The 56,026-nt window shown below is 60.2% G+C and carries 53 protein-coding genes and 2 pseudogenes (2 of these 55 cut by a window edge); 34 read left to right on the top strand and 21 right to left on the bottom strand.

The features are described from left to right. The 5 genes from EAH78_RS13335 to EAH78_RS13310 form a co-directional block, all read left to right on the top strand. Positions 1–822, top strand: partial view of a lysine N(6)-hydroxylase/L-ornithine N(5)-oxygenase family protein gene (locus tag EAH78_RS13335; protein ID WP_140667937.1) — the 3' portion only. Its footprint begins 516 nt before the window's first position; the window shows 822 of its 1,338 coding nt (coding positions 517–1,338); its start codon lies off the left edge, out of view; it ends in the stop codon at positions 820–822. 497 nt (positions 823–1,319) lie between these two features. Beyond that, positions 1,320–4,022, top strand: a complete 2,703-nt coding sequence (gene mgtA / locus EAH78_RS13325) for a magnesium-translocating P-type ATPase (protein ID WP_140667935.1) — start codon at positions 1,320–1,322, stop codon at positions 4,020–4,022. A gap of 166 nt (positions 4,023–4,188) precedes the next feature. Beyond that, entirely contained in the window at positions 4,189–4,617 is a 429-nt protein-coding gene (locus EAH78_RS13320; protein ID WP_140667934.1) for a response regulator, read from the top strand. A gap of 153 nt (positions 4,618–4,770) precedes the next feature. Continuing rightward, positions 4,771–5,391, top strand: coding sequence for a response regulator transcription factor (locus tag EAH78_RS13315; RefSeq protein ID WP_140667933.1), 621 nt, complete (start codon positions 4,771–4,773; stop codon positions 5,389–5,391). A gap of 60 nt (positions 5,392–5,451) precedes the next feature. Further along, positions 5,452–8,616, top strand: a complete 3,165-nt coding sequence (locus EAH78_RS13310) for a transporter substrate-binding domain-containing protein (protein ID WP_240051879.1) — start codon at positions 5,452–5,454, stop codon at positions 8,614–8,616. A 3-nt stretch (positions 8,617–8,619) separates the two neighbouring features. Here EAH78_RS13310 and dkgB read toward each other — a convergent pair whose 3' ends face one another. After that, positions 8,620–9,423: a 2,5-didehydrogluconate reductase DkgB gene (gene dkgB, locus EAH78_RS13305; protein WP_140667932.1), complete on the bottom strand. Its 804-nt coding sequence runs from the start codon at positions 9,421–9,423 to the stop codon at positions 8,620–8,622. A gap of 257 nt (positions 9,424–9,680) precedes the next feature. Continuing rightward, positions 9,681–9,836, bottom strand: coding sequence for a PaaI family thioesterase (locus EAH78_RS32705; RefSeq protein ID WP_275671711.1), 156 nt, complete (start codon positions 9,834–9,836; stop codon positions 9,681–9,683). 104 nt (positions 9,837–9,940) lie between these two features. Between EAH78_RS32705 and EAH78_RS13295 the strand changes: the two genes are divergently transcribed. From EAH78_RS13295 to EAH78_RS13285, 3 genes are all read left to right on the top strand, one after another. Further along, positions 9,941–10,807, top strand: a complete 867-nt coding sequence (locus tag EAH78_RS13295; RefSeq protein WP_140667931.1) for a pirin family protein — start codon at positions 9,941–9,943, stop codon at positions 10,805–10,807. Positions 10,808–11,003: 196 nt separating this feature from the next. Further along, positions 11,004–12,446, top strand: coding sequence for a mechanosensitive ion channel family protein (locus EAH78_RS13290; RefSeq protein WP_140667930.1), 1,443 nt, complete (start codon positions 11,004–11,006; stop codon positions 12,444–12,446). A 240-nt stretch (positions 12,447–12,686) separates the two neighbouring features. Next, entirely contained in the window at positions 12,687–13,127 is a 441-nt protein-coding gene (locus EAH78_RS13285) for a carboxymuconolactone decarboxylase family protein (RefSeq protein WP_140667929.1), read from the top strand. Here the strand turns inward: EAH78_RS13285 and EAH78_RS13280 are convergent, their stop codons facing one another. The 3 genes from EAH78_RS13280 to EAH78_RS13270 form a co-directional block, all read right to left on the bottom strand. Then, positions 13,128–14,720, bottom strand: a complete 1,593-nt coding sequence (locus EAH78_RS13280) for a DHA2 family efflux MFS transporter permease subunit (RefSeq protein ID WP_140667928.1) — start codon at positions 14,718–14,720, stop codon at positions 13,128–13,130. Beyond that, positions 14,717–15,838: an HlyD family secretion protein gene (locus tag EAH78_RS13275; protein ID WP_140667927.1), complete on the bottom strand. Its 1,122-nt coding sequence runs from the start codon at positions 15,836–15,838 to the stop codon at positions 14,717–14,719. The genes EAH78_RS13280 and EAH78_RS13275 overlap by 4 nt, the downstream gene beginning before the upstream one ends. 96 nt (positions 15,839–15,934) lie before the next feature. Then, the gene (locus tag EAH78_RS13270; protein WP_140667926.1) at positions 15,935–16,699 is read right to left on the bottom strand and encodes an AraC family transcriptional regulator; all 765 of its coding nucleotides are present in this window, start codon (positions 16,697–16,699) and stop codon (positions 15,935–15,937) included. Positions 16,700–16,799: 100 nt separating this feature from the next. Here EAH78_RS13270 and EAH78_RS13265 point away from each other — a divergent pair, with 100 nt between their 5' ends. Further along, a complete protein-coding gene (locus EAH78_RS13265) occupies positions 16,800–17,942 on the top strand; it encodes an MFS transporter (protein WP_140667925.1) in 1,143 nt (380 codons plus the stop codon). A 79-nt stretch (positions 17,943–18,021) separates the two neighbouring features. Here the strand turns inward: EAH78_RS13265 and EAH78_RS13260 are convergent, their stop codons facing one another. After that, positions 18,022–19,203, bottom strand: coding sequence for an acetyl-CoA C-acyltransferase family protein (locus EAH78_RS13260; RefSeq protein WP_140667924.1), 1,182 nt, complete (start codon positions 19,201–19,203; stop codon positions 18,022–18,024). Continuing rightward, complete coding sequence (locus EAH78_RS13255; protein ID WP_140667923.1) at positions 19,203–19,982, bottom strand: enoyl-CoA hydratase; 780 nt, start codon at positions 19,980–19,982, stop codon at positions 19,203–19,205. The genes EAH78_RS13260 and EAH78_RS13255 overlap by 1 nt, the downstream gene beginning before the upstream one ends. Positions 19,983–20,211: 229 nt before the next feature. Between EAH78_RS13255 and EAH78_RS13250 the strand changes: the two genes are divergently transcribed. Genes EAH78_RS13250 through EAH78_RS13240 form a run of 3 tightly spaced genes read left to right on the top strand, consistent with a single transcriptional unit; the run spans position 20,212 to position 23,651 of the window. Beyond that, positions 20,212–21,318, top strand: coding sequence for a polyamine ABC transporter substrate-binding protein (locus EAH78_RS13250; RefSeq protein WP_140667922.1), 1,107 nt, complete (start codon positions 20,212–20,214; stop codon positions 21,316–21,318). A 30-nt stretch (positions 21,319–21,348) separates the two neighbouring features. Further along, positions 21,349–22,767, top strand: coding sequence for an aminotransferase (locus EAH78_RS13245; RefSeq protein ID WP_140667921.1), 1,419 nt, complete (start codon positions 21,349–21,351; stop codon positions 22,765–22,767). Further along, complete coding sequence (locus tag EAH78_RS13240; RefSeq protein ID WP_140667920.1) at positions 22,764–23,651, top strand: helix-turn-helix transcriptional regulator; 888 nt, start codon at positions 22,764–22,766, stop codon at positions 23,649–23,651. Before EAH78_RS13245 ends, EAH78_RS13240 begins: the two co-directional genes overlap by 4 nt. 21 nt (positions 23,652–23,672) lie before the next feature. Here the strand turns inward: EAH78_RS13240 and EAH78_RS13235 are convergent, their stop codons facing one another. Both EAH78_RS13235 and EAH78_RS13230 read right to left on the bottom strand, forming a co-directional pair. After that, a complete protein-coding gene (locus tag EAH78_RS13235; protein ID WP_140667919.1) occupies positions 23,673–24,410 on the bottom strand; it encodes an anti-sigma factor family protein in 738 nt (245 codons plus the stop codon). Next, positions 24,403–24,915 (bottom strand): sigma-70 family RNA polymerase sigma factor, encoded by a 513-nt coding sequence (locus tag EAH78_RS13230; RefSeq protein WP_140667918.1) that lies wholly within the window; start codon positions 24,913–24,915, stop codon positions 24,403–24,405. The genes EAH78_RS13235 and EAH78_RS13230 overlap by 8 nt, the downstream gene beginning before the upstream one ends. A 154-nt stretch (positions 24,916–25,069) precedes the next feature. Between EAH78_RS13230 and EAH78_RS13225 the strand changes: the two genes are divergently transcribed. From EAH78_RS13225 to EAH78_RS13215, 3 genes are all read left to right on the top strand, one after another. Next, positions 25,070–26,038, top strand: a complete 969-nt coding sequence (locus EAH78_RS13225; RefSeq protein WP_140667917.1) for a metallophosphoesterase family protein — start codon at positions 25,070–25,072, stop codon at positions 26,036–26,038. Between the two features lie 14 nt (positions 26,039–26,052). Continuing rightward, positions 26,053–26,361, top strand: a complete 309-nt coding sequence (locus EAH78_RS13220; protein WP_140667916.1) for a cupredoxin domain-containing protein — start codon at positions 26,053–26,055, stop codon at positions 26,359–26,361. Between the two features lie 204 nt (positions 26,362–26,565). Next, positions 26,566–27,579, top strand: coding sequence for a GlxA family transcriptional regulator (locus tag EAH78_RS13215; protein ID WP_193560078.1), 1,014 nt, complete (start codon positions 26,566–26,568; stop codon positions 27,577–27,579). Positions 27,580–27,795: 216 nt separating this feature from the next. On the opposite strand, the gene EAH78_RS13210 is transcribed toward EAH78_RS13215, so the two are convergent. Then, the gene (locus EAH78_RS13210) at positions 27,796–28,380 is read right to left on the bottom strand and encodes a hypothetical protein (RefSeq protein WP_140667914.1); all 585 of its coding nucleotides are present in this window, start codon (positions 28,378–28,380) and stop codon (positions 27,796–27,798) included. A gap of 589 nt (positions 28,381–28,969) precedes the next feature. Between EAH78_RS13210 and EAH78_RS13205 the strand changes: the two genes are divergently transcribed. Together EAH78_RS13205 and EAH78_RS13200 are read left to right on the top strand one after the other, a co-directional pair. Beyond that, on the top strand, positions 28,970–29,332 hold the full coding sequence (locus tag EAH78_RS13205; protein ID WP_123432473.1) for a DUF6124 family protein: 363 nt from the start codon (positions 28,970–28,972) through the stop codon (positions 29,330–29,332). A 259-nt stretch (positions 29,333–29,591) separates the two neighbouring features. Beyond that, on the top strand, positions 29,592–30,743 hold the full coding sequence (locus tag EAH78_RS13200) for a hypothetical protein (RefSeq protein ID WP_140667913.1): 1,152 nt from the start codon (positions 29,592–29,594) through the stop codon (positions 30,741–30,743). Between the two features lie 138 nt (positions 30,744–30,881). Here the strand turns inward: EAH78_RS13200 and EAH78_RS13195 are convergent, their stop codons facing one another. After that, positions 30,882–32,033: an MFS transporter gene (locus tag EAH78_RS13195; RefSeq protein WP_140667912.1), complete on the bottom strand. Its 1,152-nt coding sequence runs from the start codon at positions 32,031–32,033 to the stop codon at positions 30,882–30,884. 164 nt (positions 32,034–32,197) lie between these two features. On the opposite strand from EAH78_RS13195, the gene EAH78_RS13190 reads away from it, so the two are divergent. Continuing rightward, on the top strand, positions 32,198–33,190 hold the full coding sequence (locus tag EAH78_RS13190) for a diaminopimelate epimerase (protein WP_140667911.1): 993 nt from the start codon (positions 32,198–32,200) through the stop codon (positions 33,188–33,190). A gap of 113 nt (positions 33,191–33,303) precedes the next feature. Here EAH78_RS13190 and codA read toward each other — a convergent pair whose 3' ends face one another. The 4 genes from codA to EAH78_RS13165 all read right to left on the bottom strand — a co-directional run bounded on the left by codA (position 33,304) and on the right by EAH78_RS13165 (position 37,311). Continuing rightward, the gene (gene codA / locus EAH78_RS13185; RefSeq protein WP_140667910.1) at positions 33,304–34,548 is read right to left on the bottom strand and encodes a cytosine deaminase; all 1,245 of its coding nucleotides are present in this window, start codon (positions 34,546–34,548) and stop codon (positions 33,304–33,306) included. Positions 34,549–34,743: 195 nt separating this feature from the next. Next, entirely contained in the window at positions 34,744–35,574 is an 831-nt protein-coding gene (locus EAH78_RS13180) for an alpha/beta fold hydrolase (RefSeq protein ID WP_140667909.1), read from the bottom strand. A gap of 216 nt (positions 35,575–35,790) precedes the next feature. Further along, positions 35,791–36,147: a 6-carboxytetrahydropterin synthase QueD gene (gene queD, locus EAH78_RS13170; protein ID WP_081744008.1), complete on the bottom strand. Its 357-nt coding sequence runs from the start codon at positions 36,145–36,147 to the stop codon at positions 35,791–35,793. An 84-nt stretch (positions 36,148–36,231) separates the two neighbouring features. Beyond that, positions 36,232–37,311, bottom strand: a complete 1,080-nt coding sequence (locus tag EAH78_RS13165; RefSeq protein ID WP_140667908.1) for a patatin-like phospholipase family protein — start codon at positions 37,309–37,311, stop codon at positions 36,232–36,234. A gap of 273 nt (positions 37,312–37,584) precedes the next feature. Here EAH78_RS13165 and EAH78_RS13155 point away from each other — a divergent pair, with 273 nt between their 5' ends. From EAH78_RS13155 to EAH78_RS13140, 4 genes are read left to right on the top strand one after another with little or no spacing between them, the layout of a single operon-like run. Next, a complete protein-coding gene (locus EAH78_RS13155) occupies positions 37,585–37,893 on the top strand; it encodes a PepSY domain-containing protein (protein ID WP_140667907.1) in 309 nt (102 codons plus the stop codon). Continuing rightward, positions 37,893–38,198, top strand: coding sequence for a PepSY domain-containing protein (locus EAH78_RS13150; protein ID WP_140667906.1), 306 nt, complete (start codon positions 37,893–37,895; stop codon positions 38,196–38,198). The genes EAH78_RS13155 and EAH78_RS13150 overlap by 1 nt, the downstream gene beginning before the upstream one ends. Before the next feature lie 3 nt (positions 38,199–38,201). Further along, positions 38,202–38,870, top strand: coding sequence for a response regulator transcription factor (locus EAH78_RS13145; protein WP_140667905.1), 669 nt, complete (start codon positions 38,202–38,204; stop codon positions 38,868–38,870). Further along, a complete protein-coding gene (locus EAH78_RS13140; protein WP_140667904.1) occupies positions 38,867–40,180 on the top strand; it encodes an ATP-binding protein in 1,314 nt (437 codons plus the stop codon). Before EAH78_RS13145 ends, EAH78_RS13140 begins: the two co-directional genes overlap by 4 nt. Positions 40,181–40,328: 148 nt before the next feature. On the opposite strand, the gene EAH78_RS33320 is transcribed toward EAH78_RS13140, so the two are convergent. Beyond that, positions 40,329–41,084 carry a methyl-accepting chemotaxis protein gene (locus EAH78_RS33320; RefSeq protein WP_430539935.1) on the bottom strand — a complete coding sequence of 252 codons (756 nt, stop codon included), beginning with the start codon at positions 41,082–41,084 and terminating at the stop codon, positions 40,329–40,331. A 102-nt stretch (positions 41,085–41,186) separates the two neighbouring features. Then, positions 41,187–41,333: pseudogene (locus EAH78_RS33315) on the bottom strand (HAMP domain-containing protein); the annotation flags it as partial. A 1,543-nt stretch (positions 41,334–42,876) separates the two neighbouring features. Here EAH78_RS33315 and EAH78_RS13130 point away from each other — a divergent pair. The 3 genes and pseudogenes from EAH78_RS13130 to EAH78_RS33305 all read left to right on the top strand — a co-directional run bounded on the left by EAH78_RS13130 (position 42,877) and on the right by EAH78_RS33305 (position 46,074). Next, entirely contained in the window at positions 42,877–44,193 is a 1,317-nt protein-coding gene (locus EAH78_RS13130; protein ID WP_170219120.1) for a Na+/H+ antiporter family protein, read from the top strand. Between the two features lie 198 nt (positions 44,194–44,391). Further along, positions 44,392–45,168 (top strand): annotated as a pseudogene (locus EAH78_RS33310) (cache domain-containing protein); the annotation flags it as partial. A gap of 84 nt (positions 45,169–45,252) precedes the next feature. Beyond that, positions 45,253–46,074, top strand: a complete 822-nt coding sequence (locus EAH78_RS33305) for a methyl-accepting chemotaxis protein (protein ID WP_371258961.1) — start codon at positions 45,253–45,255, stop codon at positions 46,072–46,074. Between the two features lie 132 nt (positions 46,075–46,206). On the opposite strand, the gene EAH78_RS13115 is transcribed toward EAH78_RS33305, so the two are convergent. Further along, positions 46,207–47,142 (bottom strand): LysR family transcriptional regulator, encoded by a 936-nt coding sequence (locus tag EAH78_RS13115; RefSeq protein ID WP_140667899.1) that lies wholly within the window; start codon positions 47,140–47,142, stop codon positions 46,207–46,209. 223 nt (positions 47,143–47,365) lie between these two features. Here EAH78_RS13115 and EAH78_RS13110 point away from each other — a divergent pair, with 223 nt between their 5' ends. The 3 genes from EAH78_RS13110 (at position 47,366) to EAH78_RS13100 (ending at position 48,546) form a co-directional block, all read left to right on the top strand. Next, positions 47,366–47,851: a DMT family transporter gene (locus EAH78_RS13110; RefSeq protein ID WP_140667898.1), complete on the top strand. Its 486-nt coding sequence runs from the start codon at positions 47,366–47,368 to the stop codon at positions 47,849–47,851. Further along, positions 47,851–48,306, top strand: coding sequence for a DMT family transporter (locus EAH78_RS13105; RefSeq protein ID WP_140667897.1), 456 nt, complete (start codon positions 47,851–47,853; stop codon positions 48,304–48,306). Before EAH78_RS13110 ends, EAH78_RS13105 begins: the two co-directional genes overlap by 1 nt. 72 nt (positions 48,307–48,378) lie before the next feature. After that, entirely contained in the window at positions 48,379–48,546 is a 168-nt protein-coding gene (locus EAH78_RS13100) for a metallothionein (RefSeq protein ID WP_081744005.1), read from the top strand. 148 nt (positions 48,547–48,694) lie between these two features. Here the strand turns inward: EAH78_RS13100 and EAH78_RS13090 are convergent, their stop codons facing one another. Next, positions 48,695–48,922 (bottom strand): DUF6555 family protein, encoded by a 228-nt coding sequence (locus EAH78_RS13090; RefSeq protein ID WP_140667895.1) that lies wholly within the window; start codon positions 48,920–48,922, stop codon positions 48,695–48,697. A gap of 146 nt (positions 48,923–49,068) precedes the next feature. Between EAH78_RS13090 and EAH78_RS13085 the strand changes: the two genes are divergently transcribed. The 5 genes from EAH78_RS13085 (at position 49,069) to mnmH (ending at position 53,517) form a co-directional block, all read left to right on the top strand. Then, entirely contained in the window at positions 49,069–49,848 is a 780-nt protein-coding gene (locus tag EAH78_RS13085) for an AraC family transcriptional regulator (protein WP_140667894.1), read from the top strand. Positions 49,849–49,981: 133 nt separating this feature from the next. Continuing rightward, entirely contained in the window at positions 49,982–50,155 is a 174-nt protein-coding gene (locus EAH78_RS13080; RefSeq protein WP_140667893.1) for a DUF1427 family protein, read from the top strand. Positions 50,156–50,183: 28 nt separating this feature from the next. Beyond that, complete coding sequence (locus tag EAH78_RS13075; RefSeq protein WP_140667892.1) at positions 50,184–51,140, top strand: quinone oxidoreductase family protein; 957 nt, start codon at positions 50,184–50,186, stop codon at positions 51,138–51,140. A 239-nt stretch (positions 51,141–51,379) separates the two neighbouring features. Next, positions 51,380–52,414, top strand: coding sequence for a selenide, water dikinase SelD (gene selD, locus EAH78_RS13070; protein WP_140667891.1), 1,035 nt, complete (start codon positions 51,380–51,382; stop codon positions 52,412–52,414). Next, positions 52,414–53,517 carry a tRNA 2-selenouridine(34) synthase MnmH gene (gene mnmH / locus EAH78_RS13065; RefSeq protein WP_140667890.1) on the top strand — a complete coding sequence of 368 codons (1,104 nt, stop codon included), beginning with the start codon at positions 52,414–52,416 and terminating at the stop codon, positions 53,515–53,517. The genes selD and mnmH overlap by 1 nt, the downstream gene beginning before the upstream one ends. A gap of 125 nt (positions 53,518–53,642) precedes the next feature. On the opposite strand, the gene EAH78_RS13060 is transcribed toward mnmH, so the two are convergent. Both EAH78_RS13060 and EAH78_RS13055 read right to left on the bottom strand, forming a co-directional pair. Then, positions 53,643–54,698 carry a permease gene (locus EAH78_RS13060; protein WP_140667889.1) on the bottom strand — a complete coding sequence of 352 codons (1,056 nt, stop codon included), beginning with the start codon at positions 54,696–54,698 and terminating at the stop codon, positions 53,643–53,645. Between the two features lie 91 nt (positions 54,699–54,789). Further along, entirely contained in the window at positions 54,790–55,461 is a 672-nt protein-coding gene (locus tag EAH78_RS13055; protein WP_430539934.1) for a histidine phosphatase family protein, read from the bottom strand. 373 nt (positions 55,462–55,834) lie between these two features. On the opposite strand from EAH78_RS13055, the gene EAH78_RS13050 reads away from it, so the two are divergent. Then, a protein-coding gene (locus EAH78_RS13050) for a glutathione S-transferase family protein (RefSeq protein ID WP_140667887.1) crosses the window boundary here: on the top strand, positions 55,835–56,026 show its beginning. 513 nt of this gene lie beyond the right edge of the window; only the first 192 of its 705 coding nucleotides appear in the window; the start codon lies at positions 55,835–55,837; its stop codon lies beyond the right edge, outside the window.

Raw genomic sequence — 56,026 nt, 5'->3', positions numbered from 1 at the left:
CGCATTCCCGAGGCGTTCAAGGCGTTGAAGGATGACGGACGCGTGTTCCACCACTCGCAGTACCTGGCGCAAATGGCCAAGCAACCGTGTGTGAACAACCAGCCGATGAGCATCGCGATCATCGGCGGCGGGCAGAGCGCGGCGGAAGCGTTCATCGATCTGAACGACAGCTTCCCGTCGGTGCAGGTCGACATGATCCTGCGCGGTTCGGCGTTAAAACCGGCGGATGACAGCCCGTTCGTCAACGAAGTGTTCTCGCCGGAGTTCACCGACCTGGTGTTCCAGCAAGCCCACAGCGAGCGCGAGCGCCTGGTCAACGAGTACCACAACACCAATTATTCGGTGGTGGACATCGACCTGATCGAACGGATCTACGGCATCTTCTATCGCCAGAAAGTCTCGGGCATTGCACGCCACGCGTTCCGCACATTGACCACTATCGAAAAAGCCACGGCCACCGAGCACGGTATCGAGTTGGCGGTGCGCAATAACGCCACGGGTGAAGTCTCGGTTCGTCTATACGACGCCGTGGTATTGGCCACCGGCTACGAGCGGCAGATGCACCGCAAATTGCTGGCGCCGCTGGAGCAGTATCTGGGTGATTTTGAAGTTGATCGCAACTACAAACTGATTACTGATGAGCGCTGCAAGGCCGGCATTTATATGCAGGGCTTCTGCCAGGCGAGCCATGGGTTGAGCGACACGCTGTTGTCGATCCTGCCGATTCGGGCGGATGAGATTGCCGGTTCGTTGTATGAGCATGGCAAAAACCGTGGGCACAGCCGTTCGGTGGTGGATCTGTTGTTGGCGACTGCCAGCTGAGATTTTTGGCGCCTGAGAGGCCGCCTTCGCGAGCAAGCCCGCTCCCACATTTGATCTGTGTTCGCAGGACTAATGTGGGAGCGGGCTTGCTCGCGAAGGGGCCCTTGAGAACACCACAAAACCTGAAAGCTGAACCCTTCCTGAAGATCCCCGCGATTCCCCCACCACACACCGTTCCTTCGTTTACTCTGCCTGAATCGCGGCGTAAGCGTCGCGCGTTTTCATCAATAGCGGAGACCCACAGTGGGTACTTGTTCGAGTGACAGTAGTCGGCCGGTTTCAGTAACCGGCACCTTCTCGGCAAGATAACGCGCAGCTTTTTTGTGCCGTTGTCTCGCCGTACAGCGAGCAGCGGCCTCCCGGTCGAGCCAGTCCTGGCCCGATTCCCGATGTCCTCTCATCGACACACTTTCGTGTGATGGCGCCTGCCTGGTCGTCATCGCAGCGACTCGACACGCCTGCTCGAAGGTTTCCCGGCTGACCCTGGGGGCAACGCCATGAACCTGACCCTGCTCAAGGAATTCTTCGCCGGATTCCTGCGCACCCGCCACATCGCCCGGCACTTCCGTCGCCTGGCGCTGCTGGAAACCTTCACCGACACCACGGTCAGCCGTGAAGTACCGCCGACGCTGGCGCAAACCCTGGTGGGCGCCGCCAACAGCGACACCGGCCAATTGCTGGAAAGACTCGGCACGCACACCGATGGTCTGAGTGAAGAAGAGGCCGACACCCTGCGCGAGCGCTTCGGCCTCAACGAGGTCGAGCATGAACAGCCACTGCCATGGTGGACCCACCTGTGGCACTGCTACAAAAACCCGTTCAACCTGTTGCTGACGTTGCTCGCGGTCATCTCCTGGCTGACCGAGGACATGAAAGCCGCCATCGTGATTTTCTCCATGGTGGTGCTCTCGACGTTGCTGCGGTTCTGGCAGGAAACCAAATCCAACCAGGCTGCCGATGCGCTGAAAGCGATGGTGAGCAACACCGCGACGGTCCTGCGCCGCGACTTACTGCGCATCGAGTTGCCGATCAAACAATTGGTGCCGGGCGATCTGATCGTGCTTTCTGCCGGCGACATGATTCCCGCCGATTGCCGGGTGCTCAGCGCCAAGGACCTGTTCGTCAGTCAGGCGGCGATGACCGGTGAATCGATGCCGGTGGAAAAGTTTCCGCGTCAGCAAGACAACGACACCAGCAACCCACTGGACCTCGACAACATTCTGTTCATGGGCACCAACGTGGTGTCCGGCACGGCGATGGCGGTGATTATCACTACCGGTAACGACACGTATTTCGGTGCGCTGGCGCAGCGAGTGGGTGCCACTGATCGTGCGCCGACGTCGTTTCAGACCGGGGTCAACAAAGTCAGCTGGCTGCTGATCCGCTTCATGTTCGTCATGGCGCCGCTGGTGCTGTTCATCAACGGTTTCACCAAGGGCGACTGGACCCAGGCGCTGCTGTTCGCATTGTCGATTGCCGTGGGCCTGACCCCGGAAATGCTGCCCATGATCGTCACCTCGACTTTGGCCAAAGGCGCGGTATTTCTGTCGCGCAAAAAAGTCATCGTCAAACGCCTGGATGCGATCCAGAACTTCGGCGCCATGGACGTGCTATGCACCGACAAGACCGGCACCCTGACCCAGGACAAAATCTTCCTCGCGCGCAATGTCGACGTCTGGGGCAACGACTCCGACGATGTGCTGGAAATGGCCTACCTCAACAGTTACTACCAGACCGGCCTGAAAAACCTGCTGGACGTGGCGGTGCTGGAACACGTGGAAGTCCACCGTGAACTCAAGGTCGGCACCGCGTTTCGCAAGATTGACGAGATCCCGTTCGACTTCACCCGCCGGCGCATGTCGGTGGTGGTCGCCGAGCGCGAGCATGCTCATCTGTTGATCTGCAAAGGCGCGGTGGAGGAAGTGCTGGCGGTGTGCACGCGGGTGCGTCACGGCGTCGTTGATGAGGCGCTGAGCGATGAACTGTTGGCGCGGATTCGCCAAGTGACCGCGACGTTCAACGCCGAAGGCCTGCGAGTCGTTGCGGTGGCTGCGCGGCCGATGATCGAAGGGCGCGACACTTACAGCCTGGCCGATGAGCAGGAACTGACACTGATCGGTTACGTGGCGTTCCTTGATCCACCCAAGGAAAGCACCGCACCGGCGCTTAAAGCGCTGGCGGCGCACGGTGTGGCGGTAAAAGTGCTGACCGGTGACAACGAGCTGGTGACCGCCAAGATCTGCCGCGAAGTCGGTCTGGAGCAGCAGGGGCTGTTGATGGGCAACGACATCGAACGCATGAGCGACGCCCAACTGGCCGTAGCGGTGGAGACGACCAACGTCTTCGCCAAACTCACGCCGTCGCACAAGGAGCGCATCGTGCGCTTGCTCAAGGGTAACGGCCACGTGGTTGGGTTCATGGGTGACGGCATCAACGACGCCCCGGCCCTGCGCACCGCCGACATCGGTATTTCGGTGGACAGCGCCGTCGACATCGCCAAGGAAGCGGCCGACATCATCCTGCTGGAGAAAAGCCTGATGGTGCTGGAGGAGGGCGTACTGGAAGGGCGCCGCACTTTCGCCAACATGCTCAAGTACATCAAGATGACCGCCAGTTCGAACTTCGGCAACGTGTTCTCGGTGCTGGTGGCCAGCGCGTTCATCCCGTTCCTGCCGATGCTGCCGATGCACCTGCTGGTGCAAAACCTGCTCTATGACATTTCGCAGATCGCCATCCCGTTTGATAACGTCGATGAAGAAATGCTCAAGCAACCGCAGCGCTGGCAACCGGCGGATGTCGGGCGCTTCATGCTGTTCTTCGGGCCGATCAGCTCGATCTTCGACATCACCACGTTTGCCTTGATGTGGTACGTGTTCGACGCCAATACCCCGGACCACCAGACGTTGTTCCAGTCTGGCTGGTTCGTGGTCGGGCTGCTGACCCAGACGCTGATCGTGCACATGATCCGCACCCCGAAAATCCCGTTCCTGCAAAGCCGCGCGGCGATGCCGTTGATGGTGATGACCGGGATCATCATGGCGGTCGGCATTTTCCTGCCGATGGGGCCGCTGGCGCACTACTTCAAATTGCAGGCGCTGCCATCGATGTACTTCGTGTTTCTGCCGGTGATCCTGCTGGCGTACATGGCGCTGACGCAGGCGGTGAAAGGGTTCTACATTCGCCGGTTTGGCTGGCAGTAAGTCGTCCGGTTGCAACGTCATCCTTGAGCCGAGGGGGCACGGATCCAGCCGTGAACCCTCGTATATATAAGAAAGGGTGAACAAGCATTTAGGAAAAGTCCTACATAAACCGGTATCAAGCTTCCGTAGTCTTGCGCCTCACTTTGGTCACCCTGCGGACCCCGGAATGACGAATAAAGCATTACGAATCCTGATTGCCGACGAGCAGCACTTTCAGCGGATGAAGATCGAGCGTCTGTTCAATCAGTTGGGCTATTACCGGGTGGCACCGGTTCAACACCTTGAAGAGCTGTTGACCCTGGTCGAGTACGGTTGCGAACCGTTTGACCTGGTGGTCATCAATGCTGCCATGGCCGCTGGTTCATTGGACCTGCGCGGTTTTTTACTCGACAACCCGCAGGTTCGCAACGCCCTGGTTTTCAACGACACCCTCGCGCAATTCGCGCCGATGTCGATCAGCGGGCAAAAGACGATTCAGGTGAGCACTGCCGTGCTTCCAGACCTGAAGGGCATCCAGCGTTTGATGTCCACCGTGGACCCCTTGGTGCGTGCCAATGATGACCTGACCATGCGTTATCAGCAAAAAATGGGCTGAGCCAAAGTTCCCGTTCGTCGGAACTGTCATTTCTGACAGGTAGTTTTCATCCTTCCGCCATGTAAGAGTTTTCGCGCAGTTTCTGCGTGCACTCGGGCCTTTTCCGACGGGCATCCGTGGCGTCATCGTCGATTTTTTGCACAGGAAGTTTTCATGAGGTCAGCGCTGATTGTGGAGGATCATCCGGTGGTTCGCGCCGCAGTCAAACTGGTGCTTGCACAGGAAGGTTTCAAACGGATTTATGAAGCATGCAATGTCGGGCAAGCGTCAGCGATCCTGCGTGAACACACGCCTTTACTGGTGATTCTGGATCTGATGATGTCCGGTGGTAGCGGGCTGGATGTACTCGAGCGAATCAAAACCAGCAACTTGTCGTGTGCGGTGCTGGTATTCACGTCCCTTGACGAATTGTTTTTTCAAGAGCGTTGCATGCGCTCCGGTGCTTTGGCGTACGTCTCCAAGACCAACGACCTGAGTCAGTTGCACAAGGCCATACAGGCACTGATGGCCGGGTACACCTATTTCGCCCAACTGCCCAGCGCATCGATGGACGCGATGCAGCAAAGCGAAAAACAAATGATCGACCATCTCTCCAACCGCGAATTGACCATCCTCCAATGCCTGGCCAAGGGTGACGCAAACAAGGTCATCGCCGAGAAGCTGTACTTGAGTCACAAGACCGTCAGCACCTACAAGACCCGTTTGATCGAAAAACTCGGCGTACAGTCGGCCGTGCACCTGCGCGACTTCGCCCTCCGCAACCACTTGATATGAAGGCGTCTGAACGTGCGTATCCTGATGTGCGCAATGTTAATGTGTTTGGCGCAGTCGACCATGGCTGGGGAGACGAAGTCCTTGCAGCTGCTGGGACGTTCCACGGTGGAGGGTTACGAGGTCCATTTGAATGAAAATGACCGGCAATGGCTGCGCAACAAGAGTGTCTTGCGCCTCGGGGTGAGTGGCGCTGATTATCCGCCCTTCGAAGTGACGCGCAGCGTGGATGAGCTGGAAGGCATCACCGCTGATTACGCGCAACTGATCGCGCAATTATTGAACGTTCCGATTGAAGTGCAGCGTTATAACGCGCGGGACGCGGCCATGGAGGCTTTGAAATACGGCGCGCTTGATCTATTGGGAACCTCGAACAGTTTCGAAGCGGCCGACCCTGAGTTGGTCCTGTCCAGGCCCTACGCTGAAGATCAACCCATGCTGGTTACCCGACTGGACGAGCGCATGCCCGAGGATCTTGCGGGCAAACGCATTGCCATGGTCGATGACTATTTGCCGGCGCAGACGGTCGAAACGTTTTATCCCGAGGCCAGCCTGCAGCGTTATCCATCGGCACTCGATGCGCTGGGCGCGGTAGCGTATGGGCAAGATGACGTGTACCTCGGGGACCTCATCAGCGCCAATTACCTGATCAACAATAACTACCCCAATGACGTGCAGTTGGTGGGACCGTCCGGTCTCGACGCCAATCCGTTCGGCTTTGCCCTGGCGCGGGACAACCTGCCGCTCAAGGCCATCATCGACAAGGCCCTGGCGGCGATCCCGATGAAACAGCGCGCGCTCATCGAACAGCGCTGGAGCGCCGGCAGGGTCAACACGCTGGGTCAGTCGCGGGTCAATCTGAGCGCCAGTGAGCAGCAGTGGCTGGAGCGTCATCCACAGGTCACTATCGGGGTGGTCGAGAACTTCGCGCCTCTGACGTTCTTCAATGCCGAGGGACAATTCAGCGGGTTGACCGCGCAATTGCTGTCGCTGATCAGCCAGCGCAGCGGTTTGAACTTCAAGGTGCTGCGGGGGCGATCCCTTGATCAACAGGTTCAGCGACTCAAGGCGGGCGAGATCGACGTCATACCTGCCATCATCCCGGCCACCGAAGGTGTCGCCGACCTGCACTTTACCAGCCCCTATCTGACCAATCCGTACATGCTCGTCAGCGCAATCACACCCGATAGCCCCAAGACACTGGACGAACTGGCCGGTAAACGCCTGGCGATTTACCACAGCCACCCGGTGCGCGCCTTCATTCAGGCGCGAGTGCCTGGGGTGCGCATGGTGGATGTTGAAAACCCGGCGCAGGGGATGGAGTTAGTCATGAACGGACAAGCCGCCGCGGCCGTCAGTTCATTGTTCATGACCCGATATCTGATCGCCCGGTATTACCCGGGACGCTTACGGATCAGTAGTACCGTGGGTGACGAACCGGCGCGCATCGCGATGGCAACGGGCGGTGGAGACCCGGAGTTGCAATCGATCTTGAACAAGGCGTTGCTGAGTATTTCGCCTGATGAAATGGACGGTTTGGTCACCCGTTGGGGAAATGATGTGGTAGTGGATGACAGCTACTGGTTGCGTCACCGACCGGTTATCTTGCAGGGGTTCGCCGCTGCCGCCGTGTTGCTTTTGCTGGCGGTGGGCTGGATCGTCTGGCAACGTCGGCAGATCCGCCAGCGCCAACAATGGTTGCAGCAATTGCAAGATGCCAAAGACGCGGCCGACGATGCCAATCGTGCGAAAACCACGTTTCTGGCGACCATGAGCCACGAAATTCGTACGCCGATGAACGCCTTGATTGGCATGCTCGAAATGGCCGGGATGCGCGCGGAAGAGGGCATCGCCGATCGTTCAGCTCTGGAAGTGGCGTCCGCAGCCGCGCAGCAGTTGTTGGCACTGATCGGCGATATCCTGGACATCGCCCGCATTGAATCCGGGCATCTGTCGCTGGTGCCTGAACGTGTGAATTTGCATGCGCTGGTGGCCTCGGTGTGCCGGGTGTTCGAAGGTCTGGCGCGGGAAAAAGGTCTGGCATGGCGGGTTGATCTGGATGAACGCAGTGACCGTGACGTGTTGATTGACCCCACGCGTTTGAAGCAGGTGCTGTCCAATCTGTTGAGCAACGCAATCAAGTTTACTCAGGCAGGTGAAGTGAGCCTGACGCTGCGGGTGGTGCCGGGGATTTCAGGTCATCTGGCTGTGGCGGTACACATCGACGACAGCGGCATTGGTATCAGCGCGGTTGATCTGCAGCGATTGTTCAGCCCGTTCGTCCAGGCCGGCAACAATCTACAGTCGGGACGCAAAGGCTCTGGGCTGGGGCTGGTGATCAGCCGTACCCTGTGCGAAATGATGGGCGGAAGGCTGGCGCTCGACAGTGTCCTGGGGCGGGGCACCCGGGCGGACATCAGTCTGTCATTGGTGGCGTTGAAAGCCTTGCCAGCCGGCGAGGCGATGGACAGTGGATTGGCGCTATGCACCCGCCCCCTGAGGATTTTGGTGGTTGATGATTACCCGGCCAATCGCTTGTTGCTGACGCGCCAACTAAGCTATCTGGGGCACCGGGTCATGGAGGCCGAAGATGGCCTGCAAGCGCTTGAGTTGTGGCGCGGCCACGAATCCGATGTGGTCATCAGCGACTGCAACATGCCTCGGTTCAGTGGTTATGAGTTGGCAGGGGCGATTCGTGATGAAGAGCGTGCCTATGGATTGCCGCCCACGCTGATTCTGGGATTTACCGCCAACGCGCAACCTGAAGAAAGGATTCGGTGCATGGAAGCGGGCATGGACGACTGCTTGTTCAAACCCATTCTGCTGGCGGATTTGAGCGCCTGGCTGGCCTCGCAGTTTGGCGGTGAGCCAATCGCCCTGCCGGCCGATACGCAAGCCAGTCTGGAGATGGACTTGACCGGCCTGGAGCTTTACGTCGGCGAAGACCGGACGCTGATCAATCAGTTGCTGCGCGAATTGGCCAAGTCCAACCACGAAGACCTCAATCATCTGCTGCAAGCCCACGCGGGCGACGATCACCCGCGTCTTCAGGAACTGGCGCACCGTATCAAGGGCAGCGCGCGGATGGTCCGTGCGCAGCGATTGGTCGAATGCTGCGAGCAACTTGAGCGCGCTTGCGCGCAGGGGCGTGCGGTGATGATCGATGAAGCCGTCAATCAATTGCAGCAAGCCATGACCCGACTGGACCAAAGCCTCTCACGCGGCTGAGGCTTAATCCCACTGCGGCGCGATGCCTTTAGGGCTGGTCAGCCGCTGGCCACGATCAAGGCCGGCGATCAATGTCATGTCGGCGTCGCTCAAGGTCAGGTCGCAGGCTTTCAGGTTGCTTTGCAGGTTGGCACGTTGGGTGGAAGAAGGGATCACCGCGTAACCCGACTGCATGGCCCACGCCAGCGTGACTTGCGCGGCGGTGGCCTGAAGGCGCTCGGCGATCTGCTGGATGATCGGGTCTTTGAGCACTTCGCCATAGGCCAGGGTCATGTACGACGTGATCTGGATGCCCTGGGTTTGAGCGAATTCGACGACTGTGCGATTTTGCAGATAAGGGTGCAGTTCGATCTGGTTGGTGGCGATGTGGTCGGCACCGACGGCGGCGATGGCCTGTTTCATCAGGTCGACGGTGAAGTTGGAGACACCGATCTGCCGGGTCAGACCCAACTGTTTGGCTTCAAGCAGCGCGCCCATGAATTCCTCGACCGGCACCTGGTCCTCGGGGGAGGGCCAGTGGATCAGCGTCAAGTCCAGGTAGTCGGTTTGCAGTTTGCGCAGGCTCTCTTTGAGACTGTCGATCAAACGGTCCTTGGCGAAGTTCGCGACCCAGATTTTGCTGGTGATGAACAGTTCTTCACGGGCGATACCGCTGGTGGCGATGGCGTGGCCGACGTCGGCTTCGTTTTCGTAGATTTGCGCGGTGTCGATTACCCGGTAGCCCAGCGCCAGGCCAGTGCTCACCGAATCGATGACCACCTGACCTTGCAGGCGAAACGTACCGAGACCGAACGGAGGAATAGACATCAGTGACTCCAGGGGGGCAGTGGGAATGGCAGGAGTATCCCCGGTGCGATCCTTGGGAAAAACCGCTGGATGGGCAAAGCACTGTTTACCGCAAGTCATGAATCCGTGCATTACTTGAACTTTGGGTGTCTGGTCTGGCGCCTTCGCGAGCAAGCCCGCTCCCACATGAGATCTCCTTCGAACACAAAACTTGTGAACACCTTCGATCTAATGTGGGAGCGGGCTTGCTCGCGAAGGACGCGACTCGGCCCAACGCCTTACCCGCGAGCCTCAAGAATCATGCAAGTCGTCGACCCTGTGGCATACAGCCGTCCATCCACATCATAAATCCGCCCCTCGGCCAGCGCTGTCGAACGCCCCAAATGTACGATCTTGCCTTCGGCGCGCACCCAGGATGGGGGCGCCACCGTCATCGTTCTCCAGGTAGAACGCTAAAACTGATTTTTGCCATCTAGTGCCTCAATGGGTTCGGTTTTAAGCTCAGTTCATGGCGACATTCACCTCATCAGGAGACACCATGAAGAACATCATCGGTATCTACACCAGTCCACGCACTCATTGGGTCGGCGACGGTTTTCCGGTTCGTACGCTGTTTTCCTACGACAACCTGGCCAAGCACATCAGCCCGTTCCTGCTGCTGGATCATGCCGGCCCTGCCGAGTTCACCCCGACCAGCGAACGACGCGGCGTGGGCGAGCATCCGCACCGTGGGTTCGAAACCGTGACCATCGTTTACAAAGGAGAAGTGGAACACCGCGATTCCACCGGCAGTGGCGGCACGATCGGCCCGGGCGATGTGCAGTGGATGACCGCTGCTTCGGGGATTGTGCATGAGGAGTTTCACTCCGAAGGTTTTGCCAAGTCCGGCGGCACCCTGGAAATGGTGCAGTTGTGGGTCAACCTGCCGGCCAAGGACAAAATGGCCGATGCCGGTTACCAGACGATTCTCGATGGCGACATCCCGAACATCGCGCTCAAGGACCAGGCCGGCAGCCTGCGCTTGATCGCCGGTGAGTTCGACGGACACTCCGGCCCGGCGCGCACGTTCACCCCGATTGACGTCTGGGACCTGCGTCTCAAGGGCGGCAAGCTGCTGACCCTGGACTTGCACGAAGGTCGCAACACGGCGTTGGTGATGTTGCGTGGCACGGTTCAGGTCAATGGCCAGGAGTCGGTAGGCGAAGGTCAGTTGGCCCTGTTCGATCGCAAGGGCGATCAGATGACCCTCGAAGCCAGCGAGGACGCGGTGGTGCTGTTGCTCAGCGGTGAGCCGATCGACGAGCCGATTGTCGGTCACGGCCCGTTCGTGATGAACACCGAACAAGAGATTCACCAGGCGTTCGTCGACTTCCAGTCCGGTCGTTTTGGCCGGATGCACGGTTAACCCGATTGGGTGTAATACCTCAGTAAATGTGGGAGCGGGCTTGCTCGCGAAAGCGGTGGATCAGTCACCATTTGTGCCGATTGACACTGCGCTTTCGCGAGCAAGCCCGCTCCCATATTTGTTTTGCATGAAACCCTCCTACACTGTGCCCAATGTGTGAGATCTTCGCGCCATTGGCCTTCGTTGGAGTTGTTCGATGCTGTCTTTTTTCACCAATCATCCTTTGGTCTGCGCCCTGGTCCTGATCGTGGTCGATCTGGGGCTGTGGCGTTTGATCAGCGCCAGCGGCAGCAACTGGAAACTGCTGGTCCGGCTGGTGATTTTCTCGTTGTTCAGCGTCCTGCTGTTCAATGAAGGCTTGAACCCACTGGAGGTCGCTCCGTGGGCAGACAACGTGCCGCTGCACCTGGCGGCCACCGGTTTGCAGATTGGCTGGTGGCTGTTTGGTGCGCGGACCCTGACGGTGCTGATCGGCGCGGTGATGATGCAGCGTGTGGGGCACACCGGGCGGCTGCTTCAGGATTTGCTCGGCGCGGTGATCTTCCTGATCGCGATCATCGCGGCGCTGGCGTACGTGCTCGACCTGCCGGTCAAAGGCGTGCTGGCCACGTCCGGCGCCTTGGCGATCATCGTCGGCCTGGCCTTGCAAAGCACCCTCAGCGACGTGTTCTCCGGGATCGTTCTGAACACCACCAAACCCTATCAGCTGGATGACTGGATCTCCATCGACGGCACCGAAGGCCGGGTCACCGACATCGATTGGCGCGCCACGCGCATGCAAACCGCCCAAGGCAGCATGGCGGTGATTCCCAACTCCCTGGCGGCCAAGGCCAAGATCATCAACTTCAGCCGGCCGAGCGACATTTTTGGCGTGTCGATCAGCCTGCAACTGAGCCCGCACGCGCGCCCGCAAACAGTGATCGACGCGCTCGAACGGGCGATGCAGGGCTGCCGCCATTTGCTGCCAAAACCGGCACCGTGCGTCGCCCTCAAAGGTTCCAGTGCCGCGGGCGTGGAATACGAAATCAGCGGTTTCGTGGTCTCGATGGATCAGAAGCGCATGGTGCGCAATCTGCTGTTCGATCTGTCTTATCGGCATTTGCAGGCGGCGGGTGTCAGCCTGTTGTCGACCGTCGAATCGAATCTGCCAGCCGGCCTGTCGCGGCCAAGGGCCTTGCTGGAAAGCTCGGCGATTTTCTCGACCCTGCGGCAGGATGAGAAAGAGACCTTCAGCCAGAACATGACCCTGCAGACCTTCCGTGCCGGCGACATGATCCTGCCGGCGGGGGAGGTCAGCGATCATTTGTTCATCATCGAATCCGGCGTGGTCACGGTGGAATTGAGCCGTGCCGGGGTCAAGTTCGAGTCGGGGCGCATGGGGCCGGGCGAGGTGATCGGCGAAGGCGGTATCTTGCAGGATACCGCGATGCCGGCAGACTTCATCGCCAAAACCGCTTGCAGCTTGTACCGAATCGAGAAGGACTACCTCAAACCGTGCCTGGATGCGCGGCATGACATTGGCGAGTCGATGAAGGCGCTGCTGGATTTCCGCTTGAACAAGGCGCAGACGTTGACTCAGGAAGTGCCGAAGGTGGTGGCGCGCAAGGGCTTTTTGCAGTGGTTGCGCAATAGGGCTTAGAGGACTGCGGTGGATGGCCGCTGCGCGGATCGCGAGCAGGCTCACTCCCACAGTTGATCGGGTTTCTTCAGAAGGAATACGGTCACTGTAGGAGTGAGCCTGCTCGCGATGGCCATTTCAGACTCGGCTGATTTTTCATTGGTCTCCAATGGCCTCCTCGACTTCTGGAATATTGGCTATTTGTCAGAAGGGCCAGCGGGGCTAACTTAGCTCCACCCCCACTTGCTACCGGAGTCCACCATGAAACCTCGTATCGATTTCTACACCGCTTCCCCTGATGCGCTCAAAGCCATGATCGCCCTGGAAACCGCGGTGTCGAAGCTGCCGCTGGAAAAGAACCTGATCGAACTGGTCAAGCTGCGCACCTCGCAAATCAACGGCTGCGCCTTCTGCCTCGACATGCACAGCGCCGATGCCCGCAAGGGCGGTGAAGACGAGCGTCGTCTGGCGACGTTGTCGGCCTGGCGCGAAACGCCGTTCTTCACCCCGCGTGAACGTGCGGCGCTGGCCTGGACCGAATCCGTGACGCTGGTGAGCCAGACTCACGCCTCGGACGAAGATTATGAACTGGCGGTTTCCGAGTTCAGCCCCAAGGAAATGGTCGACCTGACCGTGGCCATTACCACCATCAACGCCTGGAACCGCTTGGCGATAGGTTTCCGCAAAATGCCTCAAGCCTGATCAGTGAGCATCCGCTGACGGCGCGGCCGGTGGTTGCACCTTGCGCATCAAGGGCACCATCGCCGTGGCGATGATGAAGCAGACCATAATCATTAAAAACGCGTCGCCATAGGTTTGTGTCTGGGCTTCGCGGTAGGTCAACAGCCATAGCTGATGCAGGCTGGCGGTGACGCTCGTGTCACCGCTCTGGCCGAGGGTGGCGAAGTTGTTGCCGACCTGCGACAGCCACTGGTTCAGCGCTTCGTTGGTACTGTTCAGGTGTTCCGCCAGCCGGGTGAAATGCAGGTTGGTGCGGTCGTTGAGGATGGTCGCACAGGCGGCAATGCCGATGGCGCCGCCCAGGTTGCGCATCAGATTGAACAACCCCGACGCATGTTTGAGCCGCGCTGGCGCCAGCCCCCCTAAGGTCAACGTCACGGCTGGTGGCACCGCCAGTTGCTGGGCAATCCCGCGCAACGCCTGCGGCAGCATCAACTCTCTGGCCCCCCAGTCATGGGTGATCGGGCTGAAATCCCACATCGACAACGCGAACAGCCCCAGGCCGGTCATCATGATCCAGCGCAGATCGACGCGGTTGGCCAGAAAGGCGTACAGCGGAATCGCCATGATCTGGAACACCCCGGTGGAAAAAACCGCCAGTCCAATGTCCAGCGCGCTGTAGCCACGCACCCGGCCGAGAAACAGCGGAGTCAGATAAATGGTGGCGAACAGGCCGATCCCGGTAACGAACGAGAAGAAACAGCCGAGGGCGAAGTTGCGGTCTTTCAAGGCGCGCAAGTCGACGATCGGGTTGGCGACGTGCAAGGTCCGGCCGATGAAGGCCAGTCCGGCGAGGCCGCTGATCCAGGCGGTGGTGAGAATGGTGCTGTCGCTGAACCAGTTCCAGCGTGGGCCTTCTTCGAGGGTGTATTCCAGGCAACCGAGAAACAGCGCCATGAACACCATGCTCAGGTAGTCGGCGCCCTTAAGCAGCGACAATTCCGGCTGGTCGATTTTCACCAGCATCGGCACGGCCACGGCGACGAAAATCCCCGGCACCAGGTTGATGTAGAACAGCCAGTGCCAGGACGAAATATCGGTGATCCAGCCGCCGATCACCGGCCCCAGCGTCGGTGCCAGCGAAGCCACCGCGCCGATGGTTGCGGCGGCAATCACCCGTTGTTTGCCGGTGAAGAAAAAGAACGCCGTGGTGAACACCAGCGGGATCATCGAGCCGCCGAGAAAACCTTGCAGCGCGCGGAAGGCGATCATGCTCTGGATGTTCCAGGCCGCGCCGCAGAGCAGGCTGGCCAAGGTAAAACCGACCGCTGATGCGCAGAACAGCCAGCGGGTCGAAAACACCCGTGACAGCCAACCCGACAGTGGAATCACGATGATCTCGGCAATCAGGTAACTGGTCTGCACCCACGCCGTTTCGTCGGTGCCGGCCGAGAGCCCGCCACCGATGTCACGCAACGAAGCCGAAACGATCTGGATATCCAGCAGCGCAATGAACATGCCGATACACATGCTGGCGAAGGCGAACACCTTGGTCGCCGTCGCCATGTCGGCCGGATTGAACGGTTGCGCAGGGACGGCGAGCGCGCGGCTCATGGTGCGCTGGCCACGGCCGGAATTTCAGCGCTTTTGCGGGTGTCGACTTCAGCCGTCACCGACAGGCCTGGGCGAAGGTGGCCGAGCACGCCGTCGGCCGGATCGAGGATGATGCGCACTGGCACTCGCTGGACGATCTTGGTGAAGTTGCCCGTGGCGTTTTCCGGTGGCAATACGCTGAACTGCGAGCCACTGGCCGGTGCGAGGCTGCCCAGATGCCCGTGGAACTCCTGCCCGGACAGCACGTCCGCATGGATGACCACGCGTTGGCCCGGAATCATCCGCGCCAGCTGATCTTCCTTGAAGTTGGCATCGACCCATAAACCGCTGGACGGCACCACCGACAGCAACTGCGAACCGGCCTGCGCGTACGCGCCGACTCGTGCCCGGCGATTGCCGATCACGCCATCCACCGGCGCCTTGAGTTCGGTGTAGCCGACATTCAATTGCGCCAGATCCCGTTCGGCCCGGGCCTGCATCAGCGCGGCGCGGGCTTGCTGTTTCTGGGTGTCGATCACGTTCAATTGACGTTGCGCGGCCAACAACTCGGCCTGGGCCCGCGAGCTGATTGCTTGAGCGGTTTTGAACGTAGCATCAGCGCGCTGAGCGCTTTCCACCGAGACCGCATTGGTGCTAACCAGTTTTTTGTAGCGGGCATTGTCATCCCGGGAGCGGGAGGTTTCCGCGCCTGCAGCATCGATCCCGGCACGTGCCTGGCCGATCACTGCGTACTGCAATTGTTCGGTGGCGTCGAGGTTGGCCAGCAAGGCTTCTTCGGCGGCGACTGCGCCTTCAGCCTTGGCGAGATTGGCGCGGTAGTCGCGGGCGTCGAGGCGAATCAGCACATCGCCGGCCTTGACTGCCTGGTTGTCGGTCACCAGCACTTCTTCGATGTACCCGGCGACTTTCGGGCCGATCACCGTGACGTCGCCGCCGATGTAGGCATCGTCGGTTTCTTCGATGAAACGCCCGGCCGTCCACCAATGCGTCGCGTACAGGCCGGCAAACACCAGGGCCGCGATGACGGCCGTCAGCAGGATCAACCGTTTGAGCAGGGGAGACTTGGGTGTGCTCACCGGGACAGCAAGGTCGGATTCGAGGCTGGGCATGCTGGTCATGGGGTTTACCTGTAGGAAACGGCTGTTTATTACGCTGGTAATATGACGCATGTAATATTTGCTGGCAATTGATTTTTGCTGCCGGTCGTCAGGTGGTTATCTGAGCCAATGGCCGGGGGTAACACCGGTCATGTCTTTGAAGAACGCAATGAATGCGCTGTCGCTGGCGAAACCTGATTCGAAAGCGCTGTAGCTGATGCTGCGTCCGGTCGACAGCAGTTCGATGGCGCGCATCAATCGCCACTGCTGGCGCCATTGCTGATAACTCATGCCGGTCTCGCGCTGGAAGATTCGCCCGATGGTTCGGCCGCTGGCGCCAATCTGCTTTTCCAGCACGTGCAGTTCCGGTGGCAGTTGCTCAGGCGTGGCCAGCAACGGCGCCAGCCGCTTGTCCCACGGCAGGGGCAAGAGCATCGGTTGTTTCACGGCGTCGCGAATTTCGCTCAGGCACAGCCCTAGCAAATGAACAAACTTGCCCTGCTGCCAATCGGTGTCGAAATCGGCGAGGGCGATGGGTTCCAGCACCGCCCGCAGCAAGGGGCTGACTTCAATCACGCAGACCTGTGGCGGCAGCTCGGCGCACAACGCTTGCGTCAGATAAATGGAGCGGTAATCGACGCTCTGCTGCATGACGGCGCGGTGTTCTACGCCCGGCGGAATCCATGCGGCACGCGACGGTGGCAACAGGCACAACTGCTGCGCGAGGGTGATGCGCGTGCAGCCCTGACGGGTGAATAGCAACTGCCCGCGCTCATGCCGATGTAATCCGGAATCATGATCGCCCAGTGTTGAAGCGATGCCGATGACTGATGCGGGATAGCGGTCGGGATCGAATTGCGTATGGGCATCAAGCCAGGCCATGTATTGTCCGATTTCAACGATAAGTTGGCAGGGTCTGGATAATACGCCAGCTACGGTTCTTTAAGCTGCTCGCCCGTATTTCCTGAACAGAGCAGTGGTGATGAATTCAAAAAGCTTGTTGATGTTGGCGATCGCGCTGCTGATGTTCCCGCAGATTGCCCAGACCCTTTACAGCCCGGCGTTGGCGGACATCGGTCAGGCCTTTGCGGTCGGCCCGCAGCGAGCGGCACAAACCCTGTCGGTGTATTTCCTGGCGTTCGCCTTTGGCGTGGTGGTGTGGGGCCGGATGTGCGACCGGATCGGTCGGCGTCCCTCGATGCTCTCCGGCCTGGCGTTGTACTCGGGTGCATCGGTGCTGGCGCTGAATGTTCGAACGTTCGATGGGCTGTTGCTGGCCCAGGCACTGGCTGCGTTCGGTGCGGCCGTAGGCTCGGTGGTGACGCAAACCCTGTTGCGCGACCGCTTCAAGGGGGCGGAACTGGCGCAAGTGTTTTCCGTCATGGGTATCGCGTTGGCGGCCAGTCCGGCAATCGGGCTATTCACCGGGGCGAGTCTGGTGCAGGCGTTCGGCTACCAAGGTGTAGTGGGGTGCCTGCTGCTGTTGTCCTCGGCGCTAGGGTTGTGGTGCCTGCGAACCTTGCCGGAAACCCGCCCGCAGAATGTAACGATACCCGCGCTGTTCGAGACGCTGTGGCGGATGCTGCAAGATCGCGAGATCTGGCGTTCGACGCTGTTGGTGGCGGTGTTCAATATCGCCTTGTTCAGCTACTACAGCCTGGGTCCGTTTGTGTTTCAGCGACTGGGTTTGAGTGCGCAATGGTTTGGCTACAGCGGCGTGATCCTCGCCCTGGGGTCCGGCCTCGGCGCGTGGCTCAACAAACGGCTGCTGCATCGAGGTGTGAGTGGGCCGCAACGGGTACAGATTGCGGGTGCATTGACGTTGGTGGGAGCCAGTGGCGTATGGCTGCTGGAAAACAGTGCCCTGTTTGTGCTGGCGATGCTGGTGGTGGTGCTGGCGTTTGGCATGGCGATCCCGAATATCCTCGGTTCGGCGCTGGTAAATTACGGCGATCGATTGGGTACCGCCGGAGCTCTGTTCGGGTTGTTGTATTACCTTTTGATAGGCGGTGGTCTGATGCTGGCGGCGTGGGGCCAGGCGTTGGGCGAGACCTTGATGCTCTGCGGCGTGGCGGCATTGCTGCTGGCGTTAGTTCCCGGAAGCGCGACAGGCCGTGAATATTGACCACCATGGTGGCAGCACCGCGTAAAAACGCCATCAAGCGCTGCGATGCCCGGCGTTGCACCGGGCATCGCGTTGACACTTAAACGCGTTCGAAAATCGCCGCAATCCCCTGACCACCACCGATGCACATGGTCACCAGCGCATAACGGCCGTTGGTGCGGTGCAGTTCGTGGATGGCTTTGGTGGCGATGATCGCGCCAGTCGCGCCGACCGGGTGACCCAGGGAAATGCCCGAACCGTTCGGGTTGACTTTGGCCGGGTCGAGGTCCAGTTCCTGGCTGACGGCACAGGCCTGGGCGGCGAAGGCGATGTTGGCTTCGATCACGTCCATGTCGGCGACGGTCAGGCCGGCACGCTTGAGTGCCAGGCGGGTGGCCGGCACCGGGCCGAGGCCCATCAATTCCGGTTCAACACCGGCATGGGCGTAGCTGACCAGGCGGGCCAGCGGGCGCAGGTTGTTGGCCTGCACGGCGGCGCCGGTGGCCATGACCAGGGCAGCGGCGCCGTCGTTCAGGCCGGAAGCGTTGCCGGCGGTCACCGAGCCGTCTTTCTTGAACGCTGGCTTCATGCCCGCCAGTTGTTCCAGCGAGGTGGCGCGTGGGTGTTCGTCGACGCTGAACAGCTTGGTTTCTTTGCGATCACGGATTTCCACCCCAACGATTTGCTCGCTGAAGTAGCCATTGGCAATGGCGAAGGCCGCGCGTTTCTGGTCTTCCAGGGCCAGGGCGTCTTGCATTTCACGGGTGATGCCATTGCGCTCAGCGACGTTCTCGGCGGTGATACCCATGTGGATGCCGTGGAACGGGTCATGCAGGATGCCCAGCATGTAGTCGATGGCCTGGATGTTGCCCATGCGCGCACCCCAACGGGCGGCCGGCATGATGTAAGGCCCGCGGCTCATGGATTCGGCACCGGCACCGACGACGATGTCGGCATCGCCCAGCATCAGGGTTTGCGCGGCATTGATGATCGCTTGCAGGCCGGAACCGCACAGGCGGTTGACGTTGTAGGCCGGGGTCTCTTTCGGGATGCCGGCGTTCATCGCGGCAACGCGGGAGATGTAGGCGTCGCGGGTTTCGGTCGGGATCACGCTGCCCATCACCAGATGGCCAACTTGCGCCGGGTCTACGCCGGAGCGTTGCAGGGCAGCCTTGACAGCCGTGGTCGCCAGGTCGACCAGCGGAACGTCTTTGAGCGAACCGCCAAAGGTGCCGATGGCGGTACGTGCGGCGCTGACAACAAAAATATCCGGGGTGTTCATTACGGCTTTCCTCTTGGTGAATGCTTTTCTGTACTGCGATTGAGTAGGGCGGTCAACGCTGTTTGCGCTTCAGGGGTCTTGAGGCGCTCGATGAACAACAGGTTTTCCTGACGAATAGTGGCTTGCAGCTCCACCAGCGTTGGCTGTTTGAGCAGTTGCCGGGTCTGGCGCAGTGAATCCTGCGGCAAGGCCAGCAGGCGTCGGGCCAGGTTTTGTGCGGCGTCGAGGCATTGTTGGCCGTCGTCGAACAGCTCGTTGGCCAGGCCGCAGGCGACCGCCGCAGCGCCGTCGAGGCTGTCGCCCCACAGCAACAGGCGGGCGGCGCGGGCGTGACCGATCAGGCGCGGCAACAACAGGCTGGCACCGAACTCCGGGCACAGGCCCAGGTTGACGAACGGCACGCGCAGCTTGGCGTTTCGCGTCACCAGCACCTGATCGCAATGCAGCAGCAGAGTGGTGCCAATGCCAATGGCCGCGCCACACACGGCGGCGATCAACGGTGTTTGCAGGTGAATGACGACGTTCATCAGGCGAAAGGCCGGGCTGTCCAGATGGGTCGGCGGGTGCTCGAGAAAATCCGCCAGATCATTGCCACTGGTAAAGCACGTGGTGCCGCCGGTGATCACGATCACGCCGACGTCGGCGTCTTCATCCGCGGCCAGCAACTGGTCGGCCAACTGCGTGTACAGGCTGTTATTCAGCGCATTGAGCTTGTCGGGGCGGTCGAGCGTGAGCGTCAAAACGCCTTCGTTTCGGTGTTGTTTGATCAGCTCACTCATGGAATGCCCCGCCTGTTTTGTCCGGCAGCCACTCTAAGCGCCCGGCCGGCATGGGAGCTATGACAAAACGAGTCAACGAAACTGCTGCTTTTTGCCATGTTTAGCCGTCGCGTTAACCGGCAAAACGGTTCACACACCCATTCGGGGTATGGTGCCGTTGGCCCGATCGCTCAATAGTGGCATCAACCGGTCGTCCAGAACCGACTTCGCTTGATAAGGTGAATTTGCTATGCGCAAGGCCCTCATGGTGATTTCCAGTCTGTTGCTAGTTCCGCTGACACTCAACGCTCAAGCCGCCACTGACGTGAACGAAAACAATACGCTCCGGTTGTACAACTGGGCGGACTACATCGGCGAAAAGACCATCGCCGACTTTGAGAAAGCCTCCGGGATCAAGGTGATCTACGACACCTTTGATGCCTACGAAACCGTCCAGGCGAAGTTGCTCACCGGGCACTCCGGTTACGATCTGGTGGTATTGAATGCCTCCCTTGCGCCCCCCTTGATCAAGGCCAAAGTGTTCCAGCCGCTGGACAAGAAGTTGCTGCCGGGCTGGACCAACCTTGACCCGAAAGTCTTGCAGGACTTGCAGGGCTTTGATGCCGGCACCGTGTATTCCGCGCCTTACACTTGGGGCAGCAACGGCATCACCTACAACGTCGACAAGATCAAGGAACGCATGCCGGACGCGCCAATTGGTTCACTGGCGATGATCTTCGACCCGAAAATCGTCTCGCGCTTCGCCGACTGTGGCGTCACCCTGGTCGATGCGCCCACCGAAGTCATTCCGCTGGCCTTGAAGTACCTGGGACGAGACCCGCGAAGTGCGTCGCCGGAAGACTTGAAAGCCGCGCAGGACTTGTTGCTGTCCGTGCGGCCGTACATCAAGAAATTCGACTCGGTGAACTACCTGACCAGCCTGCCCAACGGCGATGTCTGCATGGCCATGACCTGGTCCGGCGACTACGCCACCGCCATGGCCCGCGCCGAAGAAGCCAAATTGAAGATCAAACTGGCGTACTTCATTCCCAAGGAAGGTTCGCTGATCTGGTTCGACAACATGTACATCCCCGCCGACGCGCCGCACGTGGCCAATGCACACAAGTTCCTTGAGTACCTGATGCAGCCACAAGTGATGGCGGACGTCACCGATTACATCCACTACGCCAACAGCAACGCGGCGGCCACGCCGTTGCTGAATGCCGATGTGCGCAGCAATCCGGCGATTTACCCCGATGAAGAAACCCGTCTGCGCCTGTTTCCGCAAAAGACTCAGGACGCCAAGGAAATGCGCGCCATCACCCGCGTCTGGAGCACGGTGAAGAGCGGGATCTGATCGTTTAACCCTTCGGCTTGAGGTTTTTGTATGGCTACTCCAACGTTGAAAGCACTGCCGGCGGTTGATGACGCCCAGTTGATCAAGGCTGATAAAGCCCACTACATGCACGGCTACCACGTGTTCGACGAGCACGCCGAACAGGGCGCGCTGAACATTGTGGCCGGTGACGGCGCTTATATTTACGACGCTCACGGCAACCGTTTTCTCGATGCGGTCGGCGGCATGTGGTGCACCAACATCGGCTTGGGCCGCGAGGAAATGGCCCTGGCGATTGCCGATCAGGTGCGGCAACTGGCGTATTCGAATCCGTTTTCCGACATGTCCAACAACGTCGCCATCCAGTTGTGCGAAAAACTCGCCAGCCTGGCGCCGGGCGATCTCGATCATGTGTTCCTGACCACCGGTGGCTCCACCGCCGTGGACACCGCGTACCGGCTGATTCAGTACTATCAGAACTGCCGAGGCAAACCGGAGAAGAAGCACGTCATCGCCCGGTTTAACGCGTATCACGGCTCCACCACGCTGACGATGTCGATCGGCAACAAGGCCGCCGACCGCGTGCCGGAATTCGATTACGCCAACGACAGGATTCACCACGTCTCCAACCCGAACCCGTACCGCGCACCGGACGGCATGGACGAAGCGCAGTTTCTCGAATTTCTGATCAAGGAGTTCGAAGACAAGATCCTGGCCATCGGCGCCGACAAGGTCGCGGGCTTCTTTGCCGAGCCGATCATGGGCTCGGGCGGGGTGATCATTCCGCCCAAGGGCTACCTGAAACGCATGTGGGAAGTCTGCCAGCGCTACGACATTCTGTTTGTCGCCGATGAAGTGGTGACTTCGTTCGGGCGCCTGGGCAAATTCTTCGCCTCTTATGATCTGTTCGATGTGCAGCCGGACATCATCACCACGGCCAAAGGCCTGACTTCGGCTTATTTGCCATTGGGCGCGTGCATCTTTTCCGACCGTATCTGGAAAGTCATCGCCGAGCCCGGCAAGGGCCGCTGCTTTACCCACGGCTTCACCTACAGCGGCCACCCGGTGTGCTGCACGGCGGCGCTGAAAAACATCGAGATCATCGAGCGCGAAAACCTGCTGGCGCATGTCGATGTGGTCGGCGCCTACCTCGAAGAAAGGCTGGCAACCCTCAGCGACTTGCCACTGGTGGGCGATGTGCGCTGCCAGAAGTTCATGGCCTGCGTGGAGTTCGTGGCCGACAAACGCACCAAGGCGTTGTTCGCCGATGAGATCAATATTGGCGAGATGATTCACTCCCGGGCGCAGGCTCGAGGGTTGCTGGTGCGGCCGATCATGCACCTCAACGTGATGTCGCCGCCGCTGATCCTGACGTGTGCCCAGGTCGATGAAATCGTCGAGATCCTGCGAGTGTGCATTCTTGAAGTGGCGGCCGAGCTTGAAAAAAGCGGCCAGTACTTCGGGCCATGAGTTCGCTCAATAGGCGGTTACCTGGCGTCGGTTCTCCCGCTAGACTGCGGGGCATGAGCAAACCCAACGACGATACGCTGATCGCATTGCCCTTCGGGGCCTTGCACAAATGGCACGGCGACATGCGCGAGGCATTCGCCCATGTCGACGCGCCTGATGCGCTGCACTACCTGGCGTCGGCGTTCGGGCATCTGGTGTCGATCGAATCGGTAATGATCAGCCTCGAACACAAGGATCGCGCGCCGCAGTTGCTGTACCAGCGCGGTATCCCGGAGCAGTATCGGGACTCGATCATCGACCGCTATTTTTCCGGTGGCTACTTGCTCGACCCGTTTTGCCTGGCAGTGGAGCAGGGCCTGGCCGAAGGGTTTTATCACTTGGAGGAAATCGCCCCGGACAACTTCTTCGACACCGAGTACTACAAGACTTATTACTTGAAGGCCGGGTGTTCGGAGGACAGTTTTTACCTGATCGATACGGGGCACGACAGCCAGGTCTCGGTCAGCCTGTTTCAGGGGTTTGGCGGGGAAAGCTTGCGGGCGGATCAGCTGAACCTGTTGCGCGCGGTGGAGCCGTTGGTTCGGGAATTTATCAGTGAGTTTGGCCGTCGTGGTCTGGCACAAAGTGCAGTCACTGAAAGTGACGATCTGAAGCAACGCGTGCAGTCCGCCTTCGAAAACTTTGGCTGCGACGTGCTGACCGAGCGCGAGCGGGAAGTGGCGCACATGGTGCTCCGGGGGCATTCGGTAAAATCCACGGCCAGCCAGATGAGCATCTCGCCTGAGACGGTGCGCATGCACCGCAAGAACCTGTATTTGAAGCTGGAAGTCGGGTCCCAGTCGGAGTTGTTTGCGCTGTTTATCGAGTGGCTGCGCCAGCACTGACCCCACAGGGTGGTGTGTGTTCTAAGGTTTGAGCAACAGGCTGAACGTCTCCAGCTCGCTTTTCTCCAGATCGGACACCAGCACGAACCGCATGTGATTCGCTTGCCAGGACACCACGTTAAAGCCACGAATCGCCTGGCTCTGTTGCGGCTTGTCCGCGTCCGGCGTGGGCAGGATAAACACGTTGATAATGTGCTTGGCCCGCCCATAACTCAGGGCTGCCGTGGTCTGATGTTGCAGGTAATCCAACCGTCCCCCCAACAGTACAAACCCTTGTGCCGAATAATCGACGACCGGCGGCGAGAAGTCGAGTTTGCCGGTGAACCAAGGCTTCACGGTGTGGCGGTCGGACGACACCACATCGTTCAAATGCTCGCCCATCAACGAGCGGACATGGCTGGAAACGGCCTCGTCCATCAGCGATTGTTCGCTGGCCGGTGTTGCCGCATAAAGCACCACTGCCAAGGCCAGAGTCGCTGCTGAAAACGCCGGTGCGAACCATGTCCGCCAACGTTCGAAAATGCCGGGCGGTGGTGCCTTTGGCGGAAACACACCGGCCGTCAACGACGCCGGCGCCGCGTAATACGGTACCTGGCGTTTCACACCGAGCATCAGCAACCTTGCCTGATCATGCAACCGCGCGCACTCGGCGCACACCGCCAAATGCCCAGCCACCGTCGCAGCCGTCGCAGGGTCAAGTTCCTTGTCCAGATAGCCATGCATCAACGTCTGGCAAACCGTGCAGTCGAGTTCATTCATGATCGTGCAACTTCAGTAGTTCGCGCTTGAGCATGGCTCGGGCCCGGGCCAGTCTCGACATGACGGTGCCGATGGGAATGTCGACCACCAGGGCGATGTCCTTGTAGGGCAGGTCTTCGAGTTCTTTCAGAACAATCACCTCACGAAACGCCGGCGGCAGAGCGCTCAGGGCTTGCTGGATGAGCGCCGCATTTTCCGTGTGAATGGCCAGCAGTTCCGGGGTCTGGCTGTGGCTCAGCGCGGTGTCCTCTTCAGACAGTTCATCGCCGATCGCCACCCAATGATGCCCGGCCGAGGCCTTGAGCCAGGTGTAGCTTTCGTTGCGCACGATGGTCAGGAACCAGGCCTTGGCGTTGCCGTCGGCGAAGCGGTGTAAAAACCGGAAGGCGCGCAGGGCACTTTCCTGGACGACATCGCGCGCGGCGCTGTCGTTGCCGGTGAGCCAGCGCGCGAGGTTGTAGGCCGCGTCCAGGTGGGGCGCAAACAGTTCCTCAAATCGCTTCATAGTGGTTCCCGCACTGTCCCACCTCTATAACTGTGTTGCGCGGCCTTTTATTCCCTGGAAAAAATTATTTTTCCGACCCGGAATAAAGTCCCGTCCCGCCGGGTTGTACCTCGTGTCAGCACCATCACTGTAGTTCGCCAGCGAGGGAAAACCGATGGACATTCAATCAAGACACCCGCTTCGCACCGACGGCCCGCTCAACCCCGACCGGCGGACGCTGTTGAAATGCTCGGCGTGGGCCGGGGCGGGGGTCATCTGGGCCCTGAGCGGCGGCATTCCCCGGGCCTTCGCCCTGGATGCCGCGGGCAACGTTTCCGACCCCAAGGCACTGGCCAGCACCTTCCACTTCGTGCAGATCAGCGACTCGCACATCGGCTTCAACAAGGAGGCCAATCCGGAACCGGTGAAGACCTTGCAGGTGGCGATCGACAAAGTCATCGCGCTGCCAAAACCGCCGGCGCTGATCCTGCATACCGGCGACATCACCCACCTGTCCAAACCGGAGGAATTCGACACGGCCGCGCAACTGCTCAAGGGCCTGCCGTCCCCGGTGCACTACGTCCCGGGGGAACACGACACCCTCGACGAGGGCGGCGGCAAGCTCTACCTGGAGCGTTACGGCAAGGGCACCAAAGGCAATGGCTGGTACAGCTTCGATGACCACGGCGTGCATTTTATTGCGTTGGTGAATGTCTTCAATTTCCAGGCGGGCCGGGAAGCAACCCTGGGCGCCGATCAACTGGCCTGGCTGACCGACGATTTGCGCGCCGTGAGCAGCAGCACGCCCATCGTGGTGTTTACCCACATCCCGTTATGGACGGTTTATCAGCCGTGGGGCTGGGGCACCGAGGATGGCGATCAGGCGATTGCCATGCTGCGTAAGTACGGTTCGGTGACGGTGTTGAACGGGCATATCCACCAGGTCATCCAGAAGGTCGAAGGCAACATCACCTTTCACACCGCCCGTGGCACCGCTTATCCACAACCCGCGCCGGGTGCGTCGCCCACGCCTGGGCCGATGACGGTGGCGGCTGATCAGCTGCGCAATTACCTGGGGATCACCGATGTGCGAGCGACGCAGGGTGATCATCCGCTGGCGCTGATCGATTCGACACTGGTCTAAGGGAGGGCGCTCGGATGAAAAAGCAATTGTTGGCCTTGGCTTGTCTGATGCTGTCCATGCCGGTGTGGGCTCAGGAAGTGAAAATCGATATCAAGGAGTTCATGTTCGGGCCCAAGGATTTGAACGTGGCCGTGGGCACCAAAGTGACGTGGGTAAATGACGACCAGATTCCGCACACGGTGGCAGAAACCCACAAGGTGTTTCGCTCAGGGGCACTGGATACCAATGACAGCTTTTCCTGGGTGTTCAACACGCCGGGGGAGTTTGAGTATTTTTGTGCGCTGCATCCGCAAATGATCGGGAAGATTGTGGTCAGCCAGTGAGGCCGCAAATACCTTCACAAAGCCAGCTGAAGAAACCCAGGGTGTGTGTCTATTTGGCGACGACTTTCTTCACATCGGTTCGTTGGCCAAGTTAATCCACAATCGACAACCTGGCGTCGGCCGGCTTCCAGCCCGCCTGATCTGTCGCATAATGACTCCGCTGGTTTGGAATTCTGTAGTTAACGTAATCGAGTGGGTCGGACATTGATCGAACGACGGCAATTCAGCGGCGGCATGAAGGGTAAAAACCTGCGCTATTTAAACGAACCTGCGGACAAGCCTGTGCCGATGACGCGCACAGGTTTTTTGCTGCTCGAACACTTCTCGCTGCCAGCGTTCACCCAGGCACTGGATACGATCGTCACCGCAAATTTGCTGCGGCCCGGCTTGTTCGCTTCCCGAACGTTTGGCTTGCATGACGGCGAGGTGGTCAGTGACCTTGGCCTGGTGATCCGGCCTGACGCGCGTTTCGATGCCGCGGCGATTCAACAGTTGGACCTGCTGGTGGTGTGTGGCGGCTACCGCACGGAGCTGAAGGCTGGCGATGATTTCGTCCACCTGCTCAGAGTGGCGGCTGAGCGCGGCGTCACCCTGGCCGGGCTGTGGAATGGCGCCTGGTTCCTCGGCAGCGCCGGCCTGCTGGACGGTTATCGTTGCGCCATTCACCCCGAACATCGGCCGGCACTGGCGGAGGTTTCCAAAGCGGCGCAGGTCACCAGTGAACCCTATGTGATTGATCGGGATCGACTCACGGCGTCCAGCCCTTCGGGGGCTTTCCACATGGCTTTGGACTGGATCAAAGCGCTGCACGACAAAGCCCTGGTCGAGGGCATCGAGGACATTCTGGCGTTTGAAGAGTCGCGCTACCGGCGCATCAAACCGGCGGAGAATATCTGCGTCAGCGCGCCGTTGCGCGAGGTGGTCAAGCTGATGGACGCCAACCTCGAAGAACCGCTGGAGCTGGAACAGCTGGCGGTCTACGCCGGCCGTTCACGTCGGCAACTGGAGCGCCTGTTCAAAGAGCAACTGGGCACCACGCCGCAGCGCTATTACATGGAACTGCGCATCACCGAGGCGCGTCGGCTTTTGCAGCACACAGAACTGTCCCAGGTGGACGTGCTGGTGGCGTGCGGGTTTGTTTCGCCGAGCCATTTCAGCAAGTGCTACAGCTCGTATTTCGGCTACAGGCCATCCAAGGAAAAACGGCTCATCAAATAACCCCACCCCAGGAGGGTCAGCAGCAACACCATCGGGTAGTTGGCCACGGATAGCGGGCTTTTACAGGGCTCGAGTGATTGCGCACCCGTGAATGACTGCGGCAACACGGGGAGGGATAAGGCTTGTCGCACAGAGGTACGGACGATCGTTGTTTTTGAAACTGGGAGAGGCGGATTTTCATCCTGCGGGGCGCGGGTTCAGCGAGGGGAGTCGAAGTCAGATAACGGCGCAGCAGCAATAAACGATGGCCAGCAAAGCGGCGACCGCAAACGCACCTAATGCCATGCCCATGGCATGGTGCGCCGGCGGCAAAGGCTCGATCGGTGGTTGCCAGAAGGGATCCGACAACGCTGAGCGTTGATCGTAGTGGTGACGGATGACGTTGTAGGTGTATCGCAAGCCAATCAGCAAAAACAGTACGACCAGGCCGAGCACCGCCCAGCTCACCAGGGGCGGTTTAGTGTCGGGCTCCATTTCCTGCAGGCACGCCGCGCTGTTGACTTCCAGGACGCTGATTTGCCCGAGCGCCATCTGTGGCTGCCGGGCACCCACGTGGATCGCCGCCTGTTGTTCGAGGTCGACAGCCTGATACTTCCACAAGGTTGTCGAGCCTTCCCGGCAATAGGTGAACGCTACGGCGGCTGGCGCCGCCACAATGCACGCGTCGTTGATATTGAGTTTTTTCAGTGTCTGATCGGCTGACCGGGTGAAATCCAGGTCGAAGAGAGGAAGGATCCCGGTGGCAGAAGCGCCCACCGAAAACAGCACGCTGCCAGCGAAACAGATTGCCGAAGGCTTCAAGGTATTTTTTCCTTGTTTTTCATCAGCGTAGTGAAAAGCGCACGGAGCGTGGCTCCACTTGATTCGATGAGTCTAGAAGGCTGGCGGCAGCAGGAAGTCCGGCTGCAAATAAAGCGTAGAAAATGGCTGAAATGCCGCCTGTTTCCAGTCGGGCGTCATTGCGATGCCCTATTCACCAATTTTGTTGATCACCGCCGATCCTGTGGGAGCGTGGCTTGCCCGCGATGGCGGTCTAAAATTTGAGCACATGTTTAAAGGTGTTTAAGGATACTTCCGCAAAGCTACAACGCCTTGCGCCATTGCCTACGACTACGCCAGAATCCGCCGGCTTGTGCGCTTTGGACGCCCTCGGTAACTTGATTCCCGTCACTGATACCCAGTGATCGGGTTTAGTAGCCCGAGGTTTGAAAAGTGCGCACAAGCGTCTGTCAGGCAGGCATTTCCATGCCTGCATTTGATGGTGGCTGTGCGCAGGGCGCCCTCGGGCGCGCCGGCTTTTGCACTTTTTCCCCGGTCTACTAACCTGCGTACAGCCGCCACCCCTCGTATTAGTAGCGAGGCGTGGCTGCCCAATCAGGAAAATATGCTTATGTTCAAGGTAACGCCAAATCCGCCAGACACAGATCCGGCATCCCCCTACGAATCAGTCGATTCAAAGAAATTCCACGAAGCCGCCGAACGCGCCCTCGATCACTACCTCAACCCCGGCGCCATCAAATCCCCGGCGACTCGCAAACCCAGCACGATGTTCATGCTCGCACCGAATCTGCGGGACGAAGACCTGTTGGCTCACACCTGTGAGACTTTGGCCCAGGCCAGTGTCATGACCAGCGATTTCGCGGCGTACCTGGAAGGGCCACATCGGCACACGGCCATGGCGATCCAGCAAATCATCATGCTAGCCGAACTGGCGGCGAACCGGATGATGGATAACGTTGAGGTGCCGAAGTAACAATCAGAGACCGCGTTATCGTTCATCGCGGGCAAGCCCGGCTCCCACAGGTTTTGCAGTGTTCAGTCATTTTGTGGACACCTCAAAACCTGTGGGAGCCGGGCTTGCCCGCGATGGCATCACCTCGGTCAAAAGTGAACCACACTCGACGTGCCTGTAAGACCGTGCTGTCAGCCCCTTCTGAATTTTCCGCTCTACGGATTAAAACCCCAACGGCCGTGTACCTTGTCAGCAAGGACCCATTGTCGAGAGAAAGAGCATGGATATCTCTTCAACGAAAACCGTTACGAACAGTGCGCTTAAACAAGCCCTGTTAATGGTTGATCTAACCGAATCAAGCACTCCCGATCACGCCGTCCGGCTACTGCTGAATGAAGTCCTCCAAGGAATTGCGGAAAAAGGCTGGCCCCAAGCTCAACTACTGACAGGGCCGAGGATTGTGTCTGCTGAAGAAAATTACGGTTTACTCGGCTACGACCCGGCAGAGGTCACGCTCGGGAGTGAACACACACGTTGGGTCGATGAGTGCTCTCTATTACGTACCCAAACCACCAGTCAGATTCCGGCAGCGCTTCAGCGAGCCGCTCAGGTTCGGCAACTGGGGCAGACGATCTTGCTGGCGGAACCGGGTATTACTTTTCGTCGCGATAGTCGGGATCGTTGGCATTGTGCCGAACCGCATCAGATGGATATCTGGGTGCTGGGTGATCCAGAACTGGCTACCCATGAACATCTGTTGCGTCTGGTCGGCGATATCCTCAAGTCCGCCGTTCCTGAAAAAGCGTGGGTCTACAGCGACAGTCCGCATCACTACACCGAGGGTGGAATTGAAGTGAATGCGTTGAATGACAACGCGCCGGTGGAGGTTCTGGAGTGCGGTCGTATTGCGAAGTCTTTGCTGGAGCGCTTGAAGATCGACCCGCTACGTCACGGAGGACTGGCGCTCGGGATGGGACTGGATCGCCTGACCATGTTGCGCAAAGGCATCCCGGATATTCGCTTGTTACGCGATCAGAACACGCGAGTGCAGGCGCAGATGCATGATCTGAATCCTTGGACTGCGGTATCTCGTTTGCCATCGATTGCTCGTGACATTTCGTTGGCGGTAACGCCGGGGCTGAGCGAAGAGGTGTTGACCGAGAGGGTGTTGCTGGCTGCGGGGGACAGTTCTGACTGGATCGAAGAAATGCAGATCAAGGGGCGTTGGGATTTCCTGGATTTACCCTCGCAAGCCATTGAGCGACTCGGGATGCTGCCGGGCCAGGAGAATGTGCTTTTGCGTGTGGTGTTGCGTGATTGTTCGCGATCGATCACTACCGCTGAGGCGAATGCTTTGTATGCGGACATTCAGGCGGCGATGCATGAAGGGGCGCCGGGGGCGGGTTATAGGATGGATCTTCCTAATGTTTGAAATTGAACTGCCCCGGTAATCACTGAAACTCCGCGTCATCGTTCATCGCGGGCAAGCCCGCTCCCACATGATCTTTGCCATGCATAGAATCTGTGTTCACTGACGATCCCTGTGGGAGTGGGCTTGCCCGCGATGCTTTTAGGCTTTTAACACTTTGCCGCCAATGGCCACCGCCACCAGCAGCAACGCCATCAACCCAAAGGCAAAACTCAAACTGCTGCCATGGGCGATAAACCCGATCAGCGCTGGCCCCGCCAGAATGCCCGCATACCCCAATGTGGTAATGGCCGGCACGGCGATGTGTTCGGGCATGACCGTCTGTTTGCCGACGGCGGTGTACAGCACCGGCACAATGTTCGAACACCCCGCACCCAACAACGCATACCCCACCAGCGCCGTCTCCCAGGCCGGTGCGAATGTGGCCAACGCCAGGCCCGTTGCGGCCGTCAGCCCACCGAACACCATCACCCGCGTAGCACCCAGACGCCGGACAATCCGGTCACCGGTCAAGCGCCCGGCCGTCATGGTCAACGCAAAAGCCGCATACCCCAACCCCGCATACGCCGTATCGATCCCGCGCTCCTGCGTCAGAAACACCGCACTCCAGTCGAGCGCCGCGCCTTCGGCGAGGAACACGATGAAGCACATTCCGCCGATAAACAGCACGATGCCGTGGGGCACCGCAAACGCCGGGCCGGTGCTTTCGCTGCCGTAAGGCAACAGGTGCGGCGCCGCTTTCAGCAGGGCCAGCACCAGCACTGCAATCACCACCCACATCGCGCCCAGCGGTGAAACCCCAAGGCCGAGCAAGCCACTGACCCCCGCCGCGCCGACGATCCCGCCGAGGCTGAACATCCCGTGAAACCCCGACATCATGTTCTTGCCGCTGGCCCGTTCGACGATCACCGCTTGCAGGTTCACCGTCGAATCCACCGTGCCAAGCCCGGCGCCGAACATGAACAGCGTGGCGATCAACGCCGGCACTGACGACACCGTCGCCAGCAACGGCAAGGCTGCGCAGATCAGCAACGTCCCACCCGCCGCCACGCGCCGGCAGCCGAAACGTGACGCCAGCAACCCGGCCATCGGCATCGCCAGAATCGACCCGACCCCGAGGCACAACAGCAGCAGACCGAGCGTCCCTTCATCCAGCCCGGCCCGTGCCTTGGCGTATGGCACCAGCGGCGCCCAGGCGGCGATGCCGAGACCGGCGATGAAGAAGGCGATGCGTGTGGACATCTGCTCCAGACGGCCGGGAACAAATGTGGTTGAGGTCTTGAAGCTGGTCATATCAATCCTTGGCAAAAAACGTTGCGTCCCCAAAGGACACTGACTGATCCCTCGGGTTCGATCAGTGTCCGCAGCCATTCGTGGTGAGGCGGGTTCACATCCTTGCACAGCCTGTCGCGGTTTCGCGATATCGTCGACCCATTGATTTTCGGACAGGAGGCGACATGACGCGGATTTACGATGCACGGGGCAATATTTATATCGTCGTGGCGCCTGAGGCCGTGCGCGGTAGCGGGATCGATCTGCCTCGACAGGCTGACCTTGCCGCGCAAACCCGTGAGCAGTGGGCCGTGGCCGCCATCGAGGCATTTTGTGCCTGGGCGCCCGGCACTCAGCCGCCCGGCAGCAAGGACCATCGCAGCGACGGTTTGCTGGTCGGGCCGTTTCAATCGGCGCCGCCGTATGACCTGCTGATCGTCAATACCGACGGCACGTTGGCTGAACGCAGTGGCAATGGGCTGACGATTTTCTCCCAGTCGCTCAGTGAACAGGGATTGATGCCGGAGGAGGCAGGGTGCCTGCTGCGGGTTCATCACGACAAAACAGACACGGTTTCACCGGGGGAGACGTCCGTGAAACCGGCCGAGATAGAGGGCGTGCAAGGGTTTTGGCTTGACCTCGGAAAGCCCTCGTTCGGACCGCAAGCCGTGGGCGCGCAGGGGGTTGAAGATGTTCTGTTGAACGGTCGGGATGTCAGCCATGTCGCGCCATTGTCGGCGCTTGATCCTTCTTGGAACCACAGCCAGTTTGTACGCGTCGGCAATCCACATTGCGTGACGCTGGTGGCCGAGGCTGCTGCGTTGCCGAGCAATGCGCAGATGCGTGAGTCGCCACTGGCTGAAGGGTTGCTGCGCATTGCTTATGCCATGCCGGCCGGGGGCGGTGAGCCGTGTCCGGCGGGGGTGAATGTGCAGTGGGCGACGCTTGAATCCGAAGGCCGGGTCGTCGCGCGGGTGTTTGAACGCGGGGAAGGGCCTACGGCGTCTTCGGGCACCAGCGCCAGTGCGGTGGCATGTGCGGCGTGGCGGGTCGGTTGGGTGTCGGCGGGGGAGGTAAACGTGGTGATGCCGGGCGGCACGGCGCCGATATTGCTGGAGGAAGTGGGGGGGGAATTGAATCGGGTCAGGCTGTTTGGCACGGCTCGGATCATAAGTTGACTGTCAGGCCGCCTTCGCGAGCAAGCCCGCTCCCACATTGGATTTGTGAACGACACAGAACCAATGTGGGAGCGGGCTTGCTCGCGAAGGGGCCATAACATTCAACAAAGATGTCAGCTCAGACCATTGAACTCCACCACCGGCATCGTCCGCTTCATCAGCAGCTTACCCCCGCGCACCGAATACAGCGGCAAGCCCTGGCTGCGGATCACCTCGTAATCACTGTCCGCCGACAGCACCAGCAAGTTCGCTGGTCGTCCCGCTTCCAGGCCATAACGATCGCCGAGGTTCATGGCTTTGGCGCTGTTGTCCGTCACCAGGTCCAGCGCACTTTGCAGGTTGCGATACCCGAGCATGTGGCAGATGTGCAGCCCCGCTTCGAGCACCCGCAGGATGTTGCCGTTGCCCAGTGGATACCACGGGTCAACGATCGAGTCCTGGCCGAAACACACGTTCATCCCTGCTTCGAGCAACTCGTTGACCCGGGTCACGCCACGGCGTTTCGGGAAATTGTCGAAGCGTCCTTGCAGGTGAATGCTTTCAGTGGGGCAGGAGACAAAACTGATCCCCGAATGCCCAAGCAAGCGGAACAGTTTGGCGCAGTAGGCATTGTCGTAGGAGCCCATCGCCGTGGTGTGGCTGGCGGTGACCCGCGAACCCATGTCCCGGCTGCGGGCCTCTTCGGCCAGCACTTCGAGGAAGCGTGAATGCGGGTCGTCGGTTTCATCGCAATGCACGTCCACCAGGCAACCGGTGCGTTCGGCCAGGTCCATCAGGAACTTCACTGAACTGACGCCCTGATCGCGGGTGTATTCGAAGTGTGGAATGCCGCCGACCACATCGGCGCCCATGCGGATCGCTTCTTCCATCAGCTCGCGGCCATTGCGGTACGACTCGATGCCTTCCTGCGGGAACGCGACGATTTGCAGGTCGATCAGGTGACGGCTTTCCTCGCGCACTTCGAGCATCGCCTTGAGCGCGGTGAGCTGCGGGTCGGTGACGTCGACGTGGGTGCGCACATGCTGGATACCGTGGGCGGCGAGGGTCTGGATGGTTTTCCTGGCGCGTGTCCTGGTGTCTTCCTCGGTGATCGTGACCTTGCGCTCGCCCCAGCACTCGATGCCTTCGAACAGCGTGCCGCTCATGTTCCAGCGCGGCTCGCCGGCGGTCAGGGTGGCGTCGAGGTGAATGTGCGGTTCGACGAAGGGCGGCACCACCAGGTTACCGCCGGCGTCCAGATCTTCGGGGCCCAGGGTCGGGGCTTCGGTCTGTCGGGCGATGGTGCGGATCAGGCCGGCTTCCAGGTGCAACTCATGCAGGCCTTCTTGGTTGCGCAGACGGGCGTTGATGATGTGCATGAGGCGAGTCCTTTGGGTTGATGACTCTAAACTAGCGCGGCAGAGGCGATCCTTGCCAGTGCCGTGTGACGAAAACCTGCACAGTTCTAATGTGGGAGCGGGCTTGCTCGCGAAAGCGGTGGGTCAGTCAACATCATCGCCATCTGACACACCGCCTTCGCGAGCAAGCCCGCTCCCACATTTGATTGGGTGTGTTCAGGTGGAAGGGTGAAGGGGCAGAAATTTCAGCAGTGCTGCGACGATGGCCTCGGGCGCATCTTCCTGCACCAGATGCCCGGCATTCGGAACCGGATGAAACTGCGACCCCGGTATCAGCTGATGCAGCGCCCGTCCGCGTTCGATGGGAATCCACTGATCGTCCTCGCCCCACAGAATCTGCACCGGGCATCGAATGGTCGGGTACAACCCTTCAGCCTCGCGGGTATAGCGCTCGTCCATCTGCGCAATTTGCCGATAAAACGCCGCTTGACCCGGCTCACCCAGCCACGGCTGCACGTAGGGTGCAAGTTCTTCGTCGGGCATTTCGCGCTTGATTGCCCCGCGAATGTAGGCCGGCACGATGGCGTGCTGAATGTAATCCGGCACGCCACTGAACGCCGCTTCATGCTGGCGCACATGCTGCACGAACGGCGAACCCCACGGTGTCAGCGCCACCGGGTCGATCAAGGTCAGGCTGCGGTAATCCTTGCCGTTCAACAGATGTGCGCGCAGCGCGGTGGCACCGCCGAAATCGTGGGCGACCACGTCGGGCCGTTCGATGGCCCAGTGATCGAGCAAATGCGCCAACAACTCGTTCTGCACGCCCAGCGACACGTCGCCGTCGATCTGTTCCGATTGGCCATAGCCCAGCAGGTCGAAGTAGTGCACCCGGTGCGAGCCAATGAAATGCGGGGCAATGCGATGCCACACATAAGAAGAGAAGGGCGTGCCATGCACGAACACCAGCGGCGGGCCGTCGCCGTGCACGGCGTAGTGAATGCGGTGCCCATTGAAGCGGTATTGGCGGTCCAGCAGCCAGTCAGCCATGTGCGTGTCCTCTTGGCAGGGGCAAGGCAAAAAGCATAGGCATAAAAAAGCCACCGCTGAAGGTGGCTTGATCATTCACTGACGAAACGCAGTGCCCATTGTGGGAGCGGGCTTGCTCGCGAAAGCGGTGTGTCAGTCAACATCATTGTTATCTGACACACCGCCTTCGCGAGCAAGCCCGCTCCCACAGTGGAGCTGTGTTGGTTTTAGAGCGGGTTACTCGCCGTGATAGATGCAGCCGCTGGTGCACGTTTCGTGGATGCGGATCGCGCTGAGCTCCGGCAGCAGGGGCTTCAATTCATTCCAGATGAATTTGGCCAGCACTTCGCTGGTCGGGTTTTCCAGGCCGGGAATGTCGTTCAGGTAGTTGTGGTCCAGGCGCTCGTAGAGCGGTTTGAAGATCGCCTTGATTTCCGAGAAGTCGCGGATCCATCCGGTGTGCGGGTCGAGGTCACCGCTCAAGTGGATCGCCACTTTGAACGAGTGACCGTGTAGACGACCGCATTTGTGGCCTTCCGGTACGTGAGGCAGGCGGTGGGCGGATTCGAACGTAAACTCTTTGAAGATTTCCACAGTGATTTCAGCTCTGTCAGGTGGCGATCGCCGCGGCGATGTGGGCAGGCGGCGAGTTTACCAGAGCTGCGGGCGAAACACTGACTAAAGGGTCAGCAAGCGCTCGCCGAGGCGACCATTGGCGGCCAGTTCAAGGAACTCATCACCCAGGCGTCGGCTTTCATCCATGGCGGCGCGCCAGTATTTCTGCCGAGCCGGCGCGTCGCCCATGAAACGCTTGAAATCGTTACGGTCCGGCAGTTTGCCGTAGGGCAGGCGCGCCAGATACTCCTTCGACGGCGCCAGCAGCAGAACATCTTGCAAGCGCGCGGGGCAGGCACGGCGCCACGGCAAGGTCTTGTCGAACCAGCCGGGAATTACCCGGTCGGTGAAATGCGGGTACAGCACGATGTCGTTGCCGCTGTAGGGCAAGTCGAGGTGGTAGTCGAGCAGACCGCCATCGCGGAAGGTCCCCGCACCGGCGCCGGGCAAGTCGCGCACGCCTTCCATCACCATCGGGATCGAACCCGACGCCAGCAGCGCCTGGCGCAGGTTGCCGGCGTTCAGCGCAACAAAGCGCGACGGGAAGTCGTTCAGTGCATGGACCGGCGGCGCGAGGCGCGGGTCGTGGATGATCAGCCGTTCGAAGTGCCGCGACAGCCGCGCACGACCGCGCAAGTTGTCGGCGATCACCGACCCCAGCGCCAGCCCGAGCCGGCCGCGATGATCGTCGGCCAGGTTGCCGTGGCTTTTTACCACCATGATGTTCAACCGGTAATTCGCGTTGCTCAGGATCGAGGTGTCGCGGCCGTCCAGCAGTTCATCGAGCATGCGCTGCGAGCTCTGGCTGATTTGCGCCATGGTCACGCCCTTGGCGAAGTTCTGCTCGGTGTACAAATGCCCGAGGCGCCGGATGCCTTCGGCGGCGTCCGGCAGGCAGGCACTGGCGAAGCGCCAGGAACCCACCGAGGCGCCAATCAGCGAGCGTTCGCGGGGGGCGGCCGGTAGCCATTCACCAAACAACGCCAGGTCCAGACCTTGAATCCCCAGCGCCTTCGGGCCACCGGCGGCACCGGGCAAGGTGCCGACATCGGCAGCGCTCAAGCCGTCTTTACGGATGCGCGCCAACGCCCGCGGGCCGGCCTTGAGGGTCAGGGAAGGGAACTTGATGTGGATGGCGGTCATACCGGTCTCGATGGTTGGCAACTGGGGATTATAAGCAGTTCAGGCAGCACCACCAATCCACTGTGGGAGCGGGCTTGCTCGCGAATGCGGTGTGTCAGATAACGGAGATGTCGTCTGATACACCGCATTCGCGAGCAAGCCCGCTCCCACAGGGTTTCGGCTGAGGTCTGCGATATCGTGTTGCCATCGTTAATGATGGCAATTCAGTTTCAATTAAGTTCAGCTCGCTAAGGTCTCCCCGTAGGCAACACATAAAAAAACACGGAGACACCCATGAAAACCCTGACTGCCCTGTCCGCCGCCTCGATCATCGCCATGACCGCCAGCCTCGCCCACGCTCGCGACCTCGGTCCCGACGAAGCCCTGAGGCTGCGTGACGCTGGTACCATTGTGTCTTTCGAGAAGCTCAACGCCACGGCTTTGGCCAAACACCCCGGTTCGACGGTGACCCAGACCGAGCTGGAAGAAGAGTACGGCAAGTACATCTATCAGGTTGAGTTGCGCGACCCACAGGGCATCGAGTGGGACCTGGAATTAGACGCTGTCAGCGGCCAGGTTCTCAAGGATCATCAGGATACGTAATGAAGGTGCGTTCATTTTCACGCATGGCGCTGGTGCTTCTGGCGTTTTGCTCGGCGGTTTTGGCCCGCGACCTGGACCAGGACGAAGCCCTGCGCCTGCGCCAGCAAGGGGTGATCCTGCCGCTGGAGCAACTGCTGCAGCAGGCGCTGGATCGTTATCCCGGCTCCAAACTGCTGGAAGCCGAGCTTGAAGAAAAGCACGACGTCTACATTTATGAAGTCGAGTTGCTGACCGCCGAAGGCGTGGTTCGTGAGCTGGACATCGAGGCCGCCACCGGCCGTTTACTCAAAGACAAGGAAGACTGATCGATGCGATTGCTGCTGGTGGAAGACCACGTGCCGTTGGCCGACGAATTGATGGCCGGTCTTAATCGCCAGGGCTACGCGGTGGATTGGCTGGCCGATGGTCGCGATGCGGTCTATCAAGGCAGCAGCGAGCCCTACGACTTGATCATCCTCGACCTCGGCCTGCCGGGTTTGTCGGGGCTTGAGGTGCTGACGCAATGGCGCGAAGGCGGTTTGTCGACGCCGGTGCTGATCCTCACCGCACGCGATTCCTGGGCCGAGCGCATCGAAGGCCTCAAGGCCGGCGCCGACGATTACCTGACCAAGCCTTTCCACCCGGAAGAGCTGCATCTGCGGGTGCAGGCGCTGCTGCGTCGTTCCCACGGCCAGGCCAATCAGCCGACGCTCAAGGCTGCCGGACTGCACTTGGACGAAGGCCGTCAATGCGTGACCCGCGATGGCGCCGACATTCAGCTCACCGCCGCCGAATTTCGCCTGTTGCGCTATTTCATGCTGCACCCCGAACAGATCCTCTCCAAAAGCCACCTCGCCGAACACCTCTACGACGGTGAAACCGAGCGCGATTCCAACGTGCTGGAAGTTCACGTCAACCACCTGCGCCGCAAACTCGGTCGCAGCGTGATCGAAACCCGTCGCGGTCAGGGTTACCTGTTCGGCGGGGTTGCTCAGTGAGGTCGATCCAGCGCCGTTTGAGCCTGGGACTGATCAGCGTCATGGTCGTCGTCGGCCTGGTGTTGGCGCAAACCAGTTTGTGGTTGTTCGAAGTGGGTTTACAGCGCTACCTCGAAGCCGGGCTGCGCGACGACAGCGAAAACCTGCTGGTGGCGCTGGTCCGTGGCCCGCAGGGCTTGCAACTGGATGAGCGGCACCTGTCACCGGCCTATCAACGACCGTTCTCCGGGCATTACTTTCGTATCGATTTTGCCGACAGCCACTGGCGTTCCCGTTCGCTGTGGGATCAGGAGTTGCCACGGCTGGAGCATCCCGGTCTGCACAGCAACCTGCAACTGGGGCCGGAAGGGCAGCAGTTGCTGGTGTTGCGTTCCGACTATCGACGGCTCGGGCAATCCATCTCCATCAGCGTCGCGCAGGACTACACCCCGGTGCGCGAGAGCTTCAAGCGCATGCAGCAAGTGGGGCTTGGGTTGGGCCTGGCCGGCTTACTGCTGATTTTGCTGCTGCAGCGCATCACCGTGCGACGCGCCTTGCGCCCGCTGGAAAAGGCCCGCGAACAGATCGCCCAGTTACAACAAGGCCAGCGCTCGCAACTGGATGATCAGGTGCCGGTGGAACTTGAGCCGCTGGTGGCGCAGATCAACCATTTGCTCGCACACACCGAAGACACCCTCAAGCGTTCGCGCAATGCCTTGGGCAACCTTGGTCATGCCTTGAAAACCCCGTTGGCGGTGCTGTTGAGCCTGGCGTCCAGCGAAAAACTCGATGCTCATCCCGAGTTGCGCAAAGTCTTCAAGGCGCAGCTGGAACAGGTCCAGCAACGCCTCAACCGCGAACTCAACCGAGCCCGATTGTCCGGCGACTCGCTGCCGGGGGCATTGTTTGATTGTGATGGGGAACTGCCGGGGCTATTGGCGACGTTGAACATGATTCATGGCGAGCACCTGGCGCTCAGCTACCGCGCCCCGGCCGGTTTGCAGTTGCCGTGGGACCGCGAGGACTTGCTGGAACTGCTCGGTAACGTGCTCGATAACGCCTGTAAATGGGCGGATGCCGAGGTTCGTTTGAGCGTGGTTGAGACGGCAGACGGGTTTGAGCTGAGTGTGGAAGACGATGGGCCGGGGATTCCCGAGGACCAGCGGGCGCAAGTATTCAGTCGCGGTACGCGGCTGGATGAGCAGACGGATGGGCACGGGTTGGGGCTGGGGATTGTGCGCGACATCGTCGACACGTGGGGCGGGGTGCTGCGGCTGGACGAGAGCGAGTGGGGCGGGTTGCAGGTCGCGATCGAACTCCCCAGGCGCTAACCCCAATCCAAACCCACCGTAGATCTAATGTGGGAGCGGGCTTGCTCGCGAAAGCGGTGTGTCAGTCAACATATCTGTTACCTGACACACCGCTTTCGCGAGCAAGCCCGCTCCCACATTTTGATCTTCAGCGGATGAAATAACTGCGTTAAACCCGGAACTGATCCATCAAGCTCTGCTGCTGATTCGCCAGGCTGTTCAGCGACTGGCTCACTCGCGCCGATTCATTGGCTTGCCCCGACAGCGATTCGGTCACGTCGCGAATCGTCGCCACGTTGTTGTTGATCTCTTCCGCCACTGCGCTCTGTTCTTCCGCCGCTGAAGCAATCTGCAGGTTCATGTCGCTGATCACCGTCACCGCATCGCCGATCTGGCGCAACGCGGTCACGGCCTGGCTGACCTGCTCGACACTGCCCTGAGCCTGACGGTGGCTGTTGTTCATCGAACCGACCACGTCCTGAGTGCCACTCTGCAATTGCTCGATCACCAGACGGGTTTCTTCGACCGACTCCTGAGTACGGCGCGCGAGGTTGCGCACTTCATCGGCGACCACGGCAAAACCGCGTCCGGCCTCGCCGGCACGGGCGGCCTCGATGGCGGCGTTGAGGGCCAGCAGGTTGGTCTGTTCGGCAATCGCGCGAATCACTTCCAGCACGGAACCAATTTTCTCGCTGTTCGCCGCCAGCCCTTCGACTTGCACCATGGCCGCGCTCATGTCAGCGGCGAGGTGGTCGATGCTGGTGGTGGTCTGGTCGATCACGGTCAAACCGCGGCGAGTCGCCTGATCCGCCTCCTTGGCTGCCTGCGCGGCTTGGGCGGCACTGCGGGCCACGTCCTGGGCGGTGGCGCTCATTTCGTGGGACGCGGTGGCGACCTGATCGACCTGACGGTATTGCTGTTCCATGCCGGCGCTGGTCTGGGTGGCAATGGCGGAAGACTGGTCCGCCGTGCTGCGCGCGTCCTGCACCGAGCGTTTGACCTCGGCGATGATCGGCTGCAGTTTGTCGAGGAAGCGGTTGAACCAGCCAGCCAACTGGCCCAGTTCGTCCTTTTTGTCATAGGCCAGGCGCCGGGTCAGGTCGCCTTCGCCGCTGGCGATGTCTTCCAGCATGTGCGCCACGCCGAGGATCGGTCTGGTCACGCTGCGGGCCATCAACCACACCAGCAACAGGCCGATCAACGCGGCCAGCACGCCGAGGCTGAGCTCGATCAGGGTGCCGGCGGTGTTGCTGTCGTCGAGTTGTTTTTTCAATACCTCGGCCGGGCCGACCAGGACTTTTTCCGGCACGTCGAGCAACACGCCCCAGGATTTACCCCCAGGAATCGGCTGGAACGGCGCCAGCACTTTCAACTGGTGATCGTTGTGCAGACTTTCGGTTTTGCTGCTGCTGGCGAGCATGCGGATCAGTTCGGCGCCGTTGGCCTTGTCCACGCTGTCCAGGCGCTGGCTGAGTTTGCTGGCGTCGGCGCTGTAGCCGGCGAGCAAACCGACCGGGCTGAGGATGCTGACATTGGTCTGGCCGTCATAGAGCTTCTTGCTTGCGCCCTGGCTCATGGCCTGCAGGCTGTTGAGGTTGATGTCGACCGACAGCGAGGCGATCACTTTGCCGTTGACCATCAGCGGGAACACGATGCTGGTCATCAGCACGTTCTGACCGTCGATCACGTAGAAGTACGGTTCGATCACGCACGGTTTGAGCGAGGTGCGCGGGCAGGTGAACCAGGCATTGGCCGGTTCGCCGCTGGGGCCGGCGCTGGTGTCGGCCATGTCACTTTCCGGCAGTGCCATGGACTTCACTTTGCCCGGTGTCGGCTGCGACCAGTACAGGGCGAAACGGCCCTTGTCGTTGCTGCCGAGTTCCGCCTGACCGGTGAACAGTTCGTCCTTGCCGTCCAGTGCATTGGCTTCGAACACCAGCGACAGGCCGAGCAGTTCCGGGTTGGCTTGCAGCGCTGACTTGACCTGGCGGGTCAGGTCTTCACGCAAATCGAAGGCGTCCAGGAAGCGCTTTTCGGCCTGATCGCGCAGGAAAAGCACCTGGCGCGAGAAGCCATGGCCATATTGATAGGCGTCCATGAACTGCTGGCGAATCAGCAGCGCCTGGTTTTCACCCTGGGATTCGATCCGCGCCTGGGCGGCTTCGGTGAGCATCTCCATGCTTGAGGCTTTCACCATCGCGGAGCTGTGCTCCATGCGGTACAGCGAAAGACCCACCAGCAGGGTCACGATGCCGGCCAGGCAAAGCCCGGCCAGCAGGGTGATTTTCCATTGGATGGAAAGTTGTCTGAGTGACATGGAGACGTCCTTTATTCGATAAATATCTGAGACTTTGCACTGTAACGGCCGTGATCTGGCTTTCTTTATCCCGGCTGGCAAATATCGAAACCCGCGATTGGGTGTGGTGAAAGTGGAGATTATTGTGGCGAGGGGGCTTGCCCCCGTTGGACTGCGAAGCAGTCCCCTGCATTTTTTCAAACACATCGCATGGACTGGGTTGACGACTGCTTCGCAGCCGAACGGGGGCAAGCCCCCTCGCCACAAGGATCTCACCGTTCGTTACGGTGCTACTCGCTTTGACACCGAGCCCACTCTGCGGCACAGTGCGCGCCCTCTAATAAAACCCATTCCTTGATCCGCTGGCGGCTCTTCGCAGACTGCCGGCTGAGCTCATTTCGCTTGCCTTGAGGTAACGATGATTAATGCTGTAATCGCCGCGGTCGGCATCATGCTGATTCTCAGCCTGTCCCGCGTGCACGTAGTGATCGCGCTGATTGTCGGCGCGCTGGTGGGTGGCCTGACCGGTGGCCTGGGCATCGACGCCACGCTCAAAGCCTTCAACAGCGGCCTCGGCGGCGGGGCGACGGTGGCGTTGTCCTATGCCTTGCTCGGCGCGTTCGCCGTGGCGATTGCCAAGTCCGGCATGGCCCATGCCTTGGCGGACAAGGCCCTGGCGATGGTCGATCGGCAACACGCCAGCGGTGGTGGTCAGGTCAAGTGGCTGCTGATCGGCTTGCTGTGGGTGGTGGCTATCGCTTCGCAGAACATTCTGCCGATACATATCGCCTTTATCCCGCTGCTGGTGCCGCCGCTTTTATACGTGCTGACCAAGCTGCAACTGGATCGCCGCTTGATTGCCTGCGTGATGACCTTCGGTTTGATCACCCCGTACATGTTCCTGCCGGTGGGGTTCGGCAACATCTTCCTCAACGAGATTCTGCTGGCCAACGTCGCCCGCAGCGGTGTGGACATCAGCGGCATCAATGTCACCCACGCCATGGGCATCCCGGCGCTGGGCATGGTGTTCGGCCTGGCAGTGGCGTTTTTCAGCTACCGCAAGAAGCGCGTCTATGACCTGGAAAAGATCGAGCAAGTCGAACAGGTCGCGGTGCAGTACAACCCGTTGAGCCTGATGGTGGCCGGGGTGGCCATCGTGGCGGCCTTCATTATTCAGTTGCTGCTGGACTCGATGATCATCGGCGCCTTGGCCGGGTTCCTGATTTTTTCGGTGTCGGGCATTGTGAAATGGCGTGAAACCGACGACCTGTTCACCGAAGGCATGAAGATGATGGCGATGATCGGCTTCATCATGATCGCCTCGTCCGGATTTGCTGAAGTAATGAAAGCCACCGGCCAGGTGCAGACGCTGGTGCAGTCCTCGGCTTCGTGGATCAATCACAGCAAGGGCATCGGCGCGCTGTTGATGTTGCTGGTCGGCTTGCTGGTGACCATGGGCATCGGTTCGTCGTTCTCCACCGTGCCGATCCTGGCGGCGATTTTCGTGCCGCTGTGCGTGCAACTGGGCTTCAGCCCGCTGGCCATCGTCTGCATCGTCGGCACGGCCGGCGCCTTGGGTGACGCCGGCTCGCCAGCCTCGGACTCGACGCTGGGCCCGACCTCGGGTTTGAACATCGACGGCCAGCATCACCACATCTGGGACACCGTGGTCCCGACGTTCCTGCACTACAACCTGCCGCTGCTGGCGTTTGGTTGGGTGGCCGCAATGATTCTCTAATCACCGCAGAGCAAATGTGGGAGCGGGCTTGCTCGCGAAAGCGGTGTGCCATTAAGCATAAATATTGACTGACACACCGCCTTCGCGAGCAAGCCCGCTCCCACAGGGGGACTGCGCAATCCCCCGTCATTCAACTTTTGGCCCGGCGTGCCGTTAAAGCCTTTAACCACGCCAACAAAACCAAACGAGTGAACCGTCATGCGCATGAGCCTGAAGGCTAAAGTCCTGTCCCTTGCCGTTCTCCCGGTGTTGCTCTTTGCCTTGGTTATCAGCCTGACCACGCTATTCGTGCTTCAGGAACAGGCGCACAAGGAAGTCGAGGAAACGCGTCAGCGCCTGCTCAGCGATGCCAAAGCCACTCTGCAAAGTTACGTGGCCGTGGCAATGACCACGATCAAACCGCTCTACGACGCCGCCGCCCCCGGCGATGATGCCGCGCGGGCGCAGGTGATCAAGTTGCTGTCGAGCATCACCTACGGCAAGGAAGGCTACTTCTTCGGCTACGACTCCAACACGGTTCGCCTGTTCAAGGCCAACAGCCCCGAAGGCGTGGGCCAGAGCTTCAAGGACAACCGCGATCCGAACGGCGTCTACGTCAACCGCGACCTGGTGAAAGTCGCCAAGGACGGGACTCACTACTTGCAATACAGCTCGCCGCTGCCCGGCAACTCCCAGGTGCTGGTGCCTAAACTCGGTTACACCGAATACCTGTCGAAGTGGGACATGGCGGTGGGTACGTCGGTCAACCTCGACGGCATCGAAGCTCAAGTCGCGTTGGTGGAAGCCAAGGTTCAGGAGCGCATGGAAGGCGTGGTGCTGAGCATCGTCGGGATTGCCGTGGTCGTGCTGTTGGTGATCGCGGCCGTCGGCATGCTGCTGGCCAACACCATTCTGCGCCCGCTGAACATGATGAAAGCCAACCTCGATGACATCGCGGCAGGCGAGGGCGACCTGACCCGTCGCCTGACCATCACCAGCCAGGACGAACTCGGCGAACTGGCCGGCTCGTTCAACCGCTTTGTCGACAAGATCCACAGCCTTGTGCGTCAGATCACCGAAATGACCACGCAACTGACCGGGTTGGTGAACCAGGTGTCCGATCAGGCCCAGCGTTCGGATCAGGCCATGGAGCGTCAGCGTCACGAGACGGATCAGGTCGCCACGGCGATCAACGAGATGTCGGCGGCGGCGCAGGAAGTGGCAAAAAGCGCGCAAAACGCGGCAGTCGCAGCGCAGCAAACCGACGAAGAAGGTCAGGCAGCCAAGCGCGTGGTAGCGGGCAGTATCGTCAAGATTCATGCACTGGTGGACGATATCCGCAGCAGCGGCGTGTCCCTGGACAGCCTGCAAAAAGACGTGTCATCGATTGTCAGCGTGCTCGGGGTGATCCGTTCGATTGCCGATCAGACCAACCTGTTGGCGCTCAACGCTGCGATTGAAGCGGCGCGCGCCGGTGAAGCAGGGCGTGGCTTTGCGGTGGTGGCCGACGAAGTGCGGGCGCTGGCCAGCCGCACGCAGATCAGCACCCAGGAAATCCAGAGCATGATCGACCGCTTGCAGGCTGGCACCCAATCGGCGGTGGAAGCCATGCGCCGTTCCAGCGAAGCGGGCGACGGCACGTCCGCTCAGGCCAACGAGGCGGGCGCCTCGCTGGACACCATGGCGCAGTTGATCGGCACCATCAACTCGATGAACGCGCAGATCGCCAGCGCCGCCGAAGAGCAAACGGCAGTGGCCGAAGAGATCAACCGCAGCGTGCATCAGATTGCGGTGGCGGTGGACAATGTGGCCGACGAAACCCAACTCGGCGCGCAGACGTCGCGCAGCCTGGCGGACCTCGGCCAGCGCCTCGGTAAACTGGTCGGCCAGTTCCGTATCTGACACACACACAAAACACTTGTAGGAGTGAGCCTTTGTGGCGAGGGAGCTTGCTCCCGCTTGAGTGCGCAGCGCTCACAAGATTTTGGGGCTGCTGCGCAACCCAGCGGGAGCAAGCTCCCTCGCCACAGAGGATTACGGTCTATCCCAATACGGCACAGCCCCAAAGCATTCAACAAAGAAATCAATCACCGTCCGCACCTTCACCGACAGCCGTCGGCTGCCCGGCCACAACACCGCAATCTGCTGCGGCTCCAGACTGTTGGATACCTGAAAGTCCCCCAACACCGGCACCAGCGTGCCTTCGTGCACTGCCTCGCCAATCAGCCATGACGGAAACATCACCAGTCCCAACCCTTGCTCCGCCGCTTGCACCAGGGTGTCGGCGTGGTTGCCGGTGATCGGCCCTTTGACCGAATAGGGCGTCCAGTCCTGCTGATCCTGGCGGAAAAACCAGCGTTGCAGGCCGGTCGCGCCTTTGTAGGCCAGGCATTGATGCGCCGCGAGGTCTTCAGGGCGTTGCGGCGCGCCGTGGCGTTTGAGGTAAGCCGGGCTGGCGGCGACTTGAAACCGGTGCGGCGCGAGGATCCGTGCCTGCATGCTGGAGTCGTGCAGCGGCCCGATGCGAAACAGCAAGTCAGCGCCTTCTTGCAGCGGATCGATGTAGTGGTCGGTTTGCTGGATATCCAGTTGCAGCTTCGGATAGCGCTCGCACAATTGCCCCAGCCACGGCGTCAGGTGCCGTTGACCGAACACCACCGGGGCGTTGATTCGCACCAGCCCGCTGGGTTCGCTTTGCTGTTCCTGCAAAGCCTGCTCGGCTTCTTCCAATTGCAACAGCACCAGTCGCGCATGATGACCGAGCATGCGCCCGGCTTCGGTGGGCGTGACGGCGCGGGTGTGGCGGTAGAGCAATTGCTGGTTCAGCGCTTGTTCCATCAGCTGGATCTGCCGGGAAATCGAAGAGGGCGCCAAGCCTTCGCGCCGTGCCACTTCGGAAAAACTGCCGTGGTCGAGCACGGCGACGAACAGCCGAAGTGCCTTGAATCCGAGTTCATTGAGACCGTGCATGGTTCGTCCTGCTGTGCGGATCGCGCAAAAGTGTTGTCAGGATGCTCCCATTTATCGCAAAGCTCTGCCACCGGATAATGAGCATCGCTGAACCTGTAGTAGCCGGGCTTGCCCGCGATGGCGGTCTGTCAGTCGATATCGATGTGACTGACAGACCGCCATCGCGGGCAAGCCCGGCTCCTACAGGATTTTCGCCTTAACTGATCACGGGTAGGTTTCCCTTATGCAAGCGTCTTCAATCGACACCGCGGTCACACCCGCGACCAAACCGGGGCTGCGACTTTTACTGCTGCCGCTGGTGATCCTCGCCGGCATGGGCCTTTCCGTTGAGGCCGGGTTGCTTGGGCCGCTCGGGGTTCAGGTCGGGCATTTGTGGGCGACGTTGAGCATCTTCGGGGTTGGCTCGGCGATTCTGTTTTTGCTGCTGTTGTTCAGCGGCCCGCAACAAGGCCCGGCGCTGAACACCTTGCCGCGCTGGCAATTGATCGGCGGCTTTCTCGGGCCGATTTACGTGGTGGTGCTGACCCTGGCCACGCCACACATCGGCATTGCGATGACCATGATCGCGATCCTCTGCGGACAGGTTGGCAAAAGCGTGCTGATCGACCACTTCGGCTGGTTCGGTACCCGTCGCAAAAAGGTCAACGGTGAACGCTGGCTCGCCTTGCTGTTGATTGTCGTGGCACTTGTTCTGATCGCTCGGGGTTGATGATGAATCTGATTATTTTGTTGGCCGTGATTGTCGCGGCCGGTGCGGTGTTGAGCGTGCAGGCGGCGATCAATGGCCGTTTGGGCGAAACGGTCGGTGTGTTGCGCAGCAGTTTGCTGACCTTCGTGGTGGGGGCGGTGGTGACCGGGCTGCTGATCCTGTTTTTCGAGCCGGCACAGGCCGTGAGTTTGCTGGACGTGCCGAAGTGGCAGCTCAGCGGCGCACTGTTCGGCGTGGTGTACATGATGGTCATGGTCGGCGCGGTGCCAAGGATCGGCACGGCGGTGGCGACCGTGGCGGTGATTGTCGGGCAACTGGGCATGGGCATGCTGATCGACAATTTCGGCTGGCTGGGCAATCCGGCCATCGACTTGTCGAACAGCCGGATCGTGGCGATGGTGTGCCTGGCATTGGCACTGGTGTTCATGTATCGCAGCAGCACACGGCAGGCCTGACACAAACTCCTACACTGGTAAGACGGGCCGCGTGTGCGGCACCCCGACGACCACACTAATGGAGTCCGACTCATGATCAGCAGTGACAGTATCTGCGATTGCCCCAAATGCTCGTGCAAGCTGGGCGAGCATCCGATAGCGCGCCACGGCAAACACTATTGCTGCGAAGCCTGCGCCAAGCACCATGAACATGGCGAAGAATGCTCGAGCAAGGGCTGCAAGTGTGCTCACGAGAAGTAATGCTACACCCTGATCTTTTGGCGAGGGAGCTTCTTGTGGCGAGGGAGCTTGCTCCCGCTGGACTGCGCAGCAGGCCCATTTTTGGGGGCGCTGCGCATCCCAGCAGGAGCAAGCTCCCTCGCCACAGGTGTTCATTCGCTCTGTTTCATTAACTCGCCGGCCGCCATTTCACATTCTCGACCCCGAACTTCTCCGCCATCGGTTTGCTGGTCTTTTGCACCTTCTCGCGGCCGAATCGCGGGATCCTGCCCACTCCGGCGTCGCAGCTTGCCCAATGCCAAGCCTCCGCGTTGTCCATCTTGTCCAGGCGGATGATGAATGACTTGGGGGCGCCATGAAGGGTGTATTCAATGACGAATAGTTTTGCGTTGTTCATAAAGCCCGTATTCCTCCCTGTGGTAATAGAAGGATCATTGGGGTTACGGAAAATTCAGTCTTATTGTCAGACGGCGCCGGCCAGTGGCGACAAGGCCGTGGGCTGGTTACCATGCAAGACCTGAAAACCTCAATGATTACTGCCCGATGGCCCTTGCCGCACCCCCTGACCTGAGTGACACCGATGTGCCCGTGCAGCCGCTGGCGCGCACCTATCCGCGCGGCCTGTATATCGAGCCGCACGAGCACGTCTGGGGCCAATTGCTGTATGCAATGAGCGGGGTGATGTGGGTTGAAACGCCTCACGAGGCGCTGGTGGTGCCGCCACAACGGGCGGTATGGCTGCCGCCGGGAGTGCCGCACGGTATTCGTGTGGTCTCGGACCTGCAGATGCGCAACATCTACTTGCGGCCATCATTGGCGGCAACACTGGATAAAAGTGTTCAGGTGATCGAGGTCGGCGGTCTGCTGCGAGAGCTGATCGTCGGGCTGGTGGAGCAGGGCGAGGAGGGGGCTCCGGAATATTACGAAGCGTTGGTCAGCCTGGCGCTGTTGGAGCTTAGACGAGCCAGGCGCTCTCTGTTGAAAATCCCTTTGCCCGATGATTCCGACCGACGCCTGATGAACCTCTGTCAGGCGGTCATGGCTGCGCCATCGCTGGACATCGCGTTCGAACAACACGCTGAAAACGCCGGCGCCAGCGTGCGCACCCTGGCGCGGTTGTTCAAGGACGGTCTGGGCATGGGCTTCGCCGAGTGGCGACGACAGGTGCAACTGGCGACGGCGGTGGCCGAGCTGATTCAGGGCGTGCCGGTCAATGCTATCGCCCGCGAGCTGGGCTATTCACCGAGCAGCTTCAGTGACATGTTCCGCCGGGAACTGGGTGTCGCGCCCTCACAATTTACCAGCCATCACCAAATCCTGTAGCCGCTGCCCCCCCTGTGGGAGCGACCTGTCTGTTCCTTTAGTGCTTTGGCCGAAATTCAGAAGCACTTGGCCGGTGCCCACTGCCGCCTCGCACTAGACTTTGGGCCTGTCTTCATTTCCCCCGGAGTCCGCCATGAGCTACCTCATCTCGCTGGTCATCGGTCTGGGCGTCGGTTTGCTCTACGGCGCACTGGATTTTCGTTCCCCCGCACCACCGGCCATCGCGCTGATCGGGCTGCTTGGCATGCTGGCCGGCGAAAAATTGTGGCCCATGGGCCGGCAACTGGTCGCTGGCTGGATCTCCTGAACCGTTCATTTATTCCATGGAAACGCTCATGAAAGCATTGCAGTTCGACAAAACCGGCGACCTCTCGGCCTTGCGCTACGTTGATGTGCCGACTCCCGTTCCCGGCGCCGATGAAGTACTGGTACAGATAAAGGCCGCCGGCCTTAACCCCAGCGATGTGAAGAACGTGCTGGGGCGTTTTCCCTACACCACGTTGCCACGGATTCCCGGTCGGGATTTTGCCGGTGTGGTGGTTGAGGGGCCGCAGGGGTTGATCGGCCAGGAAGTCTGGGGCACCGGGCGCGAGCTGGGTTTTTTTGCCGACGGCTCTCATGCGCAATTTGTCAAACTGCCGGCCAACGGCGTGGCGCTCAAGCCGACTCACCTGAGTTTTGCCCAGGCCGCGAGCCTCGGCGTGCCCTACACCACGGCGTGGGATGCGTTGGAACGCAGTCTGGTGACGGCGCAAACGCGGTTATTGGTGATCGGCGGCGGGGCGGTGGGCAGCGCAGCGTTGGCGCTGGCCAAGGTTCGCGGCGCGCAGGTGCTGGCAGCGGCGCGGCGTCCGGAGCAGGTCAAAGAGTTGCAGGCTCAGGGCTATCAGACACTGCAACTGGAAAAACCCGAGGACTTGGGCGCTCAGGTGAACGCCGTGTATAGCGGTGGCGCCGACGTGATCTTCGACACCACCGGGTTCTGGCTCCCGGCCTCGGTCGCGGCCCTGGCCACCTTCGGCCGCATCGCCATCATCGCCGCGCCGGTAGACGGCATGGTGCAACTGCCGGCCCTGGCGTTGTATCGCAAGGGTGGCTCGGTGGTGGGGATCAACTCGTTGCTGTATGGGGTTCAGGCGTGCGCGGCGATGCTCGATCAGTTCGGCAAGTTCTTCGATCAGGATTTGTTGCCATTGCCCGAGGGCTTGTTTGAATCACCGTTGGCGGAAGGTCTGGAGCGGTATGCGGAAGTGAATCAGGGTAGCGGTGAAAAAGTGATTTTACTGCCATAACCCAATCAAAATGTGGGAGCGGGCTTGCTCGCGAATGCGGTGTGTCATTCAACATTAATGCTGAATATGCCGGCCTCTTCGCGAGCAAGCCCGCTCCCACAGTGGATCTGTGTCGGGCACAAGATCTCAGTTCACTTGAGATCAACTGTGGGAGCGAGCTCGCTCGCGAGGAGGGCGGCACAGTCGCCATCAACCCTGTCTGCTAGAATCGGCCGCATTGATCCCATAAGGTGCACCCCATGAGCGAGCCGATTCGTCTGACCCAATACAGCCACGGCGCAGGATGCGGTTGCAAAATCTCGCCTCAGGTTCTGGAAGTGATTCTGGCCGGCAGCGGGGCGCAGAACCTGGACCCCAAACTCTGGGTCGGCAACGCCTCGCGCGATGACGCAGCGGTGTACGCCATTGATGAAGAACGCGGCGTCGTCTCGACCACTGACTTCTTCATGCCCATCGTTGACGATCCGTTCGATTTCGGACGCATCGCTGCCACTAACGCCATCAGCGACATCTACGCCATGGGCGGCGACCCGTTGATGGCCATCGCGATCCTCGGCTGGCCGGTTAATGTGCTGGCGCCGGAAGTTGCCCGGGAAGTGATTCGCGGCGGCCGCTCGGTCTGCGATGAAGCCGGAATCCCGCTGGCCGGCGGGCACTCCATCGATGCGCCGGAGCCGATCTTTGGCCTGGCCGTGACGGGTCTGGTGGAAAAGCGCCACATGAAGCGCAATGACACGGCCACCGCCGGCTGCCTGCTCTACCTGACCAAGCCGCTGGGCATCGGCATCCTCACCACCGCCGAGAAGAAGGGCAAGCTGCGCACGGCCGACATCGGTCTGGCCCGCGACTGGATGTGCACCCTGAACAAACCCGGCAGCCGTTTCGGCAAGCTCGACGGCGTGACCGCGATGACTGACGTTACCGGGTTTGGCCTGCTGGGGCATCTGGTGGAAATGGCCGACGGCAGCCAACTGACCGCCCGCATCGAATATGACCGCGTGCCGCGCCTGCCGGGTGTCGAATATTACCTCGAGCAAGGCTGCGTGCCGGGCGGGACGCTGCGCAACTTTGACAGCTACGCCAGCAAACTGGGGCGACTCCAGGAACTGCACAAACGCGTGCTGTGCGATCCGCAGACCAGCGGTGGCCTGCTGATTGCGGTCACGCCCGAAGGCAATGAACGGTTCCTCGCGGTGGCGGCCGAATTGGGCCTGAACCTGGAACCGATCGGTGAACTGGTTGAGCGACAGACACACGCGGTTGAGGTGTTTTGATGTCGATCGACTTCACCGATTACCGCGACATCTTCCTCAACGACCGGCCGATGCTGGATGCGCGTGCGCCGGTCGAGTTCAGCAAGGGATCATTCCCGGGCGTGGTCAACCTGCCGCTGATGAATGACAGTGAGCGCCAGCGCATCGGCACCTGCTACAAGCAGCAAGGTCAGCAGGCGGCCATTACGCTGGGGCATCAATTGGTGTCCGGCGAGATCAAGGCTGAGCGCATCCAGGCCTGGGCTGACTTTGCCCGGGCGCACCCCGAGGGCTATTTGTATTGTTTTCGCGGCGGCTTGCGTTCGCAAATCGTCCAGCAATGGCTCAAGGACGAGGCCGGCATTGACTATCCCCGGGTCGGTGGCGGCTACAAGGCCATGCGCACCTTCTTGCTCGACACCCTCGATCAGGCCATTGCCCAATGCGATTTCGTCTTGCTCGGCGGCATGACCGGCACCGGCAAGACTGAGGTGCTGACGCAGTTGCGTAATGGGCTGGACCTTGAAGGTCACGCCAATCACCGCGGCTCAAGCTTCGGCAAGCGCGCGACCGGGCAGCCTTCCAATATCGATTTCGAAAACCGTCTGGCGGTGGATGTGCTGAAAAAGCGCGCTCATGGCATTGAGCAGTTTGTACTGGAAGACGAGAGCCGGGCGGTCGGCAGTTGCGCCTTGCCGTTGCCGCTGTATCAGGGCATGCAGCAGTTTTCGATGGTCTGGCTGGAAGACAGCCTTGAGGGACGCGTCGAGCGGATTCTGCGCGATTACGTGGTGGACCTGTGTGCCGAATTCATTGGCGTGCATGGTGATGAAGGGTTTGCGCGGTTTTCCGAGCGCTTGCTGGAAAGCCTCAACAACGTGCAGAAACGCCTGGGTGGCGAACGCCATCGGCGGATGTTGATTTTGATGGAAGAAGCCTTGGCGGAGCAAGGCCGAAGCGGCGCGGTTGACCTGCATCGGGGCTGGATCGAAGGGTTGCTTCGCGAGTATTACGACCCGATGTATGCGTTCCAGCGGGAGAAAAAAGGGGCGCGGATTGAGTTTGCCGGAGGGAAGGCTTCGGTTCTTGAATACCTGCAGACGCGGGTAAATCAGCGGGAGTGAGGTTGTCTTTACCGGCCCCTTCGCGAGCAAGCCCGCTCCCACATTAGAACGTGTTTGATCAAACAACTCGGTCAAATGTGGGAGCGGGCTTGCTCGCGAAGAGGCCCTGGCAGGCGCTAAAGATCTTAGAGCAGCGCAGCCCCGATCAACCCGCTAACCACTCCAACCCCCATGGTCATCAGCGCCACGCTCACCAGCACCCGGGCATTGAAATCCTTGCGCAGCATCAGCAGCGACGGCAGGCTGATGCTCGGCAGCGTCATCAGCAACGCCACGGCCGGGGCGGTGCCCATGCCCAGGGTCATCATGGTTTGCACGATCGGGATTTCCGCAGCGGTAGGAATCACGAACAACGTACCGATGATCGCCAGCGGCACCAGCCACAGAAGGCTGTTGGCCATTGCCCCGTCAATATGCGGAAACACCCAGACCCGCACCGCCCCCAGCACCATGACCGCCAGGATGTAGACCGGAATGGTGCTCCAGAACAACTGCCACAGGGTTTTACCCCAGCGCGTCAGGAACGGTTGTGTGTCTTTTTCACTGACTTCGGCCACTGCTTCGACGGCAGCTTCAGGCAAGGTTTCCGGGCCGGAGATGCGCTGAGCGACCATCGACACCCCGAACACCAGCACTATCCCTGCAACCAGGCGCAATGCCGTGAACCCCCAACCCAGAACGAACCCCATGAACACCAGGGTCGCCGGGTTGAGCACCGGGTTGCCGATCCAGAAGGCCAGTGCCGCACCGACCGAGACATTCGAGCGTCGCATGCTCGCGGCCACCGGGGCGGCGCAGCACGAGCACATCATCCCCGGCAGGGCGAACAGGCCGCCGCGCAAGGTCGACGCGAAGCTGGCGCGACCGAACAGGCGTAACAGCCAGTCCCGTGGAATCAGCACTTGCAACAGGGAGCCGAGAATCACCGCCAGTACGGCGGCTTTCCAGATCGCCAGGAAATACACCTTGGCGTACGTCAGGGCAGCGGCCAGCGGCGCGGTTTGTTCATCGTTGAGGATGGAGGCGCCGATACTGTGGTTGTCAGCGGCGATGAAGGCTTTCAGGTAGTAGGGCGACCACTTGACGTAATAGAGGCCAATACAGGCGACCAGAACGAACAGGGCGGGTTTCCACCAGAACGACCAACCCCGGGCGGGGATAGCTGCGGAAGAGAGTGACATGGAGTGAGTCCAGACAAAGGGGAGTTGGACACATGATAGCCCGCCCCTTGACTGCCGTGGTCGTCACCGCGTGTGGGAAGTTGCCGACCGCTTAGGTCGGACAAGTCTGCGAGCCGTTATCCAGCCCTTGTTTGTAACTGTGACTGACGAGGCTGGCCTTGCCGTTGTGCCAGGTCAGGGTCAGCACGTACACCGAATCGTAGTCGCTGGATTCCCAGTCTTCGGTGATGTTCTGTTTCTTGCCGACCGCATCGCCAGCGACTTTGTTAATCAATTCGGGCAGGTAGCCGTGGGACCAGGCGGTGTAGATGATCGAGTTGTGATACTTGTCGTGGAGCAATTCGTCCGCCAGATCGCTGGTGTCGTTGGCCGAAAACTCGATGTTGACCGGCAGGCCGAGCTTGATCGCGCTGGGGCTGATGGTCAGCAGGGGGCGGATGTAGCTGTAGGAATTGTTCAGTTCGCCTTCCTCGACATTGCGTGTCGGGTTGGCGGCAAACACGTAGTTGGCCTTGCCGAATTTTTCCGGCAACAAGGTGGCAAGGTCGATGGCGCGGTTGAGGCCCTGGCAATTGAGCTGGCCCAGACCACCTTCGGGTTTTTCTGCGTGACGCAGGAACACCAGGGTCTGGGTGCCGTCCGCCGGTTGGGCACTGCTTTCGCTGGACTCCAGCGACAAAAACAACGCGCTCGCCGCCAGCAGCACCGGCAGAAAAATATACGCACGGTGTTTGAAGCGTTTAGCGAATCTGGAAAGGTTCATCATGTGAATAAGGGATCTTCAGCGTATTCAGTTAAGGCTGACAAACCTTTACACCACCAGCTCCCAGCGTCGGGTGTTTTCCATGTCGTTGGGCCGGTCCGTGTCCGAAAGGGCATTGCTCAGAGTCCTCTGAACCTGTTTGGTTCGATACCGGCGGGTGCGCAGCACTGTATCGACAACCTTCGACGGGTTGCAGCCAAGGTTATCGACAAGATGTTGCGAAATTGTGGACACCCTACACGTAGACGCGTTGGCGAAGGCTGACATCTTTTGATCGTCATCATCAGTGGTTTCGATAACGCGAAAAGATCGCAACCTGCGGGCGGCGATCCTGGATTATGCTCAACCCTTTCTTTGGCGATGGAGGCTACCGATGACTGATCTGTCTGCGTTCCCGATTACCCAAAAATGGCCGGCCCAATACCCTGACTGGATCCAGCTGTACTCCTTGCCGACCCCCAACGGCGTCAAGGTCTCGATCATGCTCGAAGAGATCGGGTTGCCTTACGAGCCGCATCGGGTGGGCTTCGACACCCAGGATCAAATGTCTCCCGAGTTTTTGTCG

It is taken from the genome of Pseudomonas arsenicoxydans (assembly GCF_006438915.1).
Classification (GTDB): Bacteria; Pseudomonadota; Gammaproteobacteria; order Pseudomonadales; family Pseudomonadaceae; genus Aquipseudomonas; species Aquipseudomonas arsenicoxydans_A.
This window is presented reverse-complemented; position numbering and strand designations above follow the sequence as displayed.

Excerpts from the sequence above, each read along its gene's own strand:
- EAH78_RS13310 (WP_240051879.1), top strand. The coding sequence starts at position 5,452 with ATGGCTGGGGAGACGAAGTCCTTGCAGCTGCTGGGACGTTCCACGGTG.
- EAH78_RS32705 (WP_275671711.1), bottom strand. The coding sequence starts at position 9,836 with ATGACGGTGGCGCCCCCATCCTGGGTGCGCGCCGAAGGCAAGATCGTA.
- codA (WP_140667910.1), bottom strand. The coding sequence starts at position 34,548 with ATGCACATCATCAACGCCCGTCTGCGCAACCAAGAAGGCCTGCATGAG.
- EAH78_RS13280 (WP_140667928.1), bottom strand. The coding sequence starts at position 14,720 with ATGAGCCGCGCGCTCGCCGTCCCTGCGCAACCGTTCAATCCGGCCGAC.
- EAH78_RS13245 (WP_140667921.1), top strand. The coding sequence starts at position 21,349 with ATGGCTACTCCAACGTTGAAAGCACTGCCGGCGGTTGATGACGCCCAG.
- EAH78_RS13155 (WP_140667907.1), top strand. The coding sequence starts at position 37,585 with ATGAAAACCCTGACTGCCCTGTCCGCCGCCTCGATCATCGCCATGACC.
- EAH78_RS13250 (WP_140667922.1), top strand. The coding sequence starts at position 20,212 with ATGCGCAAGGCCCTCATGGTGATTTCCAGTCTGTTGCTAGTTCCGCTG.
- EAH78_RS13060 (WP_140667889.1), bottom strand. The coding sequence starts at position 54,698 with ATGTCACTCTCTTCCGCAGCTATCCCCGCCCGGGGTTGGTCGTTCTGG.
- EAH78_RS13105 (WP_140667897.1), top strand. The coding sequence starts at position 47,851 with ATGATGAATCTGATTATTTTGTTGGCCGTGATTGTCGCGGCCGGTGCG.
- EAH78_RS13240 (WP_140667920.1), top strand. The coding sequence starts at position 22,764 with ATGAGTTCGCTCAATAGGCGGTTACCTGGCGTCGGTTCTCCCGCTAGA.
- EAH78_RS13225 (WP_140667917.1), top strand. The coding sequence starts at position 25,070 with ATGGACATTCAATCAAGACACCCGCTTCGCACCGACGGCCCGCTCAAC.
- EAH78_RS13165 (WP_140667908.1), bottom strand. The coding sequence starts at position 37,311 with ATGACCGCCATCCACATCAAGTTCCCTTCCCTGACCCTCAAGGCCGGC.
- EAH78_RS13110 (WP_140667898.1), top strand. The coding sequence starts at position 47,366 with ATGCAAGCGTCTTCAATCGACACCGCGGTCACACCCGCGACCAAACCG.
- selD (WP_140667891.1), top strand. The coding sequence starts at position 51,380 with ATGAGCGAGCCGATTCGTCTGACCCAATACAGCCACGGCGCAGGATGC.
- EAH78_RS13205 (WP_123432473.1), top strand. The coding sequence starts at position 28,970 with ATGTTCAAGGTAACGCCAAATCCGCCAGACACAGATCCGGCATCCCCC.
- EAH78_RS33305 (WP_371258961.1), top strand. The coding sequence starts at position 45,253 with ATGACCACGCAACTGACCGGGTTGGTGAACCAGGTGTCCGATCAGGCC.
- EAH78_RS13275 (WP_140667927.1), bottom strand. The coding sequence starts at position 15,838 with ATGACCAGCATGCCCAGCCTCGAATCCGACCTTGCTGTCCCGGTGAGC.
- EAH78_RS13285 (WP_140667929.1), top strand. The coding sequence starts at position 12,687 with ATGAAACCTCGTATCGATTTCTACACCGCTTCCCCTGATGCGCTCAAA.
- EAH78_RS13295 (WP_140667931.1), top strand. The coding sequence starts at position 9,941 with ATGAAGAACATCATCGGTATCTACACCAGTCCACGCACTCATTGGGTC.
- EAH78_RS13320 (WP_140667934.1), top strand. The coding sequence starts at position 4,189 with ATGACGAATAAAGCATTACGAATCCTGATTGCCGACGAGCAGCACTTT.
- EAH78_RS33320 (WP_430539935.1), bottom strand. The coding sequence starts at position 41,084 with ATGGAACAGCAATACCGTCAGGTCGATCAGGTCGCCACCGCGTCCCAC.
- EAH78_RS13150 (WP_140667906.1), top strand. The coding sequence starts at position 37,893 with ATGAAGGTGCGTTCATTTTCACGCATGGCGCTGGTGCTTCTGGCGTTT.
- EAH78_RS13235 (WP_140667919.1), bottom strand. The coding sequence starts at position 24,410 with ATGAATGAACTCGACTGCACGGTTTGCCAGACGTTGATGCATGGCTAT.
- EAH78_RS13200 (WP_140667913.1), top strand. The coding sequence starts at position 29,592 with ATGGATATCTCTTCAACGAAAACCGTTACGAACAGTGCGCTTAAACAA.
- EAH78_RS13265 (WP_140667925.1), top strand. The coding sequence starts at position 16,800 with ATGAATTCAAAAAGCTTGTTGATGTTGGCGATCGCGCTGCTGATGTTC.
- EAH78_RS13115 (WP_140667899.1), bottom strand. The coding sequence starts at position 47,142 with ATGCACGGTCTCAATGAACTCGGATTCAAGGCACTTCGGCTGTTCGTC.
- EAH78_RS13260 (WP_140667924.1), bottom strand. The coding sequence starts at position 19,203 with ATGAACACCCCGGATATTTTTGTTGTCAGCGCCGCACGTACCGCCATC.
- EAH78_RS13230 (WP_140667918.1), bottom strand. The coding sequence starts at position 24,915 with ATGAAGCGATTTGAGGAACTGTTTGCGCCCCACCTGGACGCGGCCTAC.
- EAH78_RS13195 (WP_140667912.1), bottom strand. The coding sequence starts at position 32,033 with ATGACCAGCTTCAAGACCTCAACCACATTTGTTCCCGGCCGTCTGGAG.
- EAH78_RS13100 (WP_081744005.1), top strand. The coding sequence starts at position 48,379 with ATGATCAGCAGTGACAGTATCTGCGATTGCCCCAAATGCTCGTGCAAG.
- EAH78_RS13080 (WP_140667893.1), top strand. The coding sequence starts at position 49,982 with ATGAGCTACCTCATCTCGCTGGTCATCGGTCTGGGCGTCGGTTTGCTC.
- EAH78_RS13180 (WP_140667909.1), bottom strand. The coding sequence starts at position 35,574 with ATGGCTGACTGGCTGCTGGACCGCCAATACCGCTTCAATGGGCACCGC.
- EAH78_RS13270 (WP_140667926.1), bottom strand. The coding sequence starts at position 16,699 with ATGGCCTGGCTTGATGCCCATACGCAATTCGATCCCGACCGCTATCCC.
- EAH78_RS13075 (WP_140667892.1), top strand. The coding sequence starts at position 50,184 with ATGAAAGCATTGCAGTTCGACAAAACCGGCGACCTCTCGGCCTTGCGC.
- EAH78_RS13220 (WP_140667916.1), top strand. The coding sequence starts at position 26,053 with ATGAAAAAGCAATTGTTGGCCTTGGCTTGTCTGATGCTGTCCATGCCG.
- EAH78_RS13315 (WP_140667933.1), top strand. The coding sequence starts at position 4,771 with ATGAGGTCAGCGCTGATTGTGGAGGATCATCCGGTGGTTCGCGCCGCA.
- dkgB (WP_140667932.1), bottom strand. The coding sequence starts at position 9,423 with ATGTCTATTCCTCCGTTCGGTCTCGGTACGTTTCGCCTGCAAGGTCAG.
- mgtA (WP_140667935.1), top strand. The coding sequence starts at position 1,320 with ATGAACCTGACCCTGCTCAAGGAATTCTTCGCCGGATTCCTGCGCACC.
- mnmH (WP_140667890.1), top strand. The coding sequence starts at position 52,414 with ATGTCGATCGACTTCACCGATTACCGCGACATCTTCCTCAACGACCGG.
- EAH78_RS13190 (WP_140667911.1), top strand. The coding sequence starts at position 32,198 with ATGACGCGGATTTACGATGCACGGGGCAATATTTATATCGTCGTGGCG.
- EAH78_RS13145 (WP_140667905.1), top strand. The coding sequence starts at position 38,202 with ATGCGATTGCTGCTGGTGGAAGACCACGTGCCGTTGGCCGACGAATTG.
- EAH78_RS13055 (WP_430539934.1), bottom strand. The coding sequence starts at position 55,461 with ATGAACCTTTCCAGATTCGCTAAACGCTTCAAACACCGTGCGTATATT.
- EAH78_RS13255 (WP_140667923.1), bottom strand. The coding sequence starts at position 19,982 with ATGAGTGAGCTGATCAAACAACACCGAAACGAAGGCGTTTTGACGCTC.
- EAH78_RS13090 (WP_140667895.1), bottom strand. The coding sequence starts at position 48,922 with ATGAACAACGCAAAACTATTCGTCATTGAATACACCCTTCATGGCGCC.
- EAH78_RS13290 (WP_140667930.1), top strand. The coding sequence starts at position 11,004 with ATGCTGTCTTTTTTCACCAATCATCCTTTGGTCTGCGCCCTGGTCCTG.
- EAH78_RS13085 (WP_140667894.1), top strand. The coding sequence starts at position 49,069 with ATGGCCCTTGCCGCACCCCCTGACCTGAGTGACACCGATGTGCCCGTG.